Source organism: Microbacterium oleivorans, assembly GCF_001691565.1.
GTDB lineage: Bacteria > Actinomycetota > Actinomycetes > Actinomycetales > Microbacteriaceae > Microbacterium > Microbacterium oleivorans_B.
The window spans coordinates 1,019,392-1,076,750 of sequence record NZ_MAYO01000003.1; the positions used below are offsets into that span (position 1 = coordinate 1,019,392).

Sequence of the window (57,359 nt, forward strand, 5' to 3'; positions counted from 1 at the left end):
ATCCGTCATCCGGTCGTCGAGGTCTGCCGACGCCACGATTCCGCCGAGCCGGTCGGAGGATTCGAACAGCGTGACGGAGATGCCGACCTTCGCGCACTGCAGCGCGGCGACGAGACCGGCGATGCCGCCGCCGACGACGGCGACGCGCGCGCGGCGCGCCTGCGAGATGAGGTCGGTGGCGGCGTCGGAGCTCATGCTCCCATCCTCCCCCACGGCTGCGCGGCGACGGTGGGAACATGGACTCATGGCCCTTCACATCACCGGCGACGAGGCCGCCGACGCGCTCCTCACCGACGAACCGCTCGCCCTGCTCATCGGGATGCTGCTCGACCAGCAGATCGCCATGGAGACTGCTTTCGCGGGCCCGTTGAAGATCCGCGACCGCACGGGAGGACTGGATGCCGCGCAGATCGCCGCAGCCGACCCCGACGAGTTCGCCGCCGCATTCAGTCGGACTCCCGCGGTCCACCGCTTTCCCGGGTCGATGGCGGGACGCGTACAAGCGCTCTGCCAGGCGCTCGTCGACGAATGGGGCGGCGATGCCTCGGCGCTGTGGATCCAGGGCGACCCCGATGGTCGCGCCGTCCTGAACCGGCTGAAGTCGCTTCCCGGCTTCGGCGATCAGAAGGCCCGGATCTTCGTCGCCCTGCTCGGCAAGCAGTACGGGTACGCGGGCGAAGGGTGGCGCGACGCCGCCGGCGCGTACGGCGAGGAGGGCTCGTTCCGCTCCGTCGCCGACATCGTGTCGCCGGAGTCCCTCACCAAGGTGCGCGAGTACAAGCGCGCGGCGAAGGCCGAGGCGAAGGCCGCGAAGAACTGATCGTCACCGCGCGAATACGTGCGCGCGGACGCCTCTCGCACCCGCGTGCCGCTGCCCGCAGGACGTATTCACCTGAATCCGACCCGCTCGTCGCGCACGTTCGTGCACGACGATTGAGTATCCGTCCCGACGCTCGTACTCTCGGTCCAGTTTTCGCGTAGCCGCGAGAACGTTTCCCGAGAGGACCCCTAGATGGCAAAGACGCCAGCCGACGACACCGTCGCCAGCGCACCCCACAACCCACGCCGCCCGTTCTGGCGCGACCGCCCGAAGATCGTCGCCGCGATCGCCGTCTTCCTGATGGTCGCGGGCAGTTACCTGGCCATGCAGATCAACACCGCCGGCGGAGCCACCTCCGTCAGCGAGGTGACGATCTTCAGCCCGACCGGCCAGCAGATCAGCGCGAACGTCTACAAGCCGGCGAACCTGTCACCCGACAAGACCGCTCCGGCGATCGCGATGTGGCACGGGTTGAACAACCAGAAGGACCACATGGAGCAGACGGCGCTCGAGCTCGCCCGTCGCGGCTTCATCGTCGTCTCCGCCGATCAGATCGGCCACGGTTCCTCGAACGGCGCGAACCAGGATGCCGGTTGCGGCGGTCCTGCCACGCTCGCCTACCTGCAGACCGTCCCCGGCGTCGACACCTCGCGGATCGGCCTCGTCGGCATGTCGCAGGGCGGCTTCTGCGCCGCGACCGCCGCGGCGCTGTCGCAGCCGGACGGCTACCGCTCGGTCTTCTACATGGAGTCCGAGCCCGGGCAGCCCGGCTCGGTCGACGTGTCCGCCATCAAGGGCATCCGCAACGCGGCCGTGCTGATCGGTCAGTGGACGGAGCTGCCCGGCCTGATCGCAGTCAGCCGCGGTCTCGACGCCCCGGAGTCTCCCGCGTTGAAGGCCTTCTTCGAGACGAACGACCGCATCGAGCCCGGGCGCGTCTACGGCTCCATCGAGGACGGCACCGCCCGCATCCTCTACAGCGAGTGGGAGGGGCACGCCTCGTCGACCGACGCTCCCGCCTCGATCGGCGACGCCGTCGAGTGGATGCAGAAGACCCTCACCGACGGATCGGGCCTCTCCCCCGCCGATCAGATCTGGCCCTTCAAGCTCGTCGGCACATCGCTGGCGCTGCTCGGCGGCATCCTGTTCCTGTTCGCCGGCGGCAGCCTGATGCTGCGCACCCGCGCGTTCGCCGGACTCGTCCGGGCCGTTCCCGAGTACCGGGGCCTGCGCGGACCCGGGTGGTGGATCGGTGCGATCATCACGACGGCTCTCGGCCCCCTGCTGTACCTGCCCGTGTGGAAGAACATGTTCTTCACCCCCGCGATCGGCGTCAGCACGCTCTGGCCGCAGAACTTCACGAACATCTACATGGCGTGGGGCCTGCTCGTCGGCGTCATCGCCTGGGCGCTCATCGCGCTGAACCACTTCGCGTTCACGCGCCGCACCGGCGGCGACTTCGCCGCCTACGGTGTCACCGAGCACCGCGGCGGCGGGATCGATTGGGGCAAGATCGGCAAGGCCGTTCTGTTCACCGCGGCGGTCGTGGCACCCGTCTACCTGATCCTGACGTTCACCGACGCCGTCTGGCACGTCGACTTCCGGTCGTGGGTCGTCACGCTCCCCCCGCTGACGCCGCCTCGCTGGGTTGCGTTCTTCGGCTACCTGCTGCCGTTCGCGTTCTTCTTCGTGGCGCAGGGGATCCTCTTCAACGGGTTCCTCCGCTGGCGTGCCGGGAAGGCGCCGCTGTGGCAGGAGATGCTCGTCAACTCGATCGTCATGACGCTCGGCGCGCTCGTGTGGGTGCTCATCGCCTACATCCCGCTGCTGGCCGGCCAGCCCCTGCCGTTCGGGTCCGACCCGCAGACGATGACGGCCGCGGGCCTCGGCGCGATCTACTACCTGCCCCTGCTCGTGTTCTGGCCCGTCGCGGCGTGCCTGTGGACGTACTTCTTCCGCAAGACGGGACGGACGTACGTCGGTTCGATCATGGTGACGGTGTTCATCGTCTGGAGCCTCGCCGCGTCGTCGAGCTTCCAGATGTGGCCGATCGTCGGCTGACGACCGATACACGAAAGGCCCGCCGACTGTGTCGGCGGGCCTTTCGTCGTGCGGGTCAGGCGCCACGCAGACGCGGGGCGAGGTACGCGTGGAGCTCGGACAGAGCCACACGCTCCTGCGCCATCGAGTCGCGGTCGCGGATCGTGACGGCGTCGTCGTCGAGCGAGTCGAAGTCGACCGTGACGCAGAACGGCGTTCCGATCTCGTCCTGACGGCGGTAGCGGCGACCGATCGCGCCGGCGTCGTCGAAGTCGACGTTCCAGCCGTTCGCGCGCAGGTCGTCGGCCACCTTGCGCGCCAGCGGCGACAGGCGCTCGTTCCGGCTCAGCGGAAGCACGGCGACCTTGACGGGCGCGAGGCGCGGGTCGAGGCCGAGGACCGTACGGGTGTCGGTGCCGCCCTTCGCGTTCGGCACCTCCTCCTCGCGGTACGCGTCGACGAGAAATGCCATCATGGCCCGCGTCAGACCGAAGGACGGCTCGATGACGTACGGGACGTAGGTCTCACCGGATGCCTGGTCGAAGTACGCGAGCTTCTGCCCGGACGCCTCGATGTGGCTCGACAGGTCGAAGTCGGTGCGGTTGGCGACACCCATGAGCTCGCCCCACTCCTTGCCCGTGAAGCCGAACCGGTACTCGACGTCGATGGTGCCGGCCGAGTAGTGGGCGCGGTCCTCCTTCGGCACGTCGAACTGCCGCATGTTCTCGGGGTCGATGCCGAGGTCGATGAACCAGTTCCAGCACGCCTCGACCCAGTGATCGAACCACTCGCCCGCCTCGGCGGGAGGCGTGAAGAACTCGATCTCCATCTGCTCGAACTCGCGCGTGCGGAAGATGAAGTTGCCGGGCGTGATCTCGTTGCGGAACGCCTTGCCGACCTGGCCGATGCCGAACGGGGGCTTCTTGCGCGATGCGGTGAGGACGTTCGAGAAGTTGACGAAGATGCCTTGCGCGGTCTCGGGACGCAGGAAGTGCAGGCCGCTCTCGTCGTCGACGACGCCGAGGTAGGTCTTCACGAGACCCGAGAACGACTTGGGCTCGGTGTACTGGCCCTTCGTGCCGCAGTTCGGGCACGGGATGTCGCCGAGACCGTTCTCGGCCTTGCGGCCCTTGCGGGCCTCGAAGTCCTCGATGAGCGTGTCCTCACGGAAGCGCTTGTGGCACTGCAGGCACTCGACGAGCGGGTCGCTGAAGGTGGCGACGTGGCCCGAGGCCTCCCACACGCGCTTGGGCAGGATCACCGAGGAGTCGAGGCCGACCATGTCGCCGCGCCCGCGGACGAACGTCTGCCACCACTGACGACGGATGTTCTCCTTGAGCTCGGTGCCGAGGGGGCCGTAGTCCCACGCCGACCGCGACCCGCCGTAGATCTCGCCCGCCTGGAAGACGAACCCGCGGTGACGGGCGAGGGCGATGACTTTGTCGAGACGGGACTGCTCGGCCACGGTGGCTCCAATGGTCGTTGTGAAGAGGGTGCGCGAGAGCGCGGATGCCGCAGCGCGCGGCATCCGTCAGTCTATCGGGGCGCCCCGGCCGATCCGGCGTGGCCGGACGGCGACGATCAGGAGACGAAGCGAATGCTGAGAGGCGGCGTGTACCACTGCCCCTGGTTCGCCTTCACGGCGGCGACGACCTCGATCACGAGGGCGTAGACGCCGACAGCGGCCAGGAGGATGAACCCGATGAAGACGAACATCAGCGGGATGCAGATCAACGAGGCGATGATCATCGTCAGCTGGAAATTCAGCGCCGCTGCACTGTGCGCGCGGACGAACGGCCCGCGCTCGCGGAAGACCAGGTAGATGATCAGGGCACCCCACGGGGAGAAGATGATTCCGCCGAGGTGCGCGAGAGTCGCCCAGAGCTTCTCGTCCTGCGGGCTGAGAGGCGGGGCGACGGCGTAGGGCGGCTGAGGAGGCGGGGGCATCGTCATGGCGCCAGCGTAGAGGTCCGCCGGCTGGTGACCGACCTCGTCACGCGGCTGGAGTAACCGATACGTTCGTAGCGGGCATGTTCACCGTGCCGCACACAGACATCGAGACTCGGGGGAATCACATATGGACGCACTCGTCACCGGCGGGGCAGTCGTCATCGGCGCGATCGCCGTCGTCGCCGTCATCGTCTTCATCATCATCTTCATGATCGTGCTGCGCGCGTGGTACAAGGTCGCCAAGGCCGACCAGGCGCTCGTGATCGTCGGACGCAATCAGAAGAACGCATCGGGGGATTCGTCGCGCATCTCCGTCATCACCGGCGGCGGCGCGCTCGTCAACCCGCTCACGCAGCGCGCCGAGATGATCTCGCTGCGCGCTCGCCAGATCAAGATGGAGCCGACGGCCCAGTCGTCCACCGGCGTCACGGTGAACGTCAGCGGTGTCGCTCTGGTCAAGATCGGGTCCGACCCCGAACTCGTCCGGCGTGCGGCCGAGCGCTTCCTCTCGCAGGACGGCGCGATCGAGCAGTTCACCACCGAGCAGCTCGAAGGTGCGCTCCGCGGGGTCGTGGCGACCCTGACCGTCGAGCAGCTCATGAACGACCGGCAGAAGCTGTCGGACCAGATCGCCGACGGCATCAAGAGCGACCTGCTGTCGCAGGGCCTGATCCTCGACTCGTTCCAGATCCAGGGCGTCACCGATAAGAACGGGTACATCGACGCACTCGGTGCGACCGAGGTGGAGCGCGTCCGTCGCGAGGCCGAGGTCGCCCGCATCAACGCGGCCCGCGAGGTCAAGGCGCGGCAGATCGCGACCGACGAGGCGAATCTCATCGAGCAGACGGCGTACGACAAGAACTCCGCTGCCGCCGCGGCCGAGGTCGGTCGCGCCCGCGCCGAGGCGGAGCAGGCCGAAGCCCTCGCCCGCGCCGAGCGCGAGCAGGCCGTCCTCCTGCAGCAGGCCGAGAACCGCCAGGCGCAGCTCGATGCCGACGTCAAGAAGGTCGCCGATGCGTCCCTCTACGAGCGCGAGCGCTCCGCCGACGCCGACGCGTACACGCAGGTCAAGGCCGCTGAGGCCCGTGCGCGGATCGCGGCTCAGGAAGCCGAGGCCACGCGCCTGCGCGCCGAGGCCGACGCCGCCGCCGTGCGACTCGAAGGTGAAGCGCGCGCTGCGGCGCTCACGGCCGAGGCACGCGCCCTCGCTGAGAACCAGCAGGCTCTGCTCGCACAGCGTGCGATCGAGTCGCTCGTCCCGCTCATGACCGAGTTCGCCCGCGGCTTCGACAAGGTCGGATCGATCACGGTCCTCGGCGGCGAGGGCGCCTCGAGCCACATCGCGGGCGAGAGCGCGTCGAGCATGCGCGCGACGTTCGACGCCGTCCAGGCGGCGACCGGGATCGACCTCCGCGGCATCATCCAGGGCCAGGCGACCGGTCGCGGCATCGCCCAGGGTCTGCAGAACGACCAGGGCCCGCAGAATGAGCAGGACGCCGCACCGCTGCGTCGACGCTCGACCGAGCCGGTCGCAGCGGCCGCCGAGCCCGCGGCTCCCGCCGAGTCGCCGGACGCGGTGTAAGAACACCTCCCCGAATCGGCCGCCCGTCCTCGACGGGTGGCCGATTCGCGTTCGGCGCGGAGCGCCCTCCCGAGGAGATGGCGGCTCCCGAGGAGATGGCGGCTCCCGAGGACCGGATCGGCCGGATGTCTCCTCTCGAAGCCGCATCTCCTCCCCAAGCCACACCCCGTGACGCGAGATGAGCCCCCGCCGGGCTACGGCGCAGGCAGAGCGCTGTCAACCCGGTGCCGGGCCCGCTGCCCGATTCGTACCGTCGAGACATGACCTTCTCCCCTCGACGCGCCATCGTGACCGCCTCCGACTCCGGGATCGGGCGCGCCACCGCCCTCGCCCTGGCCGATGCCGGGATGGACGTCGGCGTCACGTGGCACTCCGATGAAGAGGGCGCGAACGGCACCGCCGAGGAGGTCCGTCGCCGCGGCCGGAAGGCCGTCGTCGCGCAGTTCGACGCGACCGACCTCGAGTCCGTGCCGGGCGTCATCCGTCACCTCGCCGACGAGCTCGGCGGCCTGGACGTCTTCGTCAACAACGCCGGCGGAGGCACGGGCGGACCGTTCCTCGACATGGACATCGAGGGCTGGCGGACGGTCGTCGGTCTCAACCTCGACGGAGCTTTCGTGGGGATGCACACGGCGGCGACCCTCATGGCCGACGCCGGCCAGGAAGGGCGGATCATCGCCGTCACGAGCGTGCACGGATCGCAGCCCCGCGTCGGTTCGGCTGCGTACGTCGCCTCCAAGCACGGCCTCGAGGGGCTCGTGAAGACCATGGCGCAAGAACTCGGCGCGAAGGGCATCACGGTCAACTCCGTCGCCCCGGGCGAGATCGCGACGCCCATCAACGACATGGACGCCGAGGACGCCGAGAACACGCACCGCCCCGGCATCCCGATCCCCCGTCCCGGCAAGCCGGAGGAGATCGCCGACGTCGTCGCCTTCCTCGCCTCCCCCGCGTCGTCGTACGTGACGGGCGCCACCTGGGTGGTCGACGGCGGCATGCTCCAGATGGGTCCGCAGGCGGGCTCGCACATGGAGTCGGACGACTGGCGCTCCGCCGGCTGAGCCGCGCCGCGTCCCAGGCGCTCCCCCGCGTTTAATCTGGAGGGATGGCTTCGGACGACAGACGCAGACTCACCCGGATGCCACGACAGGGCGCGATCGTCGCGGTTCTGGCGATCGCGGGCCTGGCGTCGTCGTTCATGTTCACGCTGGTCGTGCCGATCCAGTCGAAGCTTCCCGAACTGTTGAACGCGTCGCGCGAGGACACCGCCTGGGTGGTGACCGCGACGCTGCTCGCCGCGGCCGTCTCGACGCCGATCGCGGGGCGCCTGGGCGACATGTACGGCAAACGCCGCATCGTGCTCATCCTGCTGGGGCTCCTCATCGTCGGGTCGGTCATCGCCGCGCTCTCCCCCGGCATCGGCGGGATCATCGTCGGACGCGCCCTGCAGGGCGCCGTGACGGGCGTCGTCCCGCTCGGCATCTCGATCATGCGCGACGTGCTGCACGAGGACCGGGTGGATGCCGCGATCGCCCTGATGTCCGCGACGCTCGGCGTCGGCGGCGCGGTCGGCATGCCGGTCAGTGCGATCATCACCGAGACGAGCGACTGGCACGTGCTCTTCTGGATGGCGGCGGGACTCGGCGCCGTGGTCTTCGTCCTCGTCGCCCTCGTGGTGCCGGCGAGCGTCCTGCGGACCGCCGGCAGGTTCGACTTCGCCGGCGCGATCGGCCTGGCGATCGGGCTCACGGGCGTACTGCTCGCGGTCTCGCGTGGCAATGAATGGGGCTGGGCTTCTCCTGCGACCCTCTCGCTCGGACTCGGTGGGCTCGCCGTTCTGCTCGTGTGGGGCTGGTTCGAGCTCCGCATCCGCGAACCCCTCCTCGACCTGCGGGTAGCCGCCCGGCCCGCCGTGCTGCTCACCAACCTCGCCTCGGTCGCGATGGGCTTCTCGCTGTTCGCCTCGAATGTGTCCTACCCGCAGATGCTGGAGCTGCCGGCATCCGCCGGCGGTTTCGGACTCACTCTCGTCCAGGCCAGCTTCATCGTCATGCCCGCAGGGCTCGTGATGATGGTGCTCTCCCCCTTCTCGGGTCGTCTCGCCCGGACGATCGGGCCGCGGGTGCTCCTGATCATGGGCGCGAGCGCGCTGATCCTGGCGTACGGCTACTCGCTGCTGTGGGCGTCGGAGGTCTGGCACCTGCTCATCGCCAACCTGCTCATCGGTGTCGGCATCGGCTTCGGCTACGCCGGCATGCCGATGCTCATCATGCGATCGGTGCCGCAGCACGAGACGGGTGCCTCGAACGGTCTCAATGCGCTGTTCCGCTCGCTCGGCACCTCGATCGCCGCCGCCGTCGTCGGCGCGGTGCTCGCCGCGCTCACCGTCGACGTCGGCGGAGTCGCCGTCCCCACCCCGGCCGCGTTCCAGCTCTCCTTCGCCCTCGGACTCGGCGCCGCCGGGATCGCGCTCGGCGTCGCGCTCTTCATCCCGCAGCGCCGTGACCCGCACGAGGCGCGGCCCTCGATGCCGCGCTGACGCAGCCGCGCCGTGGGCCTCGGGTACGGGGGTGTCGACCCGCCGGCTCCCTAGCACGACCGATCCTTCCGGACAGCCCCGTCGCGGCATCGCGTGACCCACGCGAGGATGGATCCATGTCCTACGCCACCGAACGCCGTTCCAACCCGACCGCCTGGGCTGCCTTCTGGGTCGGTCTCGCGGGCCTCATCCTCATGCCGATCCCGCTGTTCATCGGGTTCTTCGTCGGCGGCGGTTTGTCCATCGTCGCGGCGATCCTGGCCGTCATCGCCCTCTTCAAGGGACTCGCCCGCAGCGGCAAGGGCATCGGCCCGGTCGTCTTCGCGGCGATCTTCGTGCTGCTCACATGGGGCGGCATCTCTATCGGCGGCGGCATCCTCTGGTGACGCGCCTCACCGTCGCAGCGTCTCGCGCGCGACGGTGAACGCCTCGACCGCGTCGAGGTCGACCTCGACGCCGAGCCCCGGGCCGGTCGGCACCCGCACATGTCCGTCCTCGAGGACGGCGGGCTCGGTCACGATGTCACGCTCGTAGAACCGAGCGGATGCCGAGACGTCGCCCGGCAGCGTGAACGCGGGGTGCGCGGCGAGCGCGGCATTCGCGGCGCGACCGATCCCGGTCTCGAGCATGCCGCCGCACCACACCGGGATGCCGGCGGATTCGCACAGATCGGCGATGCGGAGCGCCTCGAGATAGCCGCCGACGCGCCCCGCTTTGACGTTGATGACCGTCGTCGCCCCCAGGGCGAGCGCGTCGCGGGCGGCCTTGACCGAGGTGATCGACTCGTCGAGGCAGACGGGTGTCTTCAGCTGCTGCGCGAGGGCGGCGTGGTCGACGAGGTCGTCCTCCTGCAGCGGCTGCTCGATGAGCAGGAGACCGAAGCGGTCGAGCTGCGCGAGCGTGTCGGCGTCGGCGAGCGTGTAGGCCGAGTTCGCGTCCACCTGCAGCGGGATGTCGGGGAATGCTGTGCGCACGGCATCCGTGTCACCGATGTCGCGGCCGGGCTTGATCTTGATCTTGATCCGGACGTACCCCTCGTCGAGGTAGCCGCGGACGGTCTCGACCAGGGCTGCCGGATCCGATTGGATGCCGACGCTCACCCCCGAAGGGATCGTCGCCGCCGTCCCGCCCAGGTACGACGCGAACGACCGCCCCTCACCCCGCAGGGCCGCGTCGAGCAGGGCGAGCTCGAGTCCCGCCTTCGCCATCCTGTGGCCGACGAACGGGTCGAAGACACTCGCGACGTCCTCGGGAGCGAGGTTGCCCCGCTGGAGGAGGGCCGGACCGAGCCAGCGCGTCGCGACGTCCCACGCGCCCTGCGTGTACTCGCTGGAGTACACCGGTGCGTTCTGCGTGACGACCTCGCCCCACCCCTCGCCCGCGTCGGTCCTCGCGCGCACGACGATGACCTCGCGGTCGATCATGGTGCCGAACGACGTCGTGAACGGGGCGACGAGCGGGATGCGGAGCACCCGGAGCTCGATCTCGTCGAGGCGGACGGATGCGGCGTGCGGAGCGAGCGGCATGGGGTCAGGTTACGGGCCGTTGCAGGACGGGTGCAGCGGCATCCGTGGATTCCTAGACTCGGCCCATGCCCCTCGAGACGACCACCTCCGGAAGCCTTCCCCGCTCGACCGCGCTGATCGAGGCGAACGCCGCGCGTGCGTTCGCCGACGACGGCTTCACCCTGCTGCCGAGCGCCGAGGCCGAGGAGCTGACCGCTCGCGCCGTCACCGAGGTCGTCGAGCGCCAGCGCGCCGCGGGGATCACTCTCGTCGGCGACGGCGAGTTCGGGAAGGCCATGACGAACCCGGTCGACTACGGCGCGTGGTGGGGATACTCCTTCCAGCGCGTCGCGGGGCTGTCGCTGACCGAGGTGAACGCGTTCACCGAGCCGCCCGTCCTGTCGAGCCCGGGGAACATCCGTCTCACGAGCTTCTTGGGCCGCCGGGATCGGCAGCGCTTCCCCGCGGTCTACGCCGAGGCAGTCGAGACGGGCCGCATCGCGTCCGCTTTCCCGACCACGACCGGCCCGATCTCGTACCGCGGCCACGACGCTGTCGCCGCCGACATCCGCAACCTGACGGCGGCGCTCCAGGACGGGGAGCAGGGCTTCCTCACCGCGATCGCCCCCGGCTCGGCCGCACGCGTCCACAACGACTACTACGCGACCGAGCAGGAGCACATCGACGCGTGGGCCGATGCCCTGCGCGAAGAGTACCGGGCGATCACGGACGCGGGCCTCATCCTGCAGCTCGACGACCCGTCGCTGGCCGAGAACTACGACCAGATCGACCCCGAGCCCTCGACCGCCGACTACCGGGCGTTCACCCGCATCCGGATCGAAGCGATCAACCGGGCCATCGAAGGACTCCCGAAGGAGCAGGTGCGCCTGCATCTATGTTGGGGTTCGTGGCACGGTCCGCACACGACCGACGTCGAACTGAAGGACATCCTCGATGTCGTCCTCGAGGCGAACGTCGGGTCGGTCTCGTTCGAGGCGGGCAACGTCCGCCACGAGCACGAGTTCGCCGTGTGGGCGGACGCCCGGATCCCCGACGACCTCGTCCTCGTCCCGGGCGTCGTCAGCCACGCGACCAACGTCGTCGAGCACCCCGACCTCGTCGCGCAGCGCATCCGCCGCTACACCGACATCGTCGGCGCCGACCGCGTCATCGCCTCGACCGACTGCGGCCTCGGCGGCCGCATCCACCCCGACATCGCCTGGGCGAAGCTCGAGGCCCTCGGTGAAGGAGCACGCCGGGTCGGCTGAGCGCCCTCGACGCCAGTCGCCTCAGCTCCGGACGAAGAGGTACCCCTCGCCGGTGCGGAAACCGCCCACCACGAGGCCGGCGTCGAGCTGCGCCCGGAACGCGTCGCGGACCTCGCGGCGGAGGCGGGCCGCGGCATCCGGGTCGTCCCTGCGGAGCGCCTCGATGTCCGGCGGGATCGCGACCGTCCCGACCACCTCGGATGCCGCGGGGGTCGGTGCCGGCGACGCCAGGTGCCACGCGACGTGCAGCCGATCGCTCTCGTCACCGCTGTTTATCGCGTCGCCCATGTCGCCGTAGTGGTCGACGAGGTAATCGGTGACGCGCCCGCCGAGCACCTCGAGGTTGAAGTGGGCGTTCCGGGCGATGAGCGGGTCGAAGGTCCACGTGATGGTGCCGACGTCGTGCGCGAACGCCCACTCGCGCTGGTGCGCCTTGAGCGCACGACCGACCCCCCGCGCCTGCGCCTCGGGCAGCACACCCGTCACATGCGAGTGCATGCTGCGGGAGCTCGGCGGACCGAAGAAGGCGGCGGATGCCGCGACCATCCGCTCGCCGTCGAAGACGCCCACGACGTAGTTGCCGGAGTGCTCCAACGCGCGCAGCAGGTTCGGCGGCATCCCGCCATCGGGCGATCCCCACACCGCCTCGAAGACGGCGCTGGCGGCGACCATCTCGTCGATCGTGTGCAGTTCGCGGATGTCGAGCGCGTCAGCCATGCCGACACGCTACGCCGATCAGCGTCGCCAGCGCTCCACGGTCGGGCGCAGCCGTTCGAGGGCGCCCCGGACGAAGCCGGGGTTCTGCCGGTACCACTCGAGGTGCGCCTCGCGGATCTCGGCCGGATCGACGACGGCGCCGTTCACGCGCCATCCCGACTCGGGAGGGGAGTCGAGGCTCCATGCCTCGATGACCCACGGCTCGCGCGGGGCGTGGACTGCGTCGAGCAGCGGCCGGCCGGGGTCGGTCGCTCCGCCGGGGCGTCCGAGCGCGCGGAGCACGCGGCTCCCGATCTCGAGGATGACCTCGTTCCCCGGATGGTTCACCGTCCGGACGAGGTCGAACCGGGGCTCGGCGAACAGGTCCGACACCGAGACATCGAGCGACCGCTCGCGCCGTTGCAGCTCCGCGAGCGAATCGGCGGCCTCGGCGCGCACGGCGTGGACGGGCAGGTGCTCGCGGACGGGGATGCCCGCCGCCTCGGTGAGCGTGCGGACGTCGTGATAGGCCACGAGCGGCGGGACCTCCTCCGTCCCCGGCACATGCAACGCGGCCTGGAACGGGTAGAGGCCCGTGAAGCGGACGATCGGGAAGGTGACCGCCCGACCCGAGGAGGGGAGGGATGCCGCGAGCTGCCGAGTCCCCAGCGGAAGGCCGTGGTAGTCGTCCTTCACCGGCTGCGCGATGAGCGCGGAGGCTCCGGCGATCACCTCGTGCAGGCGTGCGGTGTCGGCGGCATCCAATTCGTACACGGGCGGCACACGCAGGAGCGGGAGGTCGTCGGAATCGAGCACGAGGCGCACCGATTCGGCCTGGCAGTTGCCGACGACGACCCCGTAGTCCGTGCGGGGCAGGTCGCCGAAGAAGCCGGCGTAGTGGTCCCGTCGGGCAGTGCGCGCATCGGTGGTCATCGCTCGAGCGTCGCAGGCGGCATCCGTCGTCGCGAACGCTTGCGCGCGGGCCGCTCGCGAGCAAGGGGGCACGCGCAGGACACCTCGCGACCTAGGATCGTCGCCGTGCAGCTGAACGAGACCCGCGCCTGGAACCGCTTCTACGCCGCCGGCACGCCGGTCGACATCGAACCCGTGACGGGCTCCCTCACCGATCTGCTCGACGAGCGCGTGCGCCAGTACGGCGAGCGCGACGCGATCGCGTTCTTCGGGCGGGCGGTGACCTACGACGAGCTCGGCTCGCGGGTCGCGCGCGTCGCCGAGGGGCTGCGGAAGCTCGGCATCGGCGCCGGCGACCGGGTCGCGCTGATCATGCCGAACGCCCCGCAGCACGTCATCGCGTTCTATGCCGTGTTGCGGCTCGGCGCCGTCGTGGTCGAGCACAACCCGCTCTACACGCGGGACGAGCTCGAGGTGCAGTTCCGCGACCACGGCGCCCGCACGGTGATCGCGTGGGACAAGGTCGCGCCGCTCGTACAGTCGCTGCCGGCCGCGCTCGGCATCCGCGACGTCGTCTCGGTCGACGTGACCACCGCGATGCCGTTGAAGACGCGGATGCTGCTGCGCCTGCCCGTCGCGAAGGCCCGGGAGTCGCGTGCCAAGCTGACGGCGGCCGCGCCCGGCACGATCCCGTTCACGCGGCTCGAGAGCTCCGCGCCCATCGCCGCGGGGCACCCCCGGCCGGGGCGCGACGACCTCGCCTGCCTGCAGTACACGTCGGGCACCACGGGAGACCCCAAGGGCGCCATGATCACGCACGGCAACCTCTGGGCGAACGCCCGCATGGGCGCCGCATGGATGCCGGAATTCCGCCACGGCGAGGGCAGCATCTACGGGCTGCTGCCGATGTTCCACTCGTTCGGGCTGCTGCTGTCGGTCATCTACTCCGTCGAGACCGGGTCGCGTGCCGTGCTCTTCCCCACGTTCGATCCCGAACTGGTGGTGGATGCCGCGAAGCGATTCCCGCCGACGTTCATCCCCGCCGTCCCGCCGATGTTCGACCGGCTGGCCCGGGTCGCCCGCGACGGCGACCTCGACCTCACCCGCGTCGTGTACTCCATCTCGGGGGCGATGACACTCACGCCCGCCGTCGTCTCGCGCTGGGAGAAGCTCGCGGGCAGCATGCTCAACGAGGGGTACGGCCTCACCGAGACGAGCCCGATCGCCCTGGCCAACCCGTTCGACGAGTCGCGCCGCATCGGGGCCATCGGCATCCCCTTCCCCTCCACCGACATCAAGGTCGTCGACCCGGAGGAACCGACCCACGAGGTGGCGCAGGGCGAGACCGGCGAACTGCTCATCCACGGGCCGCAGGTGTTCGCCGGTTACTGGAACCGCCCCGAGGAGACAGCGGCGACACTGCTCGAGGGCGGCTGGGTGCGCACCGGCGATCTCGTGCAGCAAGACGAGGACGGCTTCGTCACGGTCGTCGACCGCAAGAAGGAGCTCATCATCACGGGCGGCTTCAACGTCGCGCCGTCCGAGGTCGAGCAGGTCGTGACCGGGACGCCTGGCGTCGCCGAGACGGCGGTCGTCGGCATCCCCCGCGGCGGCGGCGCCGAGGTCGTCACAGCGGTCGTCGTCCTCGAGGACGGTGCGGCGTTCGACGAGGCCGCCGCGCGCGAGCTGGCCCGCGAGCGCCTCGCGGAGTACAAGCGGCCGACGACCTACGTCGTCTGGGAGGAACTCCCAAAGTCCCTCATCGGCAAGGTGCTCCGCCGCCGCGTGCGCGACACCCTTGTCGCCGACCGGCACGCGACGCGCGCCGCCGACGCGGACTGATACACCCGCGCGGGATGCCGCACAACCTGGGTGCCTCGTCCAGGACCGGTGCCTAACCTGGGACGAATGCGGAACGTACCTCCCGTCGACCTCCCGTCCTCCGACGACACCGCAGCGCGCGACACCCGATTCTTCGGCCAGCCGTTCGCGCTCGCGCACGTATTCGGCGTCGAGATGTGGGAGCGCTTCAGCTTCTACGGCATGCAGGGCATCCTGCTCCTGTACTTGTACTTCTCCGTCACCGACGGGGGGCTCGGCGTCGACAAGACGGTCGCGGCGAGCATCGTCGGCGCGTACGGCGGCGCGGTGTACCTGTCGACCGTCCTCGGCGCCTGGATCGCCGACCGCATCCTCGGCGCCGAACGCGTGCTCTTCCTGAGCGCCATCGTCATCATGGCGGGGCACATCGCCCTCGCCCTCCTCCCGGGCTTCGCGGGCGTGACGGTCGGCCTGATCCTCGTCGCCTTCGGATCCGGCGGACTGAAGGCGACTGCCACGAGCGTCGTGGGCACGCTGTACGCCGCCGATGATTCGCGACGGGATGCCGGTTTCTCGCTGTTCTACCTCGGCATCAACCTCGGCGCGTTCGCCGGCCCCCTGCTGACCGGCCTGCTGCAGTCGACCCTCGGATTCCACTGGGGCTTCGGGCTCGCCGCCCTCGGCATGGCGCTCGGCCTGGCCCAGTACTCGTTCGGCCGCCGGAGCCTGCCCGCCGAGGCCCGCATCGTCCCCAACCCGCTGCCGCGCGGGCGATACCCGCTCTTCGCGGGGATCGGCGCGGCCGCCGTGGTGGTCATCGTCGTCCTGGTCCTGACCGGCGTCATCCGCGCCGACAACCTGGCGCTCATCGTCATCGGCGCCGTCATCGTCGCGGCCATCGCCTACTTCGCGGTCATCCTGCTGAGCCGGCAGATCACGACGCAGGAGCGCAGCCGGGTGTGGGGCTTCCTGCCGCTGTTCCTCACGTCGGTCGTGTTCTGGTCGCTCTACCAGCAGCAGTTCACGGTCGTGACGCTGTACTCGGCCGAACGCCTCGACCGGAACCTGTTCGGCTGGGAGATGCCGATCCCGTGGGTGCAGTCGATCAACCCGGTGTTCATCATCCTGCTCGCCGGTGTCTTCACCGCGGTGTGGTCGAAGCTCGGCTCCCGTCAGCCGTCGACGCCGGTGAAGTTCGCCCTGGGTGTCGCCGTCATGGGTGTCGCGTTCCTGCTCTTCCTGCCCTTCGCGGGCGGCGGGGCGAACTCGACGCCGCTGCTCGCGATCGTCGGCATCCTGCTCGTCTTCACGATCGCGGAGCTGATGCTCTCGCCGGTCGGACTGTCGGCAGCGACGAAGCTCGCGCCGGAGCGGTTCCAGACGCAGATGGTCGCACTGTTCTTCCTGTCGGTGTCGCTCGGCACCGCGATCGCCGGTCAGCTCGCGACGCTATACGACCCGACGAACGAGGTGCCGTACTTCGCGACGCTCGGCGGGATCTCGATCGCGATGGGCGTGCTGCTGCTGGTCTGCGTGAAGCCGGTGCTGTCGCTCATGAAGGGCGTGCGCTGACGGATGCCGCGCGTCACGCGGTCGGCATCCCTCAGCGCACAGGGCAGAATCGAGGGATGACTTCGCCCGTGTCGCAGCTCCACCCCGACCACGCCTGCCTCATCGTGCACGGCAAGGACAGCCCCGGCATCATCGCCGCGGTCTCGGCGATGATCACGCGGATCGGTGGCAACATCGTCCAGTTCGACCAGTACTCCGACGACCCCCGCGGCGGCGCGTACTTCCAGCGGGTCGTCTTCCACCGTCCGGACTTCGCCGGGCAGCGCCCCGCGATCGAGACCGAGATCGCCGACACGCTGGCGCCGTTCGACCTGGAGTGGTCGCTGACGGACCAGTCCGTGCCCAAGCGCATGGCCATCCTGTCGTCGAAGCAGGACCACTGCCTGCTCGACCTGCTGTGGCGCAACCGCCGCGGCGAGCTGCCCATCACGGTGCCGATGGTCGTCTCGAATCACACGACCTCCGCCGACGACGTCCGCTCGTTCGGGGTGCCGTTCTTCCACGTGCCGTCGACGCCGGGTCCTGACAAGTCGGCATCCGAGGCGAAGATCCTCGAGCTGCTCAAGGGCAACGTCGACTTCGTCGTGCTCGCGCGATACATGCAGATCCTGTCGCCGGAGTTCCTCGAAGAGCTCGGCGTGCCGGTCATCAACATCCACCACTCGTTCCTGCCCGCCTTCATCGGCGCCGAGCCGTATCGCAAGGCGAAGGAGCGCGGTGTGAAGCTCATCGGCGCGACGAGCCACTACGTGACCGGCGACCTCGACGAGGGCCCGATCATCGAGCAGGACACGATCCGCGTCACCCACGCCGACACCACCGCCGAGCTCGTCCGCCGCGGCGCCGACGTCGAGCGCCAGGTGCTCTCGCGCGCAGTGCGCTGGCACGCCGAGGACCGCGTCATCCGCCACGGGAACCACACGATCATCTTCTGACGGGGTCGGGCGCGGGTTCCGCGGGGCGTTCGAGGGACGCGAACGGTCGCTCGGCCGGGGTTGGGGCGACACGTCGCGTCCCCGGAACGCGATGAGGCCGCGACCCGGGGACGCGAACGGTCGCTGCGCTCCGCGCCAGGCGACACCTCGCGTCCCCGGAAACGGCTCGTCAGGCGACGGGCTGCTGCAGGTCGACGATCCAGCGCGAGCCCGGACCGTCGTAGGGCGTCTGCTCGTAGATCTCGCGCGAGGGGCCGTCGAATCGCAGCCCGCGGCGCTCGATCTCGGCGACGAGCGCCTGCCACGCGGCCTGGATTCCGCTGAGGTCATCGGCATCGAGACGGGTCGAGACGGCACGCGGATGCCGCGGCACCACCGCGCGCTCGAGGCCGTCGGGCACGGGCGCATCGCCGATCTGCTCCGCCGCGGCGGCGATCATGCCGTCGTCGACGGTCGTGTAGACGGCGACGCCGGGACCGACGCGGCTCGCACCGGCCGCCTCGATCAGAGCACCGACGCGCGCGAACATGCCGCCGATCTCCTCCTCGATCTGCGACATCTCGTCGACCTTCGCCGACAGCTGGACGATCGTCAGCTCGGGCAGCGCACCTTCGGTGTACTCGGACATGGGATTCTCCTTCTCGATCGATCGGAGTCTCGTCTCGACTTCGTGCAGGCGCTGCCGGTCCGCATCGATCTGGGCCGCGAGCTCGACCCGCCGCTCGCGCAGGAGCACGGCGACCTCGCTCGACGACATCCCGTCGTCGAGCATGACGCCGACCTGCTCCAGCGTGAAGCCGAGGCCCTTCAGCGCGACCAGTCGATTGGCGCGGTCCAACTGCGACGCGGCGTAGGAGCGGTATCCCGAGAAGGGATCGACCCGCTGCGGGCGCAGCAGACCGAGCTGGTCGTAGTGACGCAGCATCCGCACAGAGACGCCGGCGAGGCGGGCGAACTCTCCGATACTCAACATGGTGATCCCAGGCCACAGTCTGACACCGTGTGAGGGTCAAGCCCCGCCCCGTTCAGCCGAAAACGATCGTTTGCGGCTGCTTCGCCTTGATGCTGCTGAGATGCACGCCGGAAACGTGGATCGAAACCTGGTTCCGGCGGACGTTTTTGGTTCCAGGGCGACCCGTGATCGCCGGCGGCTCAATGATATCGATCAGTGGTGTGCTCAGCCTTTAGCTGAACGGTCGTGATGTGTTCTGCCGGGAGGCGTCGGTCGTTTCGCGCAGGTTCATCGCAGAAGGGGCCCGATGATTTCGGGCCCCTTCCTATCGATGTTCTGTGCGAAAACCGCTCATGGCCCAGGCATGACGCAGCCGGCCTTCTTCGCAGATCAGTAGCTGACGGTGACTTTATCCACGTTCAGGAAGATGGAACGGTCCCCGTCGGTGATGCCGTTCACAGCGGTGATCTTGAACCGATAGGTTCCCGACGACTGCCGCCCGAAGTCGTACGTTCCACACTTCTGCTTCTTGATGGTGAGAAGCGAGGTCCCGCGGTAAAGAGCGACCGAGACGGAGGTGATCGCTGTCGTCCCTGGTGTCTTGCCGGCCTTGTTCGCTTTGCAGTCAGTCAGGGTGATCTTCGTGGCGGCCCCGTCCAGGTTGCCGTCTCCCCATGTGCGGCTGAGGAAGCCTGGCTGCGCCTGATTGACAAACGAGGTGTAGGACCCCTCGGCGTGAGCCGCAGTCGGTACCGCGACCAGTACGCCGACCGCAAGTGCGCCGATTGCCAGCTTGCTCTTCCAACTTCGCTTCTTCGAACCCGCCTCGATAGTGCTCTTTCGCACGATGCCCCCCTACGTTTGAAACGGCTGAGTGCCGCCTGTGTGGCTCGAAAAGTAGGTGCTGCAGAGTTTCTCCACCAGTCTGTCAAATTGATGAGACAAGCCGTATGATCCGATTGTTTTCCGATCCCCATGACTACGGTGAGCATGTGAAGCTCGGTCGTTTTCTGATCCCCGCGGCCTCTCTCGTCGTGCTTCTTCTGGTCTGGGCGGCCCCGCTGACGCAGGCGCGCACTTGGCCCGGCATTGCATTCGTCGTGGCAGCCGACAGGCCCATCACCCTCGTGTTCGCCGTAGTCAGCGTCGTTGCGTTTGCCACCTGCATCTTGCTGCGACGCTTCCGCCGCGGGGCGATCATCCTTGGCATTGTTTGCTTAGTCGGCACTGCGATGTTCGGTCTGCGCGTCATCGCGCAGGGAGCTGCCGATGGCGAAGCTTCTCCTGCAAATGCAGAGTTCTACGGGATGGCCTGGAACGCTCGGGGTGAAGACGTGTCCGACGTTGCCAACGCGGTCGGACCAACATTCCATGGACAAGATAGGGCAGTGGTCGTCTTGCCAGAAACGCCATGGAAACTGGGTGAGGAGGTCGCCGACATCCTTCGCGCCGATGGGCATGATGTGGTCGCATTCGCTCCTGACTGGACTGCGACGTCCATCATCATGACGCGGGCGCTCGTCGACGACGGACAGTACAAAGTCGACGAGCGCACGCCTCCCTGGGCTGGGCTTGCACTCATCCCTACGACCCCGTCCTCACAGACGCCAATCATCGTGGGAACGCATATCCAGCAGCCTTCCCCGTCTGCTACCGACACGTGGCAGGAACACATCGACTGGGTGAACGAGATGTGCTCCAGAAGTCCCTGGGTTGTAGTCCTCGGGGATATGAACTCGACCCTCAACAATCTCGGTGGCGACCAGCTCGGAGATTGCAGCGATGTTGCAGCCGCCAACAATGCCGGCTCCTCACCCACCTGGCCAACCACACTGCCGCCATTCCTCGGAGCATCAATCGACCGATTCCTCGTGGGGAAGGGCTACACGGCTGCGGAGGCCACCTGGAAGGTCGACCGGAGTCTGCAGATCAGGCAAACGGACCATTGGCCAATCAAAGTATCCATTCCCCCGATCGATCGGCGGTGATGTGGCCGAGTGGACCCCGGTCCATAGCGTGGGGAGCGCGCTTGGCCCGGTACGTGGGAACCCGACACGAATCAGCGCCGGGTTCACCCTTCAGACCTAGCCGGCACGAGCAGCCGAAAACGATCGTTTTCGGCTTGGCCTTCATCACTGGAGCCCATGGCTGGCCCGCGGAAGGACCCACCGACACGAGCTCGATCGTCAAGCGGGTCACCGTCAATTCCCCTGCGTCTTCACCCATCTATCCAGACGGGCCAGGAACTGGCGGGGGACTTCGAGCGTTGAGGCTGGCAGTGAGTAGCTGATCCCCACAGCGACCGCGCTTATAGTCGCAGTTCTCGATCGCCCACCCGGAATGGACCATTCAAGCTTCGCGGTGCGCGGATCCTGGTCGACTTCCGTTATCTGCGCCCGAGCGACCCGCACGACGCGGAAGAAGTTGCACAACCGGACCTCAGCATCGTCGACGATCACGCGCACGCGGAAAACACGCGCCAGCCAGAAGCAACCGAAGATGACGACCGACATAGCAACAGCGGTGACGGCCACGTCACCTTCCGGCAGGGACCAGACCAGTGCGCATCCGCCCAGGAGCGGAAGCGTCGATGCGCCAGCGGCGTTCGTGAGGCGCCAGGCGAGCGTCGGTCGATAGATGTACACGCCTTGACCTTATGGTTCAGGGAGGCGTCCACCTGGCATCGCTGCCTCGCATCACGAGGTGCTCAACACTGTTCGGCGGCGACGAGGTTCTCTAAGTAGGCCACCACGTCGTCGTGGTTATGAGACCGCGCGTACTCTGCGGCAGTCTGGCCATCGATCTGCTTTGTAGGGTCGGCGCCCGCAGCCACGAGTGCGCGAACGCAACGCAAGCTGCCCGCCTCAGCTGCATCGACGAGCGGCGAATCATGATTGGGGTCCGCACCCGCCGCCAAGAGGAGGGTGAGGACCTCGAAGTTGTCCCACTCCGCGGCACGGCTCAGCGGGCACCAGCCATTGTCGATGTCCGATACTGCGACGTCAGCACCAGCATTCAGCAGCGCCTCGACGCTGGCGGAGTCTCCCGGGCCAGACGCATTGAGCAGCGGCGTGAAACCTGCCGAGTCTGTGACGTCCGGATCAGCGCCAGCAGCCAGCAAAGCGCGAACAATTTGCGGGTGCCGGCGTGTAGCCGCAGCATGCAGTGCGGTCCATCCTGTGGCATCTGCCTCATTGACCGACCTGCCGGCTGCGAGGAGCGCGCGTGCTCGTTCGAGATCGCCTGTTGCGGCAGCGCGAACAAGAGGGGGCAGCTGCTCTAGGTACGCCTGTTCCTGCTCTTCATCCTTCGGAGACATTCTGCGACTTTGGCACAGGTGAGCTCGTCAGTGGGTGAGAGCGTCGGATGCGGCCTTCGAGATTTTGACGCGACTCGCCAGCTGCGCCGAAAACGATCGTTTTCGGCGATCGCCGCCACAGTCCCCAATGTGGCGCACCGCAAACGGCACCCGCTACCGGGTTTCGGCGGACGGTTTCGGCTGGCCCGCAGCTGAGTGAGCAGGGGCGTCTCTGACTGGGTCGGCCTTGATGCGGGCAGCCGTCGATAATCATGTGTATGACGCCCAGGGACGCGAAGCGCCGCCACATGGTTGATCCTGCCTCAGTCAGGGTCTCGGCCGATGATGTCAGCACGGACCGGTCGTACGGCTTGGATGAGCAGCTGCTGCCGTTCGTGGAGTGGTTTCCGACTGAAGGGTGGCCTCTCTTCACGAGGAGGGGGTGGTTGGTGTGGCGGGGCGAGAAACGCTGGGGGGTGACCCCGGAGATGGTCGAACGCGCGTGGGCGATGTATCGCATCGGTGTGCGGGTTTCTGCTCCGTCGTCTGACCTCGCCGCGTTGCGCGAGCACCTACCCAGGATGCGTCTGCTCGAGATCGGTTACGAGGCGGAGCAGCTGAAGGGCTTTAACGAGCTGCGGCGAGCACGGATGCTGGAGGTTCTGGAGATCAATCCGGAGACCGGTGAGGAGGCTGACCTCTCCCGTCTGTGGCGGTTGCGGCGGTATCGCGGACCGTCCCATGGCAGTTGGCAGAGCGTTATGGCGCTGCCGCAGCTTGAGCGGCTCGATGTCGATCACGTCTGCGGCACGGTGGTGGGGCCGGTGCGAGATCTTGCGCTGCGATCCCGGACGACCTCACAGCTCCCCGAGCTTGGTCAGCCGGCGAAGCTCCGAGAATTGACCGTGTCCCCGACGAGACATTTCGACCTCGAATCCCTGGCCCCGGCTGTGGGTTTGAACGTGCTGACGGTGACCGCGGCTCATCTCGTAGGGCTGAAGGCTTTGGTCCAGATACGAACCCTGACCGAGGTGACGATTGAAGGGCGGACAGACGAAGACATCGAGGTTCTCGCGGATCTGCCCGCGGCGGAGGCGATCCTCATTCTCAAGCAGCGACCCGGGCCCCGCCTCACCGCCGCGATCATTGATCGCGGGTGGTCTGTGTTCGCGTCCGACGCGCAGGAGCGAGCCGCATACAAAGCCGCCGGACGGGTCTACCCGGGCGACCTGCCACAGCATCACGCTTGGTCCGAGGAGGCGGGCGACGTCCACTGGCACTTCGGTCCGCGACATGCCACCGCCACGTTTGTAAGCACAGCCGACGACCTACCGCCGGGTCTAAGCGGTATCGAAGCCGAACAGATCATCCGTGAACGGCTTCACTCGCGCTATAGCGACGAGAAGATCACAATCGAGGGCACCAGCACTAGCGACCGGCTCCAGCTCACATTCTCATTAGCGGATGTCGCCATCGTCTCCGAGGCAGCCGCCGCCGTCTTCGCGGAGCATCACCGAAGGAACTGACCGCGAGCTGTCTGACGCCGAGGCGTTGACGCGTGGATGCCTACAGCAGCCAGCCGAAAACGATGGTTTTCGGCACAACCGACCGAGGCATCGCAGACGACCGCGACACGCCGACGACGCACGCGCCGAAAACCCCCACCGAAACCGGATCGCGCCGAAACCTCTGCGGCACGCTTTCGGCGCAATCCCAGCTCAGCCCCCGAACTCCCCGAGCGCGGTGACGGTGGCGGATGCCGCATCCCACCGCCGTAGCCCGCGCGCCATCCCGGTGACCGGCTCACCCAAAAGCGGCAGCGCGCGCTCGAGGTCGGACACCTTGAGCCGGCGCGCAAGGGTGACGTGCGGCATCCACTCCCCGGGCGCGGTGTGCGGAGCATCGTCGCCCGGGCCGGCGGCCTCATGCAGGGCGGCGTGCAGGGCGAGCAGCTCGGCGGAGGGCACGACCGAGCGGGCCAGCACCCGGCGCTCCCCCGCCCCGAACAGCACCGGCGCGCCGAGAGCCACAGGGAACGCCGCGGGCAGCGGCACGGACGCCAGCGACACCGACGAACGCACGAGCAACGTCACGTGCGGTGCGTTCGAGGGCGCGGTGTGCGCGGCGAGGCTCGACAACCCGGCGTCGGCGAGCGCCTGCCATTCCACGCGCACGGCGCGCTCGGTCGCCGCATCGAACTCGAGCTCGATGCTGACGACCGGCGCGCCGCGCATGACGGTCACCAGATGGTGACGCGCTTGTCCTCGTCGAGCCAGAGCTCGTCCGCCGTGGTCACGTCGAACGCGGCGTAGAACTCGTCGATGTTCCGGACGATCTGGTTGCAGCGGAACTCGTTCGGCGAGTGCGGGTCGATCGTCAGCAGGCGGATCGTCTCGGCATCCCGTCCCTTCTGCTGCCAGATCTGACCCCAGCTGAGCAGCAGACGCTGGATGCCGGTGAGTCCGTCGATGACGGGACCGTCGGCATCCGTCGAGCCGGTCGTCTCCAGGTGCAGCCGATACGCCTTGATCGCGATGCCGAGGCCGCCGAGGTCGCCGATGTTCTCGCCGATCGTCAGCGCACCGTTGACGGTGTGACCCTCGGACAGGCCCTGCGGGACGAGTGCGTTGTACTGCTCGATGAGCGTCTTCGTGCGTTCGGTGAAGGCCGCGCGGTCCTCGTCGGTCCACCAGTCGTTCAGCGCGCCGGTGCCGTCGAACGCACTCCCCTGATCGTCGAAGCCGTGGCCGATCTCGTGGCCGATGACTGCGCCGATGCCGCCGTAGTTCGCGGCCGGGTCGCGCTCCATGTCGAAGAACGGGTGCTGCAGGATCGCGGCGGGGAATACGATCTCGTTCATGAGCGGGTTGTAGTACGCGTTGACCGTCTGCGGCGTCATGAACCACTCGTCGCGGTCGATGGGGGCGCCGAGCTTCGCGATCTGCTCGTCGTGCTGCCACGCGTTCGAGCGGCGGACGTTGCCGATGAGGTCGGCGGCATCGATCTCGAGCGCCGAGTAGTCCTTCCACTTCACGGGGTAGCCGACCTTGGGGGTGAAGGCCTCGAGCTTCTCGAGCGCGCGCTCGCGCGTGGCGGGCGTCATCCACTCGAGCGACGAGATCGACTGCCGGTACGCCTCGATGAGGTTGTCGACGAGGACGTCCATCTCCTCCTTCGCGCGGGGCGGGAAGTGGCGCTCGACGTAGACCTTGCCGACCGCCTCGCCGAGCGCCGCCTCGACGAGCGAGACGCCCCGCTTCCAGCGCTCGCGGTTGACGGGGACGCCGGTCATCTCGGTGCCGTAGAACGCGAAGTTCGCGTCGACGAAAGCCTGCGACAGGAACGGCGCGGAGGTGCGGATGACCTGCAGGCGCAGCCAGGCCTTCCAGTCCTCGAGCCGATCCTCGACCAGCAGCGTCCCGAGACCCTCGAAGAAGCTCGGCTGGTTGACGTCGACCTCCTCGATGATGCCCGCCTTGCCGGGGGCGACGGCATCGCGCCACGGGGCGAGGTCGACGCCGGTGAGCTGCACCGCGGCATCCCACGACATCAGGTTGTAGGTCGCGACGGCGTCGCGGCTGCGGACGTTGTCCCAGTGGTGGGACGCGATCTCGGTCTCGAGCGCGACGACGCGATCGGCCTGCGCCTCGGCGTCGTCGACTCCGGCGAGCGTGAACACCTTGGCGACGTACGCGCGGAACGCGGTGCGCGTCTTCTCGAAGTTGTCGAGGCGGTAGTAGCTCTCGTCGGGGAGCGACAGCCCACCCTGCACGAGGAACATCACGTAGCGCTCCGGGTTGCCCGGGTCGGGCTCGATGTACGTGCCGAAGACACCCGAAACGCCCTCTCGCTCCAGCGACCCGGCGGTGCTCAGGAAGCTCGGGATGCCGGTGACCCGGTCGACGAGCGCGAGCTGGGGCGCGATGGCGTCGGCGCGACGCTCCTCGATCGCGTCGGTGTCCATGAAGCTCGCGTAGAGGTCGCCGATCTTGCGGGTCTCGGTGCCCGGTTCGGCATCCGTCGACTCCTCGATGATCGTCTTGACGTCGCGCTCGGCCTGCTCAGCGATGAGGTGGAACGACCCCCACCGCGCCTTGTCCTCGGGGATCTCGGTGCGCTCGAGCCACGAGCCGTTGACGTAGCGGAACAGGTCGTCCTGCGGCCGGACGTCGGAGCTCAACTCGTCGAGCTGGATGCCGGAGGGAAGGGTGTTCTCGGTCATGCGTCCCACCCTATGGGCGCACTCGGACGGCCCGGCTCACTTCCGCGTGGTCGAGCACTCCTCGGGGCCCGGCTCACCCGCGAACCGGGCGGTCGTCCACTCGATGAGCTCGTCGAGCAAGGGCGACGGACGCTCCACGACCGCCGCATGCTCGTACCCGTCGTAGATGCGGTAGTCGACGACCTGCCCGGCCGCGCACATCCGCTTCGTGAAGGCGGTCTGGGTCGCGACGGGGATCACGCTGTCCGCCCCGCCGTGCGCGAGCAGGACCGGCGCGTTCTGCCGGAGCGGTGCCGCGTTCTCGCGCAGGTGCACGCCGAGGGTGCCGGATGCCGGGGGCTGCGAGAACAGCCGCGGATCGCCGCTCATGCCGAGCGAGGCGGCGACCGAGACGACGATCGACGGATCGGACAGACACCGTTCCGACATCTGCCGGAGGACGGTGTCGGCGCCCGGTCGCACGTACTCGTCGTACGACACGTCGTCATAGATGGATGAGAACGCCGCGAAGGCGTACGAGGCGAAGATGCTGCCGCCGGTCACGCTCGCGATGTTCTGCACGAGTGCGGGCGGATCGCTCGCCGGCGCGAGCGCCGCGACGCCCTGCACGTACAGCTCCGGTGCATACTCGCGCGCCATCGAGCCCGCCCAGAGCGCGGCAGCACCGCCCTGCGAGTGCCCCCAGATGACCGTGCGGGTGCCGAGGTCGGCATCCTGCAGCTCCCGCGCGGCGCGCACCGCGTCGAGCGACGCCGTCGCGCTGGGCGGGCCGATCAGGTACGGATGCGGCCCCTCGGTGCCGAGGCCGATGTAGTCCGTCGCGACGACCGCCCACCCCTGCCGGATGATCGTCGGCAGGATGTACAGCGCGCCCGACCAGAGTCCGCGCGGCTGCAGCGAGGGGGCGCAGCTCTCGGAGAACCCCGTCGTGCCGTGGTTCCAGTCGACGATCGGCCACTGCCCGTCGCCCTCCTTCGGCACGACGACCACGCCGCTCGCGACGCGCACCTCGCCCTTCACACCCGTGGTCGTGTAGAGGATCCGCCATGCGGTCGCTGAGACGGGGATGCCGGCGGTGAACGGCTCCGCACGGATCAGGCGCCCCGGTTGCCCCGGCATGTCACGGGGCGCGGCGTAGAAGTCGTCGACGACGGTCGAGCCTTCACGCAGCGGCACCGTCACGAGCGCGGTCGTCACGGCAAGCGCGACCGATACGAGCGCGGTCACGGTGCGGCCCCATCGGCGGAAGCGGCGGGGCCGGTGGAGGCGCTCGGCCTCGGTGTCACGGCGGCGACGCAGCCGCGTCCAGAGGTCGGTGACCCCGCTCATGATGAGACGGGCCCCGAACACCACGGCAACGACCAGCAGGGTGATGTCGGGCCAGAACAGCGCGAGGACGCCGAAGATCACGCCCGAGATCGAGAAGGCGGCATCCGCGATGCGGGCATCGAGCGTGCGACCCTTCGCGAACACGGCGACGAGTCCCGCGGCGCCCGCGGCGAACAGCAAGACGCCGACGAGCGTCGCGACGACCCGGACCGTCAGGCCGGGGGTGAGGAGCACGATGAGCCCGCCGACCACCCACGCACCGCCGGTGATCGTGCGCCAGCGGGGGCGGGCTCCTTCGCCGTCGCGTCCGGTGAGCTCGAGCACGCCAGTGAGGACCATGCCGCCGCCGATCAGCCAGGCGAGCACGCCGAGCGCCGTGGTCGGGCGGATGACGATGACGACCCCGAGGACCACGGCGGCCACCGCCACCACGATGCGGACCCACTCGGGCAGGCGCGCGTAGAAGCGCCCGAGCGCGAGTCGCTGCAGCAGCCGCATCCGGTCCCTCCTCCGTCGTCGGCGTGAATCCTCCACGCTAACCGGCGGGACGGATGAGCCGCCTCTCCTCGACAGCGGGTGACGACCCGTGCAAGGGGGTCGGACGGCAGGGGGCTACAGTGAGCGCCATGGGACGGGCCGGGACGATGCGTGCGAGCGTGCGCGACGTCGCCGCCCGAGCCGGAGTGTCGACGCAGACCGTCTCGCGCGTGCTCAACGACAGCCCGAACCTGCGACCCGAGACCCGCGCCCGCGTCGAGGCGGCGATCGCAGAGCTCGGCTACCGCGTCAACAACGCCGCGCGCTCCCTGGGCACCTCGACGACGCGCACCGTCGGCGTCATCGCCTCCGATGCGACGCTCTGGGGCCCCGGCGCCGGCATCGCCGCGCTCGACGCCGCGGCGCGTGCGGCGGACCGCTGGCTGGCGACGGCCTACGCGGATGCCGCAGACCCGGCATCCGTCACCGATGCCGCCCAGCGACTGCTCGCCCAGGGCGTCGATGCGCTGATCGTCGTCGCGGCGCACACCGCGACGCTCCCCGCCCTGCAGGAGGTCGCGGGACGGGTCCCGCTCGCCGCCCTGCACACCGGCGAGGGCGCCCAGCGGCAGCACACGGGCGCCGCCCTCGCGATCGATCACCTGGTCGCGCTGGGCCACCGCCGGATCGCTCGGCTCGCCGGACCGGCCGACTGGCTGGAGGCCACGGCCCGCGACGAGGGTGCGGATGCCGCGCTGGCGGCCGCCGGCATCCGTCCCGCGGCCGTATGGCGCGGGGACTGGAGCGCGGCGGCGGGCGCCACGGCGGCACGCGAGGTGGCGCGGGCGGTGCGCGGTGCCGACGGGCCGACGGCGGTCGCGGCGGCGAACGACCAGATGGCGCTCGGGCTCATCGCGGGACTCGTCGCCGAGGGGCTGCGCGTTCCCGACGACCTCTCGGTCACCGGCTTCGACGACAACGCGGATGCCGCGTTCTACACGCCCGCGCTCACGACGGTGCGCGTGGACACGGCCGGCGAGGCGCGGCGCGTCGTCGCCGAGGCACTGGGCCTTCCGGCCGCTGGAGCTGCGGCCGAACCGGTGCTGGTCGCCCGCGCGTCGAGCTCCCCGCCGCGCGGCTGACCGGGAGCGGGACCGGGGCGCGGTAGCAGCGCCCGGCGGCAACAACCGCGGACATCCGGCGCCCGGCGGCCCGCATCGCGGCCATCCGGCGCAGCCGCGCGCGGTTTCTCCGCGGTTCGTGCCGGGCGCGGCGGCCACCACCGGCATCCGGCTGTGGTGGATACCGGATGTTACCGATAACATCGACGGCATGACCGATCTCGATGAGGCGATCGCGAGCGTCCGCGCGGACGTCGCCGCCCTGCACGCCGAACTCGTCCGCTACGGCCTCGTCGTCTGGACCGGCGGCAACGTCTCGGGCCGCGTCCGCGTGGGCGAAGACCGCAGCGCCGACCTGTTCGTCATCAAGCCGTCGGGCGTCTCCTACGACGACCTCGCGCCCGAGAACATGATCCTCTGCGACCTCGACGGCAACGTCGTTCCCGGCAGTGCCGGAAGCGACCGGTCGCCCTCGAGCGACACCGCGGCGCACGCCTACGTCTACCGGAACATGCCCGAGGTCGGCGGTGTCGTGCACACCCACTCCCCGTACGCCGTCGCCTGGGCCGCGCGCGGCGAGGAGATCCCCTGCGTCATCACCGGCATGGCCGACGAGTTCGGCGGGCCGATCCCCGTCGGACCGTTCGCGATCATCGGCGACGACTCGATCGGCCGCGGCATCGTCGAGACGCTGAGCGGCCACCGCTCCCGCGCCGTCCTCATGCAGAACCACGGTCCGTTCACGATCGGCGTCAGCGCGAAGGATGCCGTCAAGGCCGCCGTCATGTGCGAGGACGCCGCCCGCACGGTGCACTTCGCGCGCCAGGGCGGTGAGCTCATCCCGATCCCGCAGGACAAGATCGACGCGCTCTACAACCGCTACCAGAACGTGTACGGCCAGAGCACGGACGCCCGCCGATGAGCGCCGCCTCCGTCATCGCCGGCGGCGGCGCCGCCCTGGGCATCGAGCTCGGCTCGACCCGCATCAAGGCGTGCCTCGTCGACGCGAGCGACCCGACCACCGTCCTCGCCGTCGGCAGCCACGAGTGGGAGAACGCCTTCGAGAACGGTGTCTGGACCTACGCCGAGGACGCGATCTGGTCGGGCCTGCAGGCGGCGTACGCCGACCTGATCGCCGGCGTCCGCCGCCAGGGCGCCGAGCTGACCGACCTCGCCGGCATCGGTGTCTCGGCGATGATGCACGGCTACCTCGCCTTCGACGCCGACGGCACCCTGCTCGTACCGTTCCGCACCTGGCGGAACACCTCGACGGGAGCGGCTGCTGCGGAGCTGACCGACCTGCTGGGCGTCAACATCCCGCTCCGGTGGTCGATCGCCCACCTGCACCAGGCCGTGCTCGACGACGAGGCGCACGTTGCGTCGATCGCGACCATCAACACCCTCGCCGGCTGGGTGCACGAGAAGCTCACCGGCCGCTTCGCCTTGGGCGTCGGCGACGCGTCGGGCATGTTCCCCATCGGCACCGACGGGCAGTATGACCGCGACCGCATCGCCGCCTACGATACGCACGCCGCCGGGTTCCTCGCCGGCCGCAGCCTCCCGGACCTGCTGCCCGAGGTGCTCCCCGCGGGAGCGGATGCCGGGACTCTCACCGCCGCCGGCGCCGCCCTCCTCGACCCGACCGGCACGCTCCGGCCCGGCGCGGTCGCCGCGCCCGCCGAGGGCGACGCAGGCACCGGCATGGTCGCCACGAACGCGGTCTCGCCGCGCACGGGCAACGTCAGCGCAGGGACGAGCATTTTCGCGATGGTCGTCCTCGAACGCCCCCTCGAGCGCGTCCACACTGAGATCGACCTCGTCACGACTCCCGCGGGAGACCCCGTCGCGATGGTCCACTGCAACAACGGTGCGAGCGAGCTGGCGTCGTTCGCCGGACTGTTCGCGCGGTTCGCCGCGGCATCCGGTCGGTCCCTCTCGACGGATGCCGTCTACGAGACGCTCCTGCGCGAAGCGCTCGAGGGCGCAGCGGATGCCGGTGGGGTCCTCGCGTACAACCATCTGAGCGGCGAGCCGATCGCCGGACTCGACGAGGGCCGCCCGCTCGTGGTGCGCACCCCCGACGCGGACTTCTCGCTCGCGAACGTCATGCGCGCGCAGGTCTACGGCGTCTTCGCGACGCTCGCGATCGGCATGCAGACGCTCGCCGACGAGGGCGTCGCGCTCGACGCGATGTTCGCGCACGGCGGGGTGTTCCGCACCGCCGGCGTCGCGCAGCGCTTCCTCGCCGGCGCACTCGATGCACCCGTCACCGTCGGTGACACCGCGGCCGAGGGCGGCGCGTGGGGCATGGCCGTGCTCGCGTCGTTCGCCGTCGCTCGTCGGTCCGCTCCGGGGACGCAGGATGCCGCCGGCGCGGTGTCCGGGCGACCGGATGCGTCCCGGCAACTGACCGCCTACCTCACCGACCACGTGTTCGCCGGCGCAGCCTCGGCCACCGTCGACCCCGACCCGGCCGACGTCGCCGGGTTCGCCGACTACCTCGCGCGCTACCGCGACGGCCTGGCCGTCGAGGGCGCCGCCGTCACCGCTCTGCCGCTGCGCGGCATCCGCTCATCGAACGAAGGAACAGCATGACCCTCTCCACCAGCCTCGAGCAGTACACCGTCTGGTTCGTCACCGGCAGCCAGAACCTCTACGGCGAGGAGACGCTGCGGCAGGTCGCCGAGCAGTCGCAGGCCGTCGCGGCGGGCCTCGCCGGCCTTCCCGTCACGGTCGAGTGGAAGCCGGTCCTGAAGGACTCCGACTCGATCAAGCGGCTCGCCCTCGACGCGAACGCGGACGACTCGGTCATCGGCGTCATCGCGTGGATGCACACCTTCAGCCCCGCGAAGATGTGGATCTCGGGGCTCGACGCGCTCCGCAAGCCGCTGCTGCACCTGCACACGCAGGCGAATGTCGAGCTGCCGTGGAACGACATCGACTTCGACTTCATGAACCTCAACCAGGCCGCCCACGGCGACCGCGAGTTCGGATACATCCAGACGCGCCTGGGCGTCTCGCGCAAGACCGTCGTCGGCCACGTCTCGAACCCCGTCGTCGTGCAGCAGATCGAGGACTGGGAGCGCGCGGCCGCGGGTTGGCAGGCGGTCAAGACCCTGAAGCTCGCCCGCTTCGGCGACAACATGCGCTACGTCGCCGTCACCGAGGGAGACAAGACCGAGGCCGAGCTGCAGTTCGGCGTCCAGGTCAACACGTGGGGTGTGAACGAGTTGGCGGATGCCGTGGCCCAGGCATCCGAGGCGCAGATCGACGCCCTCGTCGAGGAGTACGTCGCCTCGTACGACGTGGCCGACGAGCTGCTGCCGGGCGCGGAGCGGCACCAGTCGCTCCGCGACGGCGCGGCGATCGAGATCGGGCTGCGCTCGTTCCTCGAGGCCGGCGGCTTCGGCGCGTTCACGACGTCGTTCGAGGACCTCGGCGCGCTGACGCAGCTGCCCGGACTCGCGGTGCAGCGCCTCATGGCCGAGGGTTACGGTTTCGGCGCCGAAGGCGACTGGAAGACGGCGATCCTCGTGCGCGTCGCGAACGTCATGGGCTCGGGCCTGCCCGGCGGGGCGAGCCTCATGGAGGACTACACCTACGACCTCGTGCCCGGCAACGAGCGGATCCTCGGCGCGCACATGCTCGAGGTGTCGCCGTCGCTCACGACCTCGAAGCCGCGCCTCGAGGTGCACGAGCTCGGCATCGGCGGCAAGGCCGATCCCGTGCGGCTGGTCTTCACGGCGGATGCCGGTCCCGCCCTCGTCGTCGCGATGAGCGACATGCGCGACCGGTTCCGTCTCGTCGCGAACGTCGTCGAGAACGTCGACGCCCCCGACCTCCCGAAGCTCCCGGTCGGCCGCGCCGTGTGGAAGCCGTCGCCCGACTTCGCGACCTCGGCATCCTGCTGGCTCGCGGCCGGCGCCGCGCACCACACCGTCATGACGACGGCCGTGGGGATCGAGGTGTTCCGCGACTTCGCCGACATCGCCGGAACCGAGCTGCTCGTCATCGACGAGGACACGACGGTGCGCGGGTTCCAGAAGGAGCTCCGCTGGAACCAGGCCTACTACCGCCTCGCACGCGGGCTGTAAGACGCACGCAAGAACGCCCCGGTGCCGTTGTGGCGCCGGGGCGTTTCGCGTGTGCCGGGCCACCGGGGCTCGGATTCGGATGATGCGCTCGGTTTCGGACCGGCTTCCCCGTTCTCATCCGAACCCGGCGAAGATCTCCGAATCCGGCGACGGAATGGACCTGTGGATGCCGGGCGAACTCAGTGCCCGCCGTGGCCGTGGCCGGGCATGAAGACCTCGTTCACCGAGGCACCGGGAGCGTCGCTGCCGATGGGGGTTGCGGCCAGTGCCGGCGTCACGAGGCCCGCGAGCAGGAAGGCGCCGACGATCAGACCGCCGATGCTCGTGCGCGCCGCGGTCCGCGCCACCGGCCGGCTGCGGCGTCCGCGGCCGAGGCGTCGCAACGCGATCGCCGACACGACGCCGACGGCCAGGGACAGGGCGGCCGACACGACCACGGGGTAGAAGCTCACCTGCGCCGGGCCGACGAGCATCAGCCCGACGAGCAGGACGATCCCGGCCAGTGCGACGGCGACACCGGCGCGCGGAGTCGCGAGCCGACCCTTCGCCAGCGTCAGGACACCCCAGGTGAGCGTCGCCGCACCGCCGGTGGCGAGCAGGATGCCGATGCCGCGGTCGGCGGCATCGGCACCCTTCACGATCGCGCCCGCGCCCAGTCCGAGCTGCAGCAGCCCTGCTCCCCATGCGGCGAGAGCCGGCCAGGAGCGGACCAGGACGGACGGCGACATCAGACGGCCGCGCGGGTGGAGACCTGCTTGTCGGCGGCGATGCCGACACCGAGCAGCACGATCGCGCTCGCGAGGTGCAGGAAGTGGTCGGCCGTGTTCAGGGCGAGGATGTTCGCGGCGCTGCCGACGATGAAGAAGCCGACGATGCCGAGGAGCAGGTAGGCCGCGCCGACGACGATGTTCACGCCCTTGGCGGCGCGGACATTCGACAGACCGCCGATGAGCAGCGCCGCACCGATCAGCAGGTGCGCGATGTTGTGCAGCGGGTTCACCATGAAGATGCCGAGCAGGAGCCCGCCCTCGTCTGCCAGGAAGTCGACACCCCCTGTCACGGTGAAGCCGAGCAGACCGACGAGGATGTACACGGCGCCGAAGATGACGGCGACGAGGCGGTTGGGTGAGCTGGTCATGTGAGTGTCCCTCCATTGGTGCGACGGATGCCGCGGGCCGTGCGTTCAGGTGCTACACAGCATTCGGTGCGAGACCGGGAACGGATTGCGTCCCGGTCGTCGTCGCGACTGTAGGGATGCGCCTGCGCCTCCGCGCAGGGCTTGTGACGCTTCCGGGCCCCTGCTATGGAACCGCTACCGTGCTCGTCCGGTCGCACCGACGCGCAGCGGCGAGCCGCGTCGAGCAGGCCGCCGGCGTGGGCGATCCATTCGGCGCGCGACCACTCCCCGACGGGCGCCGACGTCCTCGGTCAGCCGTGCCGGCTCGCGAGGGTCCGGCCGGCGTCCCGCAGCCAGCGTTCCGGATCGGCCATCGACGCCCCGGCGCTGCCGGCCAGCTCGGTCGTCGAGACGGCGTGCACGAACCCCGACGTGTCGGCATCCGCTCCGATACGGCCGGCGACGACCGCCACCGGCACCGACTGCGATGCCGCGACCGCGCGGACGAAGGCGGGCACCTTTCCCGCCGCGGACTGACCGTCGTACGATCCTTCGCCGGTGATGACGAGGGATGCCGCGGCCACCGCGCCGGCGAGGTCCACGAGCTCGGCGACCCGGCCGGCGCCCGGCACGAGGTCCGCACCCCAGGCGGCGAGCGCGAAGCCCGTACCGCCCGCGGCGCCCGCACCGGGGAGCGACGGATCGGCGCCCGTGGCGTGACGGGCGATGCAGGCGGCGTACCGCTCGAGCACGCCGTCGACCAGCTCGACGTCGGCGGCGGTGAGACCCTTCTGCGGCCCGAACACCGCCGCCGCACCGGAGGGTCCGGTGAGCGGATTCGTGACGTCGCTGAGGACCGTCACCCCGCCCGCGGGCATCGGACGCACGTGCGTGAGGTCGATCGCCGAGACAGCGGCGAGTCCGCGCGCACCCGCGGGCACGTCCCGCCCGTCGGCGTCGACCATGCGCGCACCGAGCGCACGCAGCATCCCGCTGCCGCCGTCGGTCGAGGCCGACGAACCGATGCCGAGGACGAGTCGGGTGACACCGGCGTCGAGCGCCGCCGCGATCGCCTGCCCGAATCCCGTCGTATCGGCATCCCACGGCAGTCGGTCCTCGCCGAGGAGTTCGATGCCGCTCGTCGAGGCGAGTTCCACGACGCCCGTGCCGTCCGGCAGGAGAAGCCACGACGCGTCGACGGCGGTGCCGCGGGGCCCGCGGACCCGCACCGGCTGCCGCTCGGCACCGGGGACGGCGGCGGCGAAGGCGTCGAGCGTGCCCTCTCCCCCGTCCGCCATCGGCCGCAGGACGAGGTCCGCTGCGGGGTCCACCTCGCGCCACCCGGCCGCGACGGCTGCCGATGCGGCGGCAGCGGCGACCGAGCCCTTGAAGCTGTCGAGCGCGACGACGATGGTCATGCGCGCGGCGGGGTGCTCTCGCGCAGCAGCACATCGAGTTTCAGGTCGTCGGGGTGCGGCTCCCACTCGGCGTCCGTCGCCGCGCGGAAGGCCTGGTACCCGACCTCCTCGAGCGGGACGCGGACGGTCGTGAGGGCCGGGGTCACGTCGCGGCTGGTGGGGATGTCGTCGAACCCTGCGAGCGCGATGTCCGCGCCCGCCACCCGTCCGGCGGCACGGATCGCCGTCAGCGCGCCGATCGCGACGACGTCGCTGATGCCGAAGACGACGGTGCCGGTCTCGACGCCGTCTTCGAGTGCGCGCGTCATCGCCTCGTAGCCGGCCTCGCGGGTGAACCCGCGACGGTAGATGCGCGGCTGCGTCCCGCCGGCGCCGACGAACCCGGCGGTGAAGCCGTCGACACGGGAGTCGCTCGTCGCGGTCCCCTCTTCCGCCGCGAGGACGACGGCGTCACGGTACCCGCGCTCGACGAGCGATCGGCCGAGCGCCTCGGCGCCGCTGCGGTTGTCGAGGACCAGCGAGCGCACACTGCCTGCGCCAGGTCCGAGCGCGACCACTTGGCCGCCCATCGCGCCGAGCAGGTCGAGCTCGCGGGTCAGGTCGGGATCGGGCCCCGACGACGTGCGGGACGCGGCGAGGATCAGCCCGCGCGGCCGCTGACCGCGCAGAGCCCGGACGAGTCGCACCTCACGTTCTACGTCGCGCTCGGTGATCGCGACCGTCACGACGAGACCGGCCTCATCGGCGCCGCGGGCGACACCCGAGGCGATGAGCCCGAAGTACGGGTCCGCGATGTCGGCGACGAGCAGCGCGATGATCGCCGACGTTCCGCGGGCGGTCGCCTGCGCCGACAGGTTGGCGGTGTACCCGAGGCGGGCAGCGGCTTCCTGGACCCGCTCCCGGTACGAGTCCGCGACCTTCCGCGTCGATCCGTTCAGAGCGCGCGACGCGGTGGCGAGCGACACGCCCGCCTCGCGCGCGACATCGTCGAGGGTGACCGCGCCCGTGGGTGCGACTCGACGCAGGGTGCGGTCCGTCATGGTGCGCAGTCTACGGGCGGGGGTGCGAGCGGCACGGGAGGAACGTCATCGAGCGCCGAGGAAGGGCGACACGGATGCCGCGAACCCCTCGACCGTCCGTCGCACCGCCTCGAGCGGCTCGGTGGCCCACACGTCGGCGTTGAAGATCTCGACCTCGACGTCGCCCGCGTAGCCGGTGTCGGCGACCGCACGGGTGAGCCCCGCCAGGTCGATCACGCCGTCGCCCGGGTAGTGGCGGCCGAGGAGGACGTCGGCGGGGAGCGGCGTCTTCCAATCGCACACCTGGTACGTGGCGATGCGTCCTTCGCGGCCGGCGCGCTCGATCGAGTCGAGAACGTCCGGGTCCCAGAAGATGTGGAAGGTGTCGACGGCGACACCCACGACGGACGGGTCGAAGCCCGACGCCAGGTCGAGCGCCTGCCCGAGAGTGGAGACGACGCACCGGTCGGTGGCGTACATCGGGTGCAGCGGCTCGATGGCGAGGGTGACCCCGGCCTCGGCGGCGTGCGGAGCGAGCTCGCCCAGGGCGTCGCGCACCCGCTCACGGGCTCCGACCAGGTCGCGCGAGCCTTCGGGGAGCCCGCCGGCGACGAGCACGAGCACGGCCTCCGAACCGGGCGCTCCGGCGGCGGCGAGCGTCGCCGCCTCATCGATGGCGACGAGGTTGTCGTCGATCGAGGCGCGTCGCGCCGGTCCCTCGGGCATGGTGAAGAAGCCGGACCGGCAGTGCGTCGAGAACCGCAGACCCGAATCGGCCAGCATCGAGGCGGCCGTCGCGAGACCGACCTCCTGCACGGGCTCCCGCCACAGGCCGATGGACTGCACGCCCGCCTCGGCCGTCACGCGGAGCGCGGTCGCGAGGTCTGCGTGCTTGATCGTGCCCTGGTTGATCGACAGGCGCGGGTCGACGGCGCTCACGCGTCGAGACCGTTCATTCGCAGCATCCCGTTCCACCGCTCCGCGGCGAGCTCGGGGCGCTCGAAGGCCTTCGCCTCGTTCGCGAGCTCGACGATCCGGGACAGGTGCGGCAGGCTGCGCGCGGAGTGCAGCCCGCCCACCATCTGGAAGGCGGGCTGGTGCCCGTTGAGCCAGGCGAGGAACGCGACGCCCGTCTTGTAGTAGAACGTCGGCGCGGCGAACACCTGGCGCGACAGTGCCTCGGTCGGGGCGAGCACCTCCAGGTAGCGCGCCGGGTCGCCGGCGTCGAGCGCCTGGATAGCCGCGGAGGCGACCGGCGTCAGCGCGGCGAAAGCACCGAGCAGCGCGTCGGAGTGCTGACGAGCGGATGCCGGGTCCCGCGTCGGCTGCGGAGCGTCGGGCACATCCGCACCGCCGATGAGGCCGACGTAGTTGAAGTCGTCACCCGTGAACATGCGGACGGACTCCGGCAGGCGCTCGCGCACGGACACCTCGGAGGCCGCGTCGAGCAGGCTCATCTTGACGCCCGCGACCTTGTCGACGTTCGCCTCGATGACATCGAGCAGCACGGCCGACGCCGTCTGCCAGTCGGCTGCGCCGAAGTACCCCGCGAGCTGCGGGTCGAAGGCGGTACCGAGCCAGTGCAGCACGACCGGCGTCGTCGCCCGCGACAGCACCGCGTCGTAGACGCGCCGGTAGTCGTCGGCGCTTTCGGCGACGCGGGCGAGGTGGCGCGAGGCCATGAGGACGGGACCCGCCCCCTGCTCCTCGGTGAAGTGGAGCTGCTCGAGGTAGGCCGAGATGACCTCGTCGAGCGTGATCCGCTCCTCGTCGATGTGATCGGTGTTCACACCGACGGCGACGGAGCCACCCTCCTCACGGGCGACCTCGGCGGAGCGCGAGATCAGCTCGCGGGTGGCCGCGGCATCCAGTCCCATGTTCCGCTGCGCCGTGTCCATGGCGTCGGCGACGCCGAGACCCCACGAGTAGACGTTGCGGCGGAAGTCGAGGGTGGCATCCCAATCGATGTCGGCCGGCTGACCCGGGGTGTTGTCGGCGTGCGTCTTCGGCACGACGTGGGCGGCCGCGTACGCGACACGGCTGCGCAGCGGCCCCCCGGGGCGGGTGTATCCGGAGGTGTCGACGAGGGGGACGCGGCGGAGTGCGCCGTCCCCCGAGAGCAGGGTGAGGTCGGTCATCGATCAGTCCAGCGACAGCGCGTCGAGCTCGATCTTGCGGCCCTCGCGGCTGGAGCGGAGCCCCGCCTCGGCGAGCTGCACGCCGCGGGCGCCGGCGAGGAGGTCGAACTCGTAGTCCGTTCCCTCGACGTACGAGATGAGGAACTCCTCCCACTGCTGACGGAAACCGTTCATGAAGACGTCGTTCACCGGCACGTTCTGCCAGTCGGCGTCGTAGTCGTGGGTGTCCTCGAGGTCGGGGTTCCACACCGGCTTGGGGGTGGCGTTGCGGGGCTGGATCTTGGCGCCGAAGAGGCCCACCACGGCGGAGCCGTGCGTGCCGTCGACATGGAACTCGACGAGCTCGTCGCGGTTCACGCGGACCGTCCAGGAGGAGTTGATCTGGGCGACGACGCCGCCCTCGAGCTCGAACACACCGTAGGCGGCGTCCTCGGCGGTCGCGGTGTAGTGCTCGCCCTTCTCGTCCCAGCGGTCGGCGATGTGCACGGCGGCCTGGGCGTAGACGGAGTTGACGCCGCCGAAGAGGTTCTCGAGCACGTAGTTCCAGTGCGGGAACATGTCGACGATGATGCCGCCGCCGTCTTCGGCGCGGTAGTTCCACGAGGGACGCTGCGCGGGCTGCCAGTCGCCCTCGAACACCCAGTAGCCGAACTCGCCGCGGACCGACAGGATGCGGCCGAAGAAGCCCGAGTCGATGAGACGCTTCAGCTTCTGGAGGCCCGGCAGGTAGAGCTTGTCGTGGACGACGCCCGTCTTGACGCCGGCCTCGGCGGCGAGCTTCGCGAGCTCGAGAGCCTCTTCGAGCGACTCGGCGGTCGGCTTCTCGGTGTAGATGGTCTTGCCGGCCGCGATCGCCTTGCGCAGTGCTGTGGCGCGGGCCTTCGTCACGAGGAAGTCGGCGTAGATCTCCCAGCGGGGGTCTGCCAGAGCGGCATCCAGATCGGTCGTGTAGTCCTCGACGCCGTGCTTCGCGGCGAGCTCGGCGAGCTTGGCCTCGCTGCGGCCGACGAGCAGCGGCTTGACGGTGACCTTCGACCCGTCGGGCAGCTCGATGCCGCCCTGCTCGCGGATCGCGAGGATCGAACGCACGAGGTGCTGGCGGTAGCCCATGCGGCCCGAGACGCCGTTCATGATGATGCCGATCTCGCGGACGGCGGGGGCGGCGGGAGCAGCCGCGGGAGCGGGTGCGGTGATGGTCGTCTCTGACACGGTGTGGTCCTTGTCTCTTCTCACGTACGGTGCCGGCGCGGTCGTTCGACAGCGACCACGGCAATGGGTAAGCGCTTTCCCCCAGTGTGGCATCGGCCCGGCGATTGCGCAACAACCGCGTGATTCGTGCGAACAGCGCGGTCCGGGCGATCATGGACGAGGCAGTTGTCGCAAAGACGTTACATATCCGACACAGGTAAGCGCTTGCCGTCGCGAGTGTCCCCGGTTACCGTATGAGCACCCCTTGTCATGACATGCCGACAAATGCTCAGCACACCCGCTCATGACTCACCCCGCGCTCATCGAGGAGCGCATGCGAAGGAGAAGCAGTGAAGAGTTCCCGCACCATCCGGTCCGCCGCCGTCATCGCCGCCGCGGTGGGCGCACTCGTCCTCGCCGGCTGCTCGTCATCGCCCGGTGGCGACAGCAAGGACGTCACCCTCGAGTTCGTGCAGTCCGGTGACGCCGCCCAGGGTGGCGGCTACGCCATGCTGGCCAAGAAGTACGAGAAGGAGACCGGCGTCAAGGTCAAGGTCGTCGAGGTTCCGAGCGACGACCTCCGCACGCGCCTCCGCACCGCATCGCAGGCCAACGACCTCCCCGCCCTCGCCGCGGCACCCGACGCCGACCCGGCGTGGACCAGCCGAATGCTGGACCTGACCGACATCGCCGAGGACGCCAAAGTCCTCCCGGCGCTGCGCGTCGAGGACCCCGAGGACGGCAAGGTCAAGGCACTCCCGACGACCCTCACAGGCGTCGGCATGTTCCTGAACAAGACCCTCTGGGACAAGGCCGGCGTCGAGTTCCCGACCTCGCTCGACCAGAAGTGGACCTGGGACGAGTACGTCCAGAAGGCCACCGAGGTCGTCGACAAGACGGATGCCGAGTACGGCGCCGTCATGGACAGCTCGGCGCACCGTCTGCGCGCCTTCATGTTCGAGTTCGGCAGCCAGGGCGTCACCGAGCAGGCTGACGGCACCTGGGCACTGGACGCCGAGGGCGAGAAGGCCCTCGAGTACTTCAAGAAGCTGAACGACGACGGCTTCATGCCGAAGGCCGTTTGGGCTGCCGGCGACGACCCCAGCGCCACCTTCAAGAGCGGCCGCGTCGCCGGGTACATGTCGGGTGTCTGGCAGATCGCCGACTTCCAGGCCAACATCAAGGACTTCGAGTGGGTCTCGGTCCCGCTGCCGCAGCAGCCGGTCCGCTCCACCAACTACGGTGCCGCCTCCTGGATCGTCGCCTACGACGGCACGGGCGTCGAGAAGCAGACCCTCGACTTCGTGAAGTGGATGTACCAGCCGGAGAACTACAAGGAGTACTGCGAGATCTCGGGCTGCCTCCCCGCAGTCGAGGACGTCGACATCACGTACGCGAAGGACGCCTACGCGTTCGACCTGTACAACGGTGAGATCGCCGAGTCCCCCGAGATCGCTGCGCGTCAGACCGTCGACGGGCTGAAGAACAGCTACACCGGTCTCGCGATCGACAGTGAGCCGCTGAAGGACGAGACGATCAAGTACCTCAACGGCGAGCAGACGCTCGAGCAGACCGTGAAGGCCATCGACACGGTCTCCACCGAACAGATGAAGTAACCCCCCAGGGACCACATTCGCATGACTGCAACCATCACGCCGGACGCCTCCGCCCCCACGGCGGGGGCGCCCGGCGCGCCCTCCCTCCGCCGCAAGCGCGCTTTCGGCCGGTACCGGATGGCGCCGTTCCTCTTCACCGTCGTCACCGCCGCCCTGTTCGCACTGTTCTTCCTGTGGCCGGGCGTGCTCGGCCTGTCGTACTCGCTGACGGACTTCCGCGGGTGGGGCGACGCGAACTTCGTCGGACTCGACAACTACGGCAAGCTTCTCGGCGACCCGGACTTCTATTCGGCCCTCGGACGCACCTTCGTCTTCGCACTGTTCTCGGTGCCCCTCAGCTACGCCCTCTCCCTGGGCATGGCCGTCGCCATCAATGCGGCGCACGCCCGCGGCAAGACGGCGGCGCGCATCATCTTCTTCCTCCCGTGGCTCGTCTCGCCGATCGTGACCGGCGTCATCTGGCGCTGGATGTTCGGCGAGAGCTTCGGCTTCGTCAACTTCGTGATCGCCATGTTCGGCGGCGGGCGGGTGCCCTGGTCCTCGAACGCCGACCTGTCGCTGCTCGTCGTGATCCTGGCGTCCTCGTGGGCCGGCGCAGCGTTCAACATGCTGCTGTTCGTCGCCGCCCTCAACAACGTCCCGAAGTCGTACTACGAGGCGGCCGAACTCGACGGCGCGAACGGCTGGCAGCGCTTCCGCAGCATCACGCTGCCGTCCATCGCCCCGACCTCCGTCCTGGTGATCCTGCTGTCGACGCTCGGGCACATGAAGGAGTTCGCACTCGTCCAGTCGCTCAACGGCGGCGGTCCCGGAACGCAGAACCGGCTGATCGTCCAGTACATCTACGAGACCGGCTTCAAGCAGTCCGAGATCGGCTACGCCAGCGCGGCGTCGATGGTCCTCCTGGTGATCCTCATGGTCATCGCGATCATCCAGCTGCGCATCAGCCGGAGGAGCAACAACTCATGGTGACCACCTACGCCATCACCGTCCCCGACGAGAAGAAGCGGGAACGCTTCGAGCGTCGCCGCCGATCGAAGAACCTCCGCCGCCGTGCCGTGCTGCCGACCACCATGCTGTGGGTGCTGGCGCTTCTCATGCTGTTCCCCCTGGCATGGTTCCTGCTGTCGTCGTTCAAGCCCGGCAGCGAACTGTTCAGCTACCCGCTGTCCTTCTTCCCCAAGGAATGGACGCTCGGCGGCTACGAAGCGGCGCTCGAGCGCATCGACTTCGCGCGCTACTTCTTGAACACGGCGATCGTCGCGACGGTCTCGACGGTCCTCACCGTCTTCCTCTGCGCAACGACCGGCTACGCGCTGGCGAAGTACAAGAACCCGTGGCTGAGCGTTCTCGGGCTCTTCATCCTGTCGATGACGATGCTGCCGGGCGAGGTCATCCTCAACCCGATGTTCATCGTCATCCGCGACCTCGGGCTCTACAACCAGCTCGCCGGTGTGATCATCCCCTCGATCGTCACCCCGACCGGTGTGTTCATGTTCCGCCAGTTCTTCATCACGATCCCCGATGAGCTCATGCAGGCGGCGCGCATCGACGGTGCGAGCGAGTACGGCATCTTCTTCCGGATCATGCTGCCGCTGGCCCGTCCGATCGCACTCACGCTGGCGATCATGTCCTTCCAGTGGCGCTGGAACGACTACATCTTCCCGCTCATCATCCTGGGCAACCCCGACCAGTTCACACTCCAGATCGCGTTGCGCGCCCTCGTCGGTGCGGAGAACATCGAGTGGACGATCCTCCTGGCGGCATCCGTGCTGTCGATGATCCCGCTCGTCGCGCTCTACCTCGTGTTCCAGAAGTACGTGACCTCCTCGAACATCAACGCAGGACTCAAGGACTGATGCATTCACGGGACCACCTCGTCCTGGAACGCGTCGACCGCTTCGTCGGGGAGTACCTCGACCGCGCCGTCGTCGCCGACCGCACCCCTCTTCAGGTCTCCGCCTGGCAGGTCCCCGACAGGGGCGACCTGCCGGGCGAGCCCGTGTCGGTGGAACGGATGCGGCAGAGCGCCGCGTTCGCTCCGGTCGACCCCGGCCACCGCTGGGGTCGCGCCTGGGGGACGACGTGGTTCACCGTCGAGGGTGAGGTGCCGCAGGCCTGGGCCGAGCGCGACGGCCGCATCGAGTTGTCGCTCGACCTCGGCTTCTCGCAGGCCAAACCCGGGTTCCAGTGCGAGGGCCTGGTGCGGACGCCGGAGGGCGTCGTGGTGAAGGGCCTCGAGCCGCGGAACCATCACGTCCCCGTGTCGAACGGCCCCGGTGAGCGCGTGTCGTTCACGGTCGAGGCCGCCGCGAACCCCGACCTCTCGGGGGGCGACGACTTCAAGAGCCCTCTCGCCTTCTCGCCCACCCCGCTCGGCGACCCGGCCACCGCCGGAGCCGAGCCCCTGTACCGCCTCGGACGGATGGAGTTGCGCCTCGTCGACGAGACCGTGGAACGCCTCCGCCGCGAGGTCATCGTCCTGGTCGGTCTCGCCCGCGAACTCGTCGACTCCGACCCGCGCCGCGCGCGCATCCTCGACGGACTCGAGCGAGCGCTCTACGCGATCGACCCCGATGCGCCCGCCGAGGGCGCATCGGCCGCCCGCGGCATCCTCGCCCCTCTGCTCGCGGCCCCCGCCGCGGCATCCGCTCACCGCATCATCGCAACGGGCCACGCGCACATCGACTCGGCGTGGCTCTGGCCGAGCCGCGAGACCGTGCGGAAGGTCACCCGCACGTTCGCGAATGTACTCGAGCTCATGGACGCCGACCCCGACGCCGTCTTCGTCAGCTCCGCCGCGCAGCACTTCGAGTGGGTCCGCCGCAGCGACCCCGCCCTCTTCGAGCGCGTGAAGGCGCGCGTCGCCGAGGGCCGCTTCATCCCCGTGGGCAACATGTGGGTGGAATCCGACGTGAACATGCCTTCGGGTGAGTCTCTCGCCCGTCAGCTGTTGACGGGCACGCGGTTCTTCGAGGAGCACTTCGGTGCGCGCAGCGACGTCGGCTGGCTCCCCGACTCGTTCGGCTTCCCCGCCGGCCTCCCCCAGCTGCTGCGGGGCGCAGGACTCGAGTGGTTCTTCACACAGAAGATGTGCTGGAACGATCTCGACACGATGCCTCATCACTCCTTCGTGTGGGAGGGCCTCGACGGCTCCCGCATCTTCACGCACTTCCCGCCGAACAACACCTACAGCGGCGACATGCGGCCGACCGAGCTCGCCCGGAGCGTCCGCAACTTCGCCGACCACGCCGCGAGCACCCGGTCCCTGATGCCCTTCGGGTTCGGCGACGGGGGCGGCGGGCCCACCCGCGAGATGATGGCCGACGCCCGCCTGCAGGCCGACCTCGAGGGCTCCCCCGCGGTCGCCTTCGGCACACCGCGCGAGTTCTTCCTCGAGGCCGCCGCCGAACCCGTCGACCCGCCCGTCTGGTCGGGCGAGATGTACCTGCAGTTCCACCGCGGCATCTTCACCTCGCAGATGCGCACCAAGCGCGGTAACCGCCGCAACGAGGCGCTGCTCGTCGAGGCGGAGCACTGGAGCGCAGCCGCCACGGTGCGACGCGGCATCCCGTACCCCGCGGCCGAGCTCGAGGAACTCTGGCGCGAGGTGCTGCTGCTGCAGTTCCACGACATCCTCCCCGGTAGCGCGATCGCCTGGGTGCACCGCGAGGCCGAGCGCTCTCACGCCGAGACGACGGTGCGCCTGGAGCGGATCATCGCGGATGCCGTCGCCGCCCTCGTCGGCGAGGGGTCGCAGCCCCTGGCGCTCAACCCGGGCACGGCACCCGTCGTCGCGATCCCCGCCGGCGGCGCGGGCCCCGCGCCCATCCCCGCCCCGGTCTCGGCCGAGCGGACCGACGGCGGATTCCGCCTGCGGTCCGACCTGATCGACGTGCGCGTCGGCCCCGACGGCACCCTCCGGAGCGTGGTCGAGCTCGCCACCGGCCGCGACCTCATCCCCGCCGGTCACCGCGGCGGCCTGCTGCAGCTCCACGTCGACGCACCGTCGAAGTGGGACGCGTGGGAGCTCGACGCCTCGTACCGCCTCGCCACGACCGACGTCGACGGCGGCACGGCCGAGCTGGTCGACGCCGTCGTGCACGTCGTGCACCCGCTGCCGAACGGCTCCGTCGAGCAGTGGATCGACATCCACCCCGACGGCGGCGGTGTCCGCATCCGCACGCGCGTCGACTGGCACGAGCGGCACCGTCTGCTCAAGCTCGCCTTCCCCGTCGCGGTGCACGCGCAGGATGCGGCCTACGAGACGCAGTTCGGGCACGTCCGCCGGCCGCTCCACGCGAACACGTCGTGGGATGCCGCACGCTACGAGGTCTGCGCCCACCGCTGGGTGCACGTCGGCGAGCCGGGCACCGGCGCCGCGATCGTCAACGACGGCATGTACGGCCACGACGCGACGCGAACGAGCGACGGGAACGGGACGATCACGACCGTGCGGCAGTCTCTGCTGCGCGCGCCGACGTTCCCCGACCCCGACGCCGACCAGGGCGTGCACGAGTTCACGTCGCTCTTCGCTCCGGCCGAGACGACGACGGATGCCGCCCGCTGGGGCGCGGTCGTCGGCTCGCCGCTGCGCGAGCTCACCGGCGCGGAGACGGTCGCACCGCTCGTGTCGAGCTCGACCGAGGGCATCGTCGTCTCGGCGGTCAAGCTCGCCGCGGACGGCAGCGGCGACCTCATCGTGCGCGTCTTCGAGCAGCGCGGCGCCCGCACCGGCGGCATCCTGCACCTCGACGTGCCCACCTCGTCTCTCGATGTCTGCGACCTCGTGGAGACCGCGGGACGCGGCCGGGCCGAGGCCGCAGCGTTGACCGACGACCGCACCGTCGACCTCGACCTGCGCGCCTTCGAGGTCGTCACCCTGCGCGTCCGCCTGCAGAACCCGGAGCAGTCATGACCCCGTTCGATACCGACACGTTCGTCGCCGATGTGATCGCCGCGGCGGATGCCGAGGCCGCGGCCCTTCTGCTGGCGTCGACCGACGTGTCGCTCGCCCCGCTCGGCCCGCATCGGGAGTCGATGCGGCGCGCGAAGCTCCTGGTCGCGGTCTTCCTGGAGCCGTCATCCGCGTTCGCGGGCGACCCCGCTGTCGTGACCCGCGCCGAGGAGTACGCGGGGATCCTGCACGACCTGCAGTCGCCGACGGGGCTCTTCCTCGGCGGCGACAACGTCGAATCGCCGCCCGACACCGGTTTCACGATCAACGACGTCGGCGACATCCTCGAGCTCGCGCGCCGCTCGGGCGACACCCGCCTTGGCCGCATCGCCGAGGTGCTGGGCGGCATCGCCGATCGCGCCGCCCCCGCCCTGCTCGCGGGGGGTGTGCACACGCCGAACCACCGGTGGGAGCTCACCGCCGCGCTCAGCCGCCTGCACCGGCACCGCCCCGACCCGCGCCTCGAGGCGCGGGCGCGAGAGTGGCTCGCCGAGGGCATCGACATCGACGCCGACGGCCTGTACTCCGAGCGCAGCGCGAATTACGCGGTCTACGTCTCGAACCCCTCTCTCCTGGTCATCGGCGACGTCCTCGGCCTGCCCGAGCTGCACGACGTCGTGGCGCGGAACCTCGAGGCGACCCTCGGCCTCATCCACCCCGACGGCTCCGTCGAGACCGTGCACTCCCGTCGGCAGGACCAGCGCGAGACCCGTTTCCCGCTCGCGCCGTTCGCCCTGCACTACCGCCGACTCGCCCTCGAGACGGGCCGCGATGACTTCGCGTGGGCGGCGCGGGTCGCGGCATCCGCCCCCGTCATCGATCCGCAGACGGCTCTCGCGGACATGCTCCTGCACCCGGCGCTGCGCGAGCCGCTCCCCGCGGGCACGGCACCCGCCGACCGTGTGCGCCTCGTGTGGCCGGTCTCGTGTCTCGCCGTCGACCGCACCCCCGATCGCTCACTCGTCGTGTTCGGCGGGTCGGACTACGCCGTCGCGCGCCGCATCCGCTCCGGCCTCGCGACCAACCCGACCTTCCTCCGCCTGTTCGCCGGTGAGGCGGTGCTCGACTCCGTCCGCATTTCGCGGCACTTCTTCGGTCTCGGCCCGTTCCGCGCCGACGAGATGACCGTCCAGGACGATCGGATCGTGCTCGAGGAGAGGCTCTCCCCCGCCTACTTCGGACCGCTGGATGCCGGGCGTCGCCGCCCGGACGGCGACTATCGCCTCGTCGACGAGGGTCGCTTCTCGGCCGCGATGTCGTTCGACGAGCGTCCGCGCGACGAGGTCCCGCTGCGCACCCGCATCGACGTCGTCCCGACCGACGACGGCGCCCTGCTGACGATCGAGACGGACGGCCCTATCTGCGCGTGGAGCCTCGAGTTCGCCTTCCGCGCGGGCGGCACGTTCGAGGGCGTCGAGGTGCGTGCCGACGGCACCGCCGTGCTCACCGACGGGTCGGCCCGGTACGTCGTCGGCGATGACGCGCTCGAGATCGGCCCCGGGACGGGCTCGTCCGCGCCGGCCGCGTACCTCCCGGGTGAGGACTACGACTACCTGGGCGGCACGGACGCTCTCGGCGGTCCGCGGCTCTACGTGACCGGGACGACACCCGGTAGGGCGACGTTCACCGTCCGCCGCGTTCGCTGACTCAGCGTCGCCGCTCGGGAACCGCGACGACGGCGAGCACCGCACAGCCGAGGGCAGCCGGCAGCAGGGGCGGCAGCATCCACGTCAGGATGACGACGAGCGCAGCCGCCGCGATGTAGAACACGAGTCCTCGCGGGTCGCTCCGCACGATCGCCGGAACGCTGCGCACGGCTGCCCGCCAGCCGGTCCGCGGGTGCCACGCACCCGCCGCGATCAGGAGGCTCACGGCGAGGACTGCCAGACCGGTCCAGCCGACCGCTTCGATGACGACTCCCCCGGGCAGGAAGCCGGATCGCGCGAGATCGATGTCGATCACGAGCACGACGGCGATCACTGCCGCGATGAGCCCGATGACGCTGCCGCCCGCGATCCCGGCGCGCACATCGCTCCAGAACAGGGCGAGCCGCGAGTCTTCCGCGCCGATGTAGCGGGCCAGATGACGGATGCCGGCCGCGAGCGCGACCGGCAGGGTCACCACCAGCGCGCCGACGAGCACGACGAGGAGGCCCACCAGGAGGACCTCGCCGAAGAGCGCGAACTTCGCGGCGGCACCGGGGAAGCGGCCTGGGACACGCTCGTCGAGGACCGGGCCGCTGCCGGAACGGTCGGCGCGCACCGCAGCACGCGCCGCCCGCCGATCCGCTCGCATCGTGGCCATCGTCAGCCCTTGAGACCCTGGGTCGCGACGCCGTCGACGAGGAAGCGCTGGAACACGAGGAAGAACAGCAGCACCGGCACGAGCGCGAGGAACGACGCGGTCACGGTCGCGCCGAAATCGCTCGTCGAGGACTGGTCGTTGTAGAGGCGCAGCGCGATCGGGAGCGGGTAGTTCTCGGGGCTCGTGAGGTACAGGAGCGGTCCGAGGAAGTCGTTCCACGACCAGATGAACGCGAAGATCGCGCAGGTGATCAGCGCCGGCTTCACGAGCGGCAGGATGATCGCCCAGAAGATGCGGACGTGGCCGGCGCCGTCGATGCGCGCCGCCTCGTCCATGTCGCGCGGCATCTGCCGCATGAACTGGACGAGCAGGAACACGAAGAACGCCTCGGTGGCGAGGAACTTCGGCAGGACGAGCGGCCAGAACGTGTCGACGAGGCCCAGATTGTTGAACAGGATGTACTGCGGGATGATCACGACGTGGAACGGCAGCAGCAGCGTGCCGATCATCGCCGCGAACAGGATGCCGAGACCCTTGAACTGGATACGGGCGAACGCGTAGGCGGCCAGGGCGCTCGAGAGCACGGTGCCGACCACGGCGAGGACCGCGAGGATCAGCGAGTTGCCGAAGAACTGCCACAGCGGGACGCCGGCGATGCCGTCGAAGACCTTCAGATAGTTGTCGAAGGTGGGCTGCTGCGGAATGAGCCCCGGGTTCTGACCGAACTCCGAATTCGGCTTCAGCGTCGAGATGCCGAGCCACACGAGCGGGTACAGGACGAGGGCCGTCAGCGCGATCAGCACGACGAGCCAGATGACCGTCTGCCAGGTCTTGCGCTTCACGCGCCGACGGCGGGGCGGAGCGGCGATCGTCTGCTGCGCGGCGAAGACCGGGGTGGATGCCGCGCCCGAGGTCGTGGCGACGTTGGAGGTGCTCATCGGTTGTCTCCGGCGTAGTGCACCCAAGAACGTTGAGTGCGGAAGAGGATGAAGGCGATGATCGCGACGACGATCAGCAGGATCCAGGCAATGGCGGCGGCGTAGCCCATCTGGCCGTCCGTGAAGCCCCGCTTGTAAAGGTAGATCGTGACGAAGTTGGTCATGCCGGCGGGGCCGCCGGAGCCGTTCGAGATGATGTAGGCCGAGGCGAACACCTGGAACGCTCCGATGAGGCCGAGCAGCAGGTTGAAGAAGATGACCGGCGAGAGCATCGGCAGGGTGACCGCACGGAATCGGTGCCACGCGCCGGCGCCGTCCATCTCGGCCGCTTCGTAGAGCTCCTTGGGCACCTGCTTGAGCCCCGCGAGGAAGATCACCATCGTCGCGCCGAACTGCCAGATCGACAGGATGATCATGGCGGGCAGGACGAGGCTCGGGTTCCCGATCCACCCACCAAGGTCGATGCCGAGGGCCGCCAGCGACGAGTCGACGGGACCCTCCGAGCCGAACATCGCGCGCCAGACGATCGCGACCGACACCGATCCGCCGATGAGCGACGGGGCGTAGAACGCGGAGCGGAAGAAGCCGGCGCCCTTGTCGCGGTAGTTGAGCAGCATCGCCACGAGGAGCGCCGCGATCAGGGTGATGGGCGTTCCGACGAAGACGTAGATCAGCGTGATCTGCGCCGACTGGATGAACTGCGGGTCGTTGGTGAACAGACGGATGTAGTTGTCGAGCCCGATCCAGCGGGGCGGGGTGAAGATGTTGTACCGCGTGAACGACAAGTACAGCGAGTAGCCCATCGGGATGATCGTGAGCCCGAAGAAGCCGAGAAGCCACGGGACGAGGAACCCGTAACCCGCGAGCGTCTCTTTTCTCGCGCGCGAGCGCTGGGTCGGGCGGCTGAGGTTCTCGGGCCTCCGCTTGTTCGCGAGTGCGCGACGCCGCTTCTCGCCGGTGACGATGACTCTCGTCGCGGTTGTGCTCACGGGCTGCTCCAGATGTCGGGGGGACGGTGCGGGGTCCGGATGCCGCAGCATCCGGACCCCGCGATCGGTCACGAGTTGAGGGCGACGTCCATCTCGGTGAAGAAGCGAGACACAGCCTCATCGACGGTCAGCGTCCCGAAGTTGAGTTCCACACCCAGCTGACGGAACTCCTCCTCGAGGGCACCGTAGCCGACGATCGGGACGGGAGGCGCGTCGCCGAGACGGTCGGCGATGGACTCCTCGTACGCCTTGACCTGCTCGCTGAGCGGGTCGAGGTCGGCGGCGGCCAGCGCCGTCTCCGACGCGGGGAGACCGCGGTTGGTACCGAAGATCTCCCCCGCCTCAGGCGAGTTAACGAGGAAGTTCACGAGCGTCGCAGCGGCCTCGGGGTGGTCGGTGTTGGCGGCGATCGAGTGCAGCATCGAGGGCTTCAGGTAGAGGTCCTTCGCGCCTTCCTTGGTGACCGGGGGCGCGACCAGGCCGAGCTCGCTGTAGTCCGCGCCGAGGTTGCCGAGGTAGCCGGCGCCGAAGTTGTCCCACGTGAGTTCGCTGGCCGTCAGGGCCGTGTCGAACGGACCGAGCGGCAATGCCTCTTCGACGGTCTGCTGCGGCGCCCCGATGCCGTCGCGGATCGACTGCCCTTCCTCCCAGAACGCCTTCAGGCGCGCCTCGTCGAAGCCGGGCTTGCCGTCCTCGGTGAAGAGGTTGCCGCCCTCGGCGCGCAGCTGGAGCTCGAAGTTCTGGATGCGGCCCGTGTAGTCACTGCCGCCCCAGTACTCGCCGCCGCTGGCGTCGGTGACGGTCTTCATCCAGTCGGTGTAGTCGTCCCACGATCCGCCGGCGAATTCGTCGGCGCCGGCCTTCTCGAGGAGGACCGGGTTGGTGAACAAGCCCCAGGCGTTGGTGGACGTCGCGATGCCGTAGGTCGTGTCGTTGACCTTGCCGACGTCGAGGATGTTCTGCGGCAGCGGGTCGGTTTCGATGACGCCGCCGAGGTACGGGTCGAGATCGAGAAGGAGCCCGTTCTCGGAGTACTGACGCAGGTAGGAGTAATCGAACTGCATGACGTCGGGAAGGTTCTTGCCCGCTGCCTCGGTCTGCCGCTTCTCCCAGAACTCGGGGAAGGCGAGGAAGCTCGTGCTGACGGTGATGTTCGGGTACTTCTCGTTGAACGCCTCGATCGCCTTGTTGTAGAGATCGGCTCGAACGTCGTTACCCCAGAAGGCCAGGTCGAGCGAGACCTTCTCGTCGGGGTCGTACGTGCCGGCAGGCTCCGGCGATCCGGCGCAGCCGGCCAGGGCGATGATCGACCCCGTCGCGAGTGCGACGGCGGCGAGTGCGCGTTTGCTGAACATCTTTGTCCTCTCTCGAACGTCCGTGTTGCGAGTGCTGATGGACGTCATGGTCCGTGATTGCGGATTCCCTCGGTGCCGTGGGCAGTGCCCACAGGAAAGCGCTTGCCACGAGAGTAGCGACAATTGAAACGTTTTTCAAGAGGCGCCTGTTACCGGTCCCAAGGACCATCGTAGGCGCCGGCACCGCCCCGGATCCCGCCGAATCATCGGCGATCAGCGCGAGGATCAGAGGACGATCAGCTCGCCGTCCCGCACCACCAGCTCGACGCGCAGGACGGCGCATCGCCGGTCGTCGGGCGCACCGGGGTGCGTGAAGAAGTAGAACCAGGCGCGCTCCCCGTCGCGCACGGGCGCACCGTGATGGCCGAACCCCGGGCCCGGCACCGTTCCCGCGCCGAGGATGACGGCATCCGGTCCGCCCTGGCGGTGCCACGACACGGCGTCGTCGGAGCGGTACACGCCCATGCCGCGCCATTCGTCGACGATCATCCACCACGAGCCGCCGAGCTCGAACACCGTCGGACCCTCGTGAGGCCGTCCGCCGATCGCGGTGCCCTCCGACGTCCACGTGCTGAGGTCATTCGAGACGGCCGCTTTCGTGACCGACTCTGCTGCCTCGTCTTTGTACCAGAGGCGCCAGCGCCCGTCGGGGGTGCGAGCGACACCCGCGTCGATCACGCGGTCGCTGTCGAGAGCGAGCCCGCCGATCCGATGCCACTCGGACAGGTCCGCCGACCGGTACTCGACGATGTGGCGCGCGTACCCCGGCCACCGGTCGGGGACGCCGTCGATCTCGGTCAGATACATGCGCCAGATCTGCCCGTCGAACACGACCTCCGGCGCCCAGTGGGTGCGATCCGTGCGCGCGGGCGGGCCGGCGGCATCCAGCTGCAGTCCGTCGGAGGTCGGCTCGAGGGTTCCGGCGTACGACCAGTGGATGCCGTCCCTCGACCGCGCGACGCCGACGCGACTCCCGTGCACCCAGGCGACGCCGGGACCGGGGTCGGGATGGGTCGCGCGGCGCTGGGTGTAGAACATCCACCAGTCACTGGGACCGGCGATCACGACGAGCGGATCGGTCGCGCCGTCGTAGACGGGATCGCGGTAGACCTCGATCATGCGAGACCCGCCTGCGTGAGGTGGAGCTGCGCGTAGCGGCCGCCGCGCTCGAGCAGCTCGTCGTGCGAGCCGCGTTCGACGATCTCGCCCTTCTCGAGGACGACGATGACGTCGGCCTGCCTGACGGTCGAGAGGCGGTGGGCGACGACGAGGGTCGTGCGCCCCGTAATGAGGCGACCCAGGGCATCCTTCACGAGCTCCTCCGATTCGGGGTCGAGCGCGCTGGTCGCCTCGTCGAGCAGCAGGATCCGCGGGTCGCGGATGAGTGCGCGAGCGATGGCGAGCCGCTGCCGCTGCCCGCCCGAAAGACGCGCGCCGCGCTCGCCGACGACCGTATCCCACCCCTGTGGCTGATCCTGCACGAAGGCCCACGCGTTCGCGTCGCGGAGGGCCCGCTCGATGCGGGCGTCGTCGACGTCGCCGAGACCGTACGCGACGTTCTCGCGGATGGTCCCTTCGAACAGGACCGATTCCTGCGGCACAACCGAGACGAACCGGCGGACGGCGCGCAGATCGAGGTCCTGCATGTCGTTCCCGTCGAGGAATATGCGCCCGCCGGTGGGGCGGAGGAAGCCGAGGATCAGATTGAGCATCGTGGACTTCCCCGAGCCCGACGATCCGACGAAGGCGACGGTCGCGCCGGCGGGGATGCGCAGATCGATCTCGTGCAGGGCGTCCTCGGCTGCGCCGGCGTACCGGTGCGAGGCGCGATCGAGGAGGAGGCTGCCGTCGACGGCGTCGACCCGCCACTTGCCGGCGTTCTGCTCGAGGTCGGGGTCCGCCAGCACCTCGGCGATGGAGCGCACCGACTCGAGTCCGCGCGCGCCGACCGGGATGAGCATGAGCAACTGCGTGAGCCCCTGAGTGAGCAGGGTGAAGTACGTCGACAGCAGCACCACTTCTCCCGGGGTGATGGGCAGGATGCCGGTGAGCGAGAAGGTCGCCGCGAGCACGAGGCATCCCACTCCGAGGAGCTGCATCGCGACCCACGACACCGAGGCGACGTGACCGTTGAGCATGTCGAGGTGGAGCCCCGCGCGACGGACCCCGTCCGCACCGGTCGCGACGCGGGTGACGGCGGTCTGCTCGAGACCGTGCGCGCGGGTCACGGGGATCAGCGAGGCCATCTCGCCGACGCGGGCCGACAGCGTCTCGACCTCGCGACGGAACGACGCGTTGCGCGCGTGCGACCGTCGCCGCATCGCGTAGCGGATGCCGATGGCGATCGGGACGGCGAGCGCGTAGACCGGCAGGAATGCGGGGACGGCGATCGCCGTCATGGCGATCGCGCCGATCATGACCATGGTCGCGGACAGGAGCGGATGCGTGACCTGCTGCAGCATGAGCTCGACGTTCTCGACGTCGCGGACGACCTTGGTCTGCACGATCGACGAGCTGATGCGCGTGTGATAGCCGATCGACAGACTCTGCAGCCGCTCGGCGAGGGCGTTCCGGAGGTCGGCTCCGGTGTCGCGGACGACCGTCATGAAGCTGCGGGTGTAGAGGATGTGGTTCGGGTAGTTCTGCAGCAGCAGGACCGCCGCGACGATGAACCACCACATGACCTGCGACACGTCGCCGCGACCCGCCACGACATCGATGACCGCGGCAGTGATGACCGGCAGGAACCAGAGCGGGATCTCCTTCGCCGCGAACGCGAGGACGGCCACCGTCATCCGTCCCGGACGACGCGCGAGCAGACGCAGCACCGATCGGGCGGGACGGTCGCCGTCGATGAGGCCATCCAGATGGGAAAGCGTTTTCCGCGTCATGCGTCCCATCGTAGGGGCGAGGGTTCGGGGCCGGAACCCCCTCGCACGGTTGCGCCGCGCCGTGACGCGCGTGTTCCGGGGACGCGGGATGCCGCCTGCCGGGAGCCCGCGCGACCGGACGGGTCCCCGGAGTCCCGGGCCCGGGTGCTCCGGGGGCGCGGGATGCCGCCTGCCCCGGCATCCGGCGACACATCGGGTCTCCTGAGACCGTTGCCGCCCGCCGACGCCCGACGTACCGTGAATCATGGCGATCATGGCACTGCGGCGATTCGCGCCGCTGATCATCGGCGCGACCGGGTCAGCGGTCCTCGTCGTGGCGACCGTGCTCCGCGCGGAGGCGTGGGTGCTGATCGCGGTCCTCGCCGCGACCCTCGCACTCGCGGCGCTCACCGCTGCCCGCCGATCGACGCGAGGCCCGGTCGCGCCGGAACTGTCGGCGTCCGACGCGTACTCCGACGCCTACCTCGGCCGCACGCCGCCCACCCATCCGACGATCGAGACCCGGCCGCAGGTCCAATACGGTCCGGGCTTGCCACACGACCCCCTGCACCTGCCGGAGTCCGGCGACCGCCGCTGACACGTTCCGGGGACGCGGGATGCCTCCGAGCCACTGCATCCACGACACGCTGGGTCCCCGGAAGCCCAGCCTTGGGCGCCACAAAGCGCGGGTCTATCGTGGAACCGCCCGACCTTCCTCGACCCCGGGACCCGATGACCACGCCAGCACCCGCACACGATCCGCACGGCGAACTCCCGGTCGCCAGCGATCTCGCAGCGCCCGGGCGTCCGGTTCACCTCGCCGGGTCGTCGATCCTGCTCGTCCTCGTCGGCGGCACCGCGGGCACGGCTGCCCGCGAAGCGCTCTCGCTCGCAATGCCGGCGGTGGGCGGCATCCCGGTCGCCATCTTCCTGATCAACATCGTCGGCGCCCTCTTCCTCGGTGTGCTGCTCGAGGCGCTGTCCCGTCGCGGGCCCGACGTCGGCCGGCGCCGGTCGTTGCGGCTGCTGCTCGGGACCGGCTTCGCGGGCGGGTTCACGACGTACAGTGCGCTCGCCGTCGACACCGGGCTGATGCTGACGGGCGGCCACGCCGCGGCGGGGGTCGGGTATGCGCTCGCCACGATCGCGGTCGGAGCACTGGCGACGGTGGCGGGCATCGCCCTCGCGGCCGCACGCCACCGTAAGCAGGCCATCCGATGACGCCCCTTCTCTTCGTGGCGCTCTCGCTCGCGGGGGGCGTGGGCGCAGTGCTCCGCCTCATCGTCGACGGTGCGATCAAAACCCGCGCGCGGGGTGCGTTCCCCCTCGGCACGCTCATCATCAATGTGTCGGGCTCGCTCGTCCTGGGCTTCGTGACTCAGCTCGCCCTCAGCGGCAGCCTCGACGACGCGTGGCGCCTCGTGATCGGCACCGGCCTGTGCGGCGGGTTCACGACGTTCAGCACCGCGAGCTTCGAGACGGTCCGCCTCGTGCAGCAGCGCCGATACGCGCTGGCCTCGGTGAACGCGGTCGGGATGCTGGTGGCCGCCGTCGCGGCCGGTCTGTTCGGCATCGTGCTCGGCCGCCTGATCAGCGGATGACGATCGGGCGGCGCATGGGAAAGCGCTTGCTGGCATACTCGAAGGAGCCGACGAAGGAGTCCCCGTGACCGTCCCCCGACGAACCCGCATCGTCCTCGCCGGAGCCCAGGGCTTCGGCACCGTCCACCTCGAGAACCTGCGCCGCCTCGGCGAGCGCGTCGAGCTCGTGGCCGTCGCCGACCCCACCCCCGTCCCGGCCGAGAACCTGCCGGCGGGCACGCAGGCCTTCGCCTCGCTCGCCGACGCGCTTGACGCCGTCGATGACGTCCACGTCGTCATCGTCGCGACCCCGCTGCACACCCATGCGGCGCTCGCGGGACTCGTCGTCTCGCGCGGCATCGACCTCTACCTCGAGAAGCCGCCCGTGCTCTCGTCGGCCGACTTCGCCGTCCTGGCAGATGCCGCCGCGGCGACGGGCGCGCGCGTCCAGGTCGGGTTCCAGAGCCTCGGATCGCTCGCGATCCCCGCCCTCATCGCCGACGAGTTCGGGCTCGGCCCCATCCAAGCGATCGGCGCCGTCGGCCTCTGGTGCCGCGACCTCGCCTACTGGTCGCGCAGCCGCTGGGCGGGCCACCGCACCCTCGACGGGTTCCCCGTGCTCGACGGGGTCGTCGCCAACCCGCTCGCCCACGCGACCGCCACCGCACTCGCCGTCGCGCAGTCGACGGCGGCGTCGGACGTGAACCAGGTCACCGCCGACCTTTACCGCGCCAACG

Annotated in this window: 51 protein-coding genes (2 of these 51 only partly in view); 25 read left to right on the plus strand and 26 right to left on the minus strand. The window is 69.6% G+C overall.

Annotated features, from left to right (window positions below):
- Positions 1–195 carry the beginning of a protoporphyrinogen/coproporphyrinogen oxidase gene (locus BBA86_RS07715; protein WP_065571028.1) on the minus strand. 1,227 nt of this gene lie to the left of the window's left edge, so 195 of the gene's 1,422 nt are visible here — the first part of the coding sequence; the start codon lies at positions 193–195; its stop codon lies beyond the left edge, outside the window.
- A 49-nt stretch (positions 196–244) separates the two neighbouring features.
- On the opposite strand from BBA86_RS07715, the gene BBA86_RS07720 reads away from it, so the two are divergent.
- Together BBA86_RS07720 and BBA86_RS07725 are read left to right on the plus strand one after the other, a co-directional pair.
- Entirely contained in the window at positions 245–820 is a 576-nt protein-coding gene (locus BBA86_RS07720) for an HhH-GPD-type base excision DNA repair protein (protein WP_065571029.1), read from the plus strand.
- 192 nt (positions 821–1,012) lie between these two features.
- Positions 1,013–2,881, plus strand: coding sequence for an alpha/beta hydrolase (locus BBA86_RS07725; RefSeq protein ID WP_065571030.1), 1,869 nt, complete (start codon positions 1,013–1,015; stop codon positions 2,879–2,881).
- A gap of 55 nt (positions 2,882–2,936) precedes the next feature.
- Here the strand turns inward: BBA86_RS07725 and BBA86_RS07730 are convergent, their stop codons facing one another.
- The gene (locus tag BBA86_RS07730; protein ID WP_065572219.1) at positions 2,937–4,325 is read right to left on the minus strand and encodes a glycine--tRNA ligase; all 1,389 of its coding nucleotides are present in this window, start codon (positions 4,323–4,325) and stop codon (positions 2,937–2,939) included.
- A gap of 116 nt (positions 4,326–4,441) precedes the next feature.
- Entirely contained in the window at positions 4,442–4,813 is a 372-nt protein-coding gene (locus BBA86_RS07735; RefSeq protein WP_065571031.1) for a DUF4870 domain-containing protein, read from the minus strand.
- Between the two features lie 124 nt (positions 4,814–4,937).
- On the opposite strand from BBA86_RS07735, the gene BBA86_RS07740 reads away from it, so the two are divergent.
- The 4 genes from BBA86_RS07740 to BBA86_RS07755 all read left to right on the plus strand — a co-directional run bounded on the left by BBA86_RS07740 (position 4,938) and on the right by BBA86_RS07755 (position 9,317).
- A complete protein-coding gene (locus BBA86_RS07740) occupies positions 4,938–6,392 on the plus strand; it encodes a flotillin family protein (protein ID WP_065571032.1) in 1,455 nt (484 codons plus the stop codon).
- A 260-nt stretch (positions 6,393–6,652) separates the two neighbouring features.
- Positions 6,653–7,453 (plus strand): SDR family oxidoreductase, encoded by an 801-nt coding sequence (locus BBA86_RS07745; RefSeq protein WP_065571033.1) that lies wholly within the window; start codon positions 6,653–6,655, stop codon positions 7,451–7,453.
- A gap of 77 nt (positions 7,454–7,530) precedes the next feature.
- Positions 7,531–8,931: an MFS transporter gene (locus BBA86_RS07750; protein WP_065571034.1), complete on the plus strand. Its 1,401-nt coding sequence runs from the start codon at positions 7,531–7,533 to the stop codon at positions 8,929–8,931.
- Positions 8,932–9,047: 116 nt separating this feature from the next.
- Positions 9,048–9,317: a hypothetical protein gene (locus BBA86_RS07755; RefSeq protein ID WP_065571035.1), complete on the plus strand. Its 270-nt coding sequence runs from the start codon at positions 9,048–9,050 to the stop codon at positions 9,315–9,317.
- A 6-nt stretch (positions 9,318–9,323) separates the two neighbouring features.
- On the opposite strand, the gene menC is transcribed toward BBA86_RS07755, so the two are convergent.
- Positions 9,324–10,457, minus strand: a complete 1,134-nt coding sequence (gene menC, locus BBA86_RS07760) for an o-succinylbenzoate synthase (RefSeq protein ID WP_065571036.1) — start codon at positions 10,455–10,457, stop codon at positions 9,324–9,326.
- A gap of 65 nt (positions 10,458–10,522) precedes the next feature.
- On the opposite strand from menC, the gene BBA86_RS07765 reads away from it, so the two are divergent.
- Positions 10,523–11,704 carry a cobalamin-independent methionine synthase II family protein gene (locus BBA86_RS07765; RefSeq protein ID WP_065571037.1) on the plus strand — a complete coding sequence of 394 codons (1,182 nt, stop codon included), beginning with the start codon at positions 10,523–10,525 and terminating at the stop codon, positions 11,702–11,704.
- Positions 11,705–11,725: 21 nt separating this feature from the next.
- Here the strand turns inward: BBA86_RS07765 and BBA86_RS07770 are convergent, their stop codons facing one another.
- Both BBA86_RS07770 and BBA86_RS07775 read right to left on the minus strand, forming a co-directional pair.
- A complete protein-coding gene (locus BBA86_RS07770; protein WP_065571038.1) occupies positions 11,726–12,421 on the minus strand; it encodes a GNAT family N-acetyltransferase in 696 nt (231 codons plus the stop codon).
- Positions 12,422–12,439: 18 nt separating this feature from the next.
- Positions 12,440–13,333 carry a WcbI family polysaccharide biosynthesis putative acetyltransferase gene (locus tag BBA86_RS07775; protein ID WP_065571039.1) on the minus strand — a complete coding sequence of 298 codons (894 nt, stop codon included), beginning with the start codon at positions 13,331–13,333 and terminating at the stop codon, positions 12,440–12,442.
- 105 nt (positions 13,334–13,438) lie between these two features.
- Between BBA86_RS07775 and BBA86_RS07780 the strand changes: the two genes are divergently transcribed.
- The 3 genes from BBA86_RS07780 (at position 13,439) to purU (ending at position 17,640) form a co-directional block, all read left to right on the plus strand.
- Entirely contained in the window at positions 13,439–15,154 is a 1,716-nt protein-coding gene (locus BBA86_RS07780; RefSeq protein ID WP_065571040.1) for a long-chain-fatty-acid--CoA ligase, read from the plus strand.
- Between the two features lie 66 nt (positions 15,155–15,220).
- On the plus strand, positions 15,221–16,705 hold the full coding sequence (locus tag BBA86_RS07785; RefSeq protein WP_065571041.1) for a peptide MFS transporter: 1,485 nt from the start codon (positions 15,221–15,223) through the stop codon (positions 16,703–16,705).
- A 56-nt stretch (positions 16,706–16,761) separates the two neighbouring features.
- Complete coding sequence (gene purU, locus BBA86_RS07790) at positions 16,762–17,640, plus strand: formyltetrahydrofolate deformylase (protein ID WP_065571042.1); 879 nt, start codon at positions 16,762–16,764, stop codon at positions 17,638–17,640.
- 169 nt (positions 17,641–17,809) lie between these two features.
- On the opposite strand, the gene BBA86_RS07795 is transcribed toward purU, so the two are convergent.
- Both BBA86_RS07795 and BBA86_RS07800 read right to left on the minus strand, forming a co-directional pair.
- Positions 17,810–18,613, minus strand: coding sequence for a MerR family transcriptional regulator (locus BBA86_RS07795; protein WP_065571043.1), 804 nt, complete (start codon positions 18,611–18,613; stop codon positions 17,810–17,812).
- A gap of 369 nt (positions 18,614–18,982) precedes the next feature.
- Entirely contained in the window at positions 18,983–19,438 is a 456-nt protein-coding gene (locus BBA86_RS07800) for a hypothetical protein (RefSeq protein ID WP_065571044.1), read from the minus strand.
- Between the two features lie 104 nt (positions 19,439–19,542).
- On the opposite strand from BBA86_RS07800, the gene BBA86_RS07805 reads away from it, so the two are divergent.
- Positions 19,543–20,580: an endonuclease/exonuclease/phosphatase family protein gene (locus BBA86_RS07805; protein ID WP_065571045.1), complete on the plus strand. Its 1,038-nt coding sequence runs from the start codon at positions 19,543–19,545 to the stop codon at positions 20,578–20,580.
- Between the two features lie 213 nt (positions 20,581–20,793).
- Here the strand turns inward: BBA86_RS07805 and BBA86_RS07810 are convergent, their stop codons facing one another.
- Positions 20,794–21,237: a hypothetical protein gene (locus BBA86_RS07810; RefSeq protein WP_141677852.1), complete on the minus strand. Its 444-nt coding sequence runs from the start codon at positions 21,235–21,237 to the stop codon at positions 20,794–20,796.
- 62 nt (positions 21,238–21,299) lie between these two features.
- Positions 21,300–21,911: an ankyrin repeat domain-containing protein gene (locus tag BBA86_RS14290; protein WP_083199501.1), complete on the minus strand. Its 612-nt coding sequence runs from the start codon at positions 21,909–21,911 to the stop codon at positions 21,300–21,302.
- Between the two features lie 287 nt (positions 21,912–22,198).
- Here BBA86_RS14290 and BBA86_RS07815 point away from each other — a divergent pair, with 287 nt between their 5' ends.
- Positions 22,199–23,416, plus strand: a complete 1,218-nt coding sequence (locus BBA86_RS07815; protein ID WP_141677853.1) for a hypothetical protein — start codon at positions 22,199–22,201, stop codon at positions 23,414–23,416.
- Between the two features lie 192 nt (positions 23,417–23,608).
- On the opposite strand, the gene BBA86_RS07820 is transcribed toward BBA86_RS07815, so the two are convergent.
- The 3 genes from BBA86_RS07820 to BBA86_RS07830 are packed head-to-tail and all read right to left on the minus strand — an operon-like array spanning position 23,609 to position 27,939.
- Positions 23,609–24,124, minus strand: coding sequence for a 2'-5' RNA ligase family protein (locus tag BBA86_RS07820; RefSeq protein ID WP_223247120.1), 516 nt, complete (start codon positions 24,122–24,124; stop codon positions 23,609–23,611).
- A 5-nt stretch (positions 24,125–24,129) separates the two neighbouring features.
- Positions 24,130–26,112 carry a M13 family metallopeptidase gene (locus BBA86_RS07825; RefSeq protein ID WP_065571049.1) on the minus strand — a complete coding sequence of 661 codons (1,983 nt, stop codon included), beginning with the start codon at positions 26,110–26,112 and terminating at the stop codon, positions 24,130–24,132.
- A 36-nt stretch (positions 26,113–26,148) separates the two neighbouring features.
- Entirely contained in the window at positions 26,149–27,939 is a 1,791-nt protein-coding gene (locus BBA86_RS07830; RefSeq protein ID WP_065571050.1) for a lipase family protein, read from the minus strand.
- Positions 27,940–28,067: 128 nt separating this feature from the next.
- On the opposite strand from BBA86_RS07830, the gene BBA86_RS07835 reads away from it, so the two are divergent.
- From BBA86_RS07835 to araA, 4 genes are all read left to right on the plus strand, one after another.
- On the plus strand, positions 28,068–29,060 hold the full coding sequence (locus BBA86_RS07835; protein ID WP_065571051.1) for a LacI family DNA-binding transcriptional regulator: 993 nt from the start codon (positions 28,068–28,070) through the stop codon (positions 29,058–29,060).
- Between the two features lie 190 nt (positions 29,061–29,250).
- Positions 29,251–29,961, plus strand: coding sequence for an L-ribulose-5-phosphate 4-epimerase (locus BBA86_RS07840; protein WP_065571052.1), 711 nt, complete (start codon positions 29,251–29,253; stop codon positions 29,959–29,961).
- A complete protein-coding gene (locus BBA86_RS07845; protein WP_065571053.1) occupies positions 29,958–31,634 on the plus strand; it encodes a xylulokinase in 1,677 nt (558 codons plus the stop codon). Before BBA86_RS07840 ends, BBA86_RS07845 begins: the two co-directional genes overlap by 4 nt.
- A complete protein-coding gene (gene araA / locus BBA86_RS07850) occupies positions 31,631–33,133 on the plus strand; it encodes an L-arabinose isomerase (RefSeq protein ID WP_065571054.1) in 1,503 nt (500 codons plus the stop codon). Before BBA86_RS07845 ends, araA begins: the two co-directional genes overlap by 4 nt.
- Positions 33,134–33,312: 179 nt before the next feature.
- Here the strand turns inward: araA and BBA86_RS07855 are convergent, their stop codons facing one another.
- The 7 genes from BBA86_RS07855 to BBA86_RS07885 form a co-directional block, all read right to left on the minus strand.
- Entirely contained in the window at positions 33,313–33,861 is a 549-nt protein-coding gene (locus BBA86_RS07855; protein ID WP_065571055.1) for a hypothetical protein, read from the minus strand.
- Positions 33,861–34,271: a DUF4383 domain-containing protein gene (locus BBA86_RS07860; RefSeq protein WP_065571056.1), complete on the minus strand. Its 411-nt coding sequence runs from the start codon at positions 34,269–34,271 to the stop codon at positions 33,861–33,863. The genes BBA86_RS07855 and BBA86_RS07860 overlap by 1 nt, the downstream gene beginning before the upstream one ends.
- Positions 34,272–34,561: 290 nt before the next feature.
- Positions 34,562–35,668, minus strand: a complete 1,107-nt coding sequence (locus tag BBA86_RS07865; protein ID WP_065571057.1) for a glycerate kinase — start codon at positions 35,666–35,668, stop codon at positions 34,562–34,564.
- Complete coding sequence (locus tag BBA86_RS07870) at positions 35,665–36,708, minus strand: LacI family DNA-binding transcriptional regulator (protein WP_065571058.1); 1,044 nt, start codon at positions 36,706–36,708, stop codon at positions 35,665–35,667. Before BBA86_RS07870 ends, BBA86_RS07865 begins: the two co-directional genes overlap by 4 nt.
- 45 nt (positions 36,709–36,753) lie before the next feature.
- Positions 36,754–37,626, minus strand: coding sequence for a sugar phosphate isomerase/epimerase family protein (locus BBA86_RS07875; protein ID WP_065571059.1), 873 nt, complete (start codon positions 37,624–37,626; stop codon positions 36,754–36,756).
- Positions 37,623–38,825, minus strand: a complete 1,203-nt coding sequence (locus BBA86_RS07880) for a dihydrodipicolinate synthase family protein (RefSeq protein ID WP_065571060.1) — start codon at positions 38,823–38,825, stop codon at positions 37,623–37,625. Before BBA86_RS07880 ends, BBA86_RS07875 begins: the two co-directional genes overlap by 4 nt.
- A gap of 3 nt (positions 38,826–38,828) precedes the next feature.
- On the minus strand, positions 38,829–39,956 hold the full coding sequence (locus BBA86_RS07885; RefSeq protein ID WP_065572220.1) for a Gfo/Idh/MocA family protein: 1,128 nt from the start codon (positions 39,954–39,956) through the stop codon (positions 38,829–38,831).
- 407 nt (positions 39,957–40,363) lie between these two features.
- On the opposite strand from BBA86_RS07885, the gene BBA86_RS07890 reads away from it, so the two are divergent.
- Genes BBA86_RS07890 through BBA86_RS07910 form a run of 5 tightly spaced genes read left to right on the plus strand, consistent with a single transcriptional unit; the run spans position 40,364 to position 48,232 of the window.
- Positions 40,364–41,629, plus strand: a complete 1,266-nt coding sequence (locus BBA86_RS07890) for an ABC transporter substrate-binding protein (RefSeq protein ID WP_065571061.1) — start codon at positions 40,364–40,366, stop codon at positions 41,627–41,629.
- A gap of 21 nt (positions 41,630–41,650) precedes the next feature.
- Positions 41,651–42,601 carry a carbohydrate ABC transporter permease gene (locus BBA86_RS07895; protein ID WP_141677854.1) on the plus strand — a complete coding sequence of 317 codons (951 nt, stop codon included), beginning with the start codon at positions 41,651–41,653 and terminating at the stop codon, positions 42,599–42,601.
- Positions 42,595–43,488 carry a carbohydrate ABC transporter permease gene (locus BBA86_RS07900; protein ID WP_065571062.1) on the plus strand — a complete coding sequence of 298 codons (894 nt, stop codon included), beginning with the start codon at positions 42,595–42,597 and terminating at the stop codon, positions 43,486–43,488. Before BBA86_RS07895 ends, BBA86_RS07900 begins: the two co-directional genes overlap by 7 nt.
- Positions 43,488–46,547 (plus strand): alpha-mannosidase, encoded by a 3,060-nt coding sequence (locus BBA86_RS07905; RefSeq protein WP_065571063.1) that lies wholly within the window; start codon positions 43,488–43,490, stop codon positions 46,545–46,547. The genes BBA86_RS07900 and BBA86_RS07905 overlap by 1 nt, the downstream gene beginning before the upstream one ends.
- The gene (locus BBA86_RS07910; RefSeq protein ID WP_065571064.1) at positions 46,544–48,232 is read left to right on the plus strand and encodes a hypothetical protein; all 1,689 of its coding nucleotides are present in this window, start codon (positions 46,544–46,546) and stop codon (positions 48,230–48,232) included. The genes BBA86_RS07905 and BBA86_RS07910 overlap by 4 nt, the downstream gene beginning before the upstream one ends.
- Position 48,233: 1 nt before the next feature.
- On the opposite strand, the gene BBA86_RS07915 is transcribed toward BBA86_RS07910, so the two are convergent.
- The 6 genes from BBA86_RS07915 to BBA86_RS07940 all read right to left on the minus strand — a co-directional run bounded on the left by BBA86_RS07915 (position 48,234) and on the right by BBA86_RS07940 (position 55,063).
- A complete protein-coding gene (locus BBA86_RS07915) occupies positions 48,234–48,890 on the minus strand; it encodes a hypothetical protein (protein WP_065571065.1) in 657 nt (218 codons plus the stop codon).
- Between the two features lie 2 nt (positions 48,891–48,892).
- Complete coding sequence (locus BBA86_RS07920; protein ID WP_065571066.1) at positions 48,893–49,828, minus strand: carbohydrate ABC transporter permease; 936 nt, start codon at positions 49,826–49,828, stop codon at positions 48,893–48,895.
- Positions 49,825–50,817, minus strand: a complete 993-nt coding sequence (locus tag BBA86_RS07925) for a carbohydrate ABC transporter permease (protein ID WP_065571067.1) — start codon at positions 50,815–50,817, stop codon at positions 49,825–49,827. The genes BBA86_RS07920 and BBA86_RS07925 overlap by 4 nt, the downstream gene beginning before the upstream one ends.
- Positions 50,818–50,885: 68 nt before the next feature.
- Complete coding sequence (locus tag BBA86_RS07930; RefSeq protein WP_065571068.1) at positions 50,886–52,172, minus strand: ABC transporter substrate-binding protein; 1,287 nt, start codon at positions 52,170–52,172, stop codon at positions 50,886–50,888.
- Positions 52,173–52,397: 225 nt separating this feature from the next.
- Positions 52,398–53,291: a family 43 glycosylhydrolase gene (locus BBA86_RS07935; RefSeq protein WP_065571069.1), complete on the minus strand. Its 894-nt coding sequence runs from the start codon at positions 53,289–53,291 to the stop codon at positions 52,398–52,400.
- The gene (locus tag BBA86_RS07940) at positions 53,288–55,063 is read right to left on the minus strand and encodes an ABC transporter ATP-binding protein (protein ID WP_065571070.1); all 1,776 of its coding nucleotides are present in this window, start codon (positions 55,061–55,063) and stop codon (positions 53,288–53,290) included. The genes BBA86_RS07935 and BBA86_RS07940 overlap by 4 nt, the downstream gene beginning before the upstream one ends.
- A gap of 244 nt (positions 55,064–55,307) precedes the next feature.
- Between BBA86_RS07940 and BBA86_RS07945 the strand changes: the two genes are divergently transcribed.
- From BBA86_RS07945 to BBA86_RS07960, 4 genes are all read left to right on the plus strand, one after another.
- Positions 55,308–55,640: a hypothetical protein gene (locus BBA86_RS07945; protein ID WP_065571071.1), complete on the plus strand. Its 333-nt coding sequence runs from the start codon at positions 55,308–55,310 to the stop codon at positions 55,638–55,640.
- A gap of 134 nt (positions 55,641–55,774) precedes the next feature.
- Positions 55,775–56,263, plus strand: a complete 489-nt coding sequence (locus tag BBA86_RS07950; RefSeq protein WP_223247051.1) for a fluoride efflux transporter FluC — start codon at positions 55,775–55,777, stop codon at positions 56,261–56,263.
- Positions 56,260–56,643, plus strand: coding sequence for a fluoride efflux transporter CrcB (gene crcB, locus BBA86_RS07955; RefSeq protein ID WP_065571072.1), 384 nt, complete (start codon positions 56,260–56,262; stop codon positions 56,641–56,643). Before BBA86_RS07950 ends, crcB begins: the two co-directional genes overlap by 4 nt.
- A gap of 64 nt (positions 56,644–56,707) precedes the next feature.
- Positions 56,708–57,359, plus strand: partial view of a DUF6807 family protein gene (locus tag BBA86_RS07960; RefSeq protein WP_065571073.1) — the start only. 1,307 nt of this gene lie beyond the right edge of the window; 652 of the gene's 1,959 nt are visible here — the first part of the coding sequence; its start codon is at positions 56,708–56,710; its stop codon lies off the right edge, out of view.

Coding starts and splice junctions, on each gene's coding strand:
- BBA86_RS07720 (WP_065571029.1), top strand. CDS start 245: ATGGCCCTTCACATCACCGGCGACGAGGCCGCCGACGCGCTCCTCACC.
- BBA86_RS07725 (WP_065571030.1), top strand. CDS start 1,013: ATGGCAAAGACGCCAGCCGACGACACCGTCGCCAGCGCACCCCACAAC.
- BBA86_RS07735 (WP_065571031.1), bottom strand. CDS start 4,813: ATGACGATGCCCCCGCCTCCTCAGCCGCCCTACGCCGTCGCCCCGCCT.
- BBA86_RS07740 (WP_065571032.1), top strand. CDS start 4,938: ATGGACGCACTCGTCACCGGCGGGGCAGTCGTCATCGGCGCGATCGCC.
- BBA86_RS07745 (WP_065571033.1), top strand. CDS start 6,653: ATGACCTTCTCCCCTCGACGCGCCATCGTGACCGCCTCCGACTCCGGG.
- BBA86_RS07750 (WP_065571034.1), top strand. CDS start 7,531: ATGCCACGACAGGGCGCGATCGTCGCGGTTCTGGCGATCGCGGGCCTG.
- BBA86_RS07755 (WP_065571035.1), top strand. CDS start 9,048: ATGTCCTACGCCACCGAACGCCGTTCCAACCCGACCGCCTGGGCTGCC.
- menC (WP_065571036.1), bottom strand. CDS start 10,457: ATGCCGCTCGCTCCGCACGCCGCATCCGTCCGCCTCGACGAGATCGAG.
- BBA86_RS07765 (WP_065571037.1), top strand. CDS start 10,523: ATGCCCCTCGAGACGACCACCTCCGGAAGCCTTCCCCGCTCGACCGCG.
- BBA86_RS07770 (WP_065571038.1), bottom strand. CDS start 12,421: ATGGCTGACGCGCTCGACATCCGCGAACTGCACACGATCGACGAGATG.
- BBA86_RS07775 (WP_065571039.1), bottom strand. CDS start 13,333: ATGACCACCGATGCGCGCACTGCCCGACGGGACCACTACGCCGGCTTC.
- BBA86_RS07785 (WP_065571041.1), top strand. CDS start 15,221: ATGCGGAACGTACCTCCCGTCGACCTCCCGTCCTCCGACGACACCGCA.
- purU (WP_065571042.1), top strand. CDS start 16,762: ATGACTTCGCCCGTGTCGCAGCTCCACCCCGACCACGCCTGCCTCATC.
- BBA86_RS07795 (WP_065571043.1), bottom strand. CDS start 18,613: ATGTTGAGTATCGGAGAGTTCGCCCGCCTCGCCGGCGTCTCTGTGCGG.
- BBA86_RS07805 (WP_065571045.1), top strand. CDS start 19,543: ATGATCCGATTGTTTTCCGATCCCCATGACTACGGTGAGCATGTGAAG.
- BBA86_RS14290 (WP_083199501.1), bottom strand. CDS start 21,911: ATGTCTCCGAAGGATGAAGAGCAGGAACAGGCGTACCTAGAGCAGCTG.
- BBA86_RS07815 (WP_141677853.1), top strand. CDS start 22,199: ATGGTTGATCCTGCCTCAGTCAGGGTCTCGGCCGATGATGTCAGCACG.
- BBA86_RS07820 (WP_223247120.1), bottom strand. CDS start 24,124: ATGCGCGGCGCGCCGGTCGTCAGCATCGAGCTCGAGTTCGATGCGGCG.
- BBA86_RS07825 (WP_065571049.1), bottom strand. CDS start 26,112: ATGACCGAGAACACCCTTCCCTCCGGCATCCAGCTCGACGAGTTGAGC.
- BBA86_RS07830 (WP_065571050.1), bottom strand. CDS start 27,939: ATGCGGCTGCTGCAGCGACTCGCGCTCGGGCGCTTCTACGCGCGCCTG.
- BBA86_RS07835 (WP_065571051.1), top strand. CDS start 28,068: ATGGGACGGGCCGGGACGATGCGTGCGAGCGTGCGCGACGTCGCCGCC.
- BBA86_RS07840 (WP_065571052.1), top strand. CDS start 29,251: ATGACCGATCTCGATGAGGCGATCGCGAGCGTCCGCGCGGACGTCGCC.
- BBA86_RS07845 (WP_065571053.1), top strand. CDS start 29,958: ATGAGCGCCGCCTCCGTCATCGCCGGCGGCGGCGCCGCCCTGGGCATC.
- araA (WP_065571054.1), top strand. CDS start 31,631: ATGACCCTCTCCACCAGCCTCGAGCAGTACACCGTCTGGTTCGTCACC.
- BBA86_RS07855 (WP_065571055.1), bottom strand. CDS start 33,861: ATGTCGCCGTCCGTCCTGGTCCGCTCCTGGCCGGCTCTCGCCGCATGG.
- BBA86_RS07860 (WP_065571056.1), bottom strand. CDS start 34,271: ATGACCAGCTCACCCAACCGCCTCGTCGCCGTCATCTTCGGCGCCGTG.
- BBA86_RS07865 (WP_065571057.1), bottom strand. CDS start 35,668: ATGACCATCGTCGTCGCGCTCGACAGCTTCAAGGGCTCGGTCGCCGCT.
- BBA86_RS07870 (WP_065571058.1), bottom strand. CDS start 36,708: ATGACGGACCGCACCCTGCGTCGAGTCGCACCCACGGGCGCGGTCACC.
- BBA86_RS07880 (WP_065571060.1), bottom strand. CDS start 38,825: ATGACCGACCTCACCCTGCTCTCGGGGGACGGCGCACTCCGCCGCGTC.
- BBA86_RS07885 (WP_065572220.1), bottom strand. CDS start 39,956: ATGAACGGCGTCTCGGGCCGCATGGGCTACCGCCAGCACCTCGTGCGT.
- BBA86_RS07895 (WP_141677854.1), top strand. CDS start 41,651: ATGACTGCAACCATCACGCCGGACGCCTCCGCCCCCACGGCGGGGGCG.
- BBA86_RS07900 (WP_065571062.1), top strand. CDS start 42,595: ATGGTGACCACCTACGCCATCACCGTCCCCGACGAGAAGAAGCGGGAA.
- BBA86_RS07905 (WP_065571063.1), top strand. CDS start 43,488: ATGCATTCACGGGACCACCTCGTCCTGGAACGCGTCGACCGCTTCGTC.
- BBA86_RS07910 (WP_065571064.1), top strand. CDS start 46,544: ATGACCCCGTTCGATACCGACACGTTCGTCGCCGATGTGATCGCCGCG.
- BBA86_RS07915 (WP_065571065.1), bottom strand. CDS start 48,890: ATGGCCACGATGCGAGCGGATCGGCGGGCGGCGCGTGCTGCGGTGCGC.
- BBA86_RS07920 (WP_065571066.1), bottom strand. CDS start 49,828: ATGAGCACCTCCAACGTCGCCACGACCTCGGGCGCGGCATCCACCCCG.
- BBA86_RS07930 (WP_065571068.1), bottom strand. CDS start 52,172: ATGTTCAGCAAACGCGCACTCGCCGCCGTCGCACTCGCGACGGGGTCG.
- BBA86_RS07935 (WP_065571069.1), bottom strand. CDS start 53,291: ATGATCGAGGTCTACCGCGATCCCGTCTACGACGGCGCGACCGATCCG.
- BBA86_RS07940 (WP_065571070.1), bottom strand. CDS start 55,063: ATGACGCGGAAAACGCTTTCCCATCTGGATGGCCTCATCGACGGCGAC.
- BBA86_RS07945 (WP_065571071.1), top strand. CDS start 55,308: ATGGCGATCATGGCACTGCGGCGATTCGCGCCGCTGATCATCGGCGCG.
- BBA86_RS07950 (WP_223247051.1), top strand. CDS start 55,775: ATGACCACGCCAGCACCCGCACACGATCCGCACGGCGAACTCCCGGTC.
- crcB (WP_065571072.1), top strand. CDS start 56,260: ATGACGCCCCTTCTCTTCGTGGCGCTCTCGCTCGCGGGGGGCGTGGGC.